We start from the raw sequence: 57,671 nt of genomic DNA on the forward strand, positions 1-57,671 counted from the left end.
TAGGTGCCTTTCCCGACATTGCGCTGCCATGGTTGCTCAGCGGTACCGGCAATATGGCCGCGGAGCCTGTACGTAGTGCCAGTATGCCTCTGGAGCCTGACTTGGCTAAGGCACCTGCTAAACGAAGCAGTATAAAGACGCCAAAGGCCGCCCGTGAGACGCAGCAAGGCCTCTCCTTCGGGGACAACACTACCCAACAGAATACAGGCGCTCCTGAAGCATTTATGAGCACAGTGGATACACTGGCACGGCCCGCGCTGAATACTGACAGCCTGCAGCCCCGCGCCGCAGTTCCAATAGACACGGCGCCTACTATCCTAAACCAGGGAAGCAGCAGGCATGAAGGTGTTTCTGCTGGAAGCGTAAGCGCACCTGCTCCTAACCTAGCCTTGCCCCCTGCACCGCCACTCTTAGCTCAGGTTGCAGACAAGGAAAAGGCTATAAGGCGGATAGTCATTTTCTATCGAGACGGCACGTTCACGGACTATCAGCCGGAGCACTAACAGGTGCTTTGTAGCTATGCTAAAGGCTGTCAAGGGATACGCTGAAAGTATTTTAAATTCTGAATATATTTTATAAAACAGTGCAATTTGTCAGTAGGCTCTCTACAGCTTGTAAAAACCGTTTAAAGCACCTGTATTAGGTAGGTGGTTATAGTGCCTATATTTTCGATATAATACTTCATAGTACAAAATGTCATGATTTAATATTTGATGCTGACATAAATGTTGTTTGAGATTGTTAATTTTCTTTATATCAGTAATTTGTAGTGATGTAAATGAAGTTGTGGTAGATGTATGAAGAAGCAAAAAATGTTGCCAGATTTAATTTAGATAATCATATATGGGTTTCACGAGTCTAGCAGTCCTGCTAGCGACATGCTTTGCTAAGCACTTTGACAGAGTGGTTGGCAGGGTATAGTGAAAGAAATGACGGATTTCAACTGGCTAATAGAATTGGGGATGCTAAAGTAAGTGACAAGCCCTAGCTCGCTTTATGACTCTCTAGAGTAAGCAGGCAATGCGACAATCCGGCTAGGAAATTCAGTGAGGAGAACAAGGCCCCTGAGCCTGTTGACGAATAATGTGATGGAGCAATAGGGATGGTAAAAAGTGAATTAGCTTACTGTTGTTTACTTATGTAACTGTCGGCCTGGGCCCAGGCAGGTATTACTTCCGTCTTGATGTAGCTGTCGGCTGCTGTAATTCTAAGGCAGAAGTTGCTTTGTGATTTTAAGGGTGGTGCTTACCTTTGGGATATGAAAAAATTCCGTCTGCTTTTCCTGCTTGCTGCCAGCGCCCCGCTATTCCTGACTTCTTGCTCGCAAGCCCCCGACGCTGAGAAAGACCCCAATGCTGATGCGGAATACAAGCGTGCCCACCGCGCCGAGAATTACCGCGAAGCGCAACGTAGCAACGTTAACTACTAATTCCCTTACGGGTTCTGCAAAGGGTGTATAAGGCTGGCTCTGCCACATAAGGCAACGCCAACTTCAAAGCAACCACGCATCATCTTATAGAAAGCCCCACCCGACGCAAGTCAGGTGGGGCTTTAAGATTTTAGGACCAAGGGCGAAGCGCCTGCGCGGGCTAAGCAAATACGCTCGGGGCCGGCAGCAGATGAGGCAGCTGGATTTCGGCCAGCAGACGGTTCTCTAATAGGTCGACCCAAGTGCGCAGATACAGCACTACATCGTCGCGCTGGTTGTGGCGCAGGGCGTTTCGGCGCTCAAAAGGAATAGCAGCCAACACAACCGGGTCGGAAAGACGCTCCAAGTGCGTAAGGTCGGTACGGGTGAAGCCAGCAGCTAGCATTTCATCAATGGTTTGGTCGATGGGCAGGCCGCTGCTGGGGCAATAGTCAATCAGCTGCCGCTCCCAGTCGCCGTAGCGCTGCATAGCACGGGTGTGAATTTCGGCTTTAGTGAGCTTGGTAATCGTCTGCGCCAGATGGCCGCAGTTGCAGCTGCCCATGTGGCCCCACTGATAAGGCGCTTGCGTGGCAAGATGCTGGGCTGTGTCGCGGAGTGCCTGAATGACGGCAAGAGTACGGTGAGCCATAGGACTAAGAGCAGGAAGCGTGGCGGTTAACTACGATGTCAGCTGTAAAATGCTTAAGTCCTGCATTTTGTTTCACTTCGCGTGCTGCCTCACCGGGCCATCTGTAGATCAGGCATCCTGCAATGAAGCTGTTTACAGTACCTGTTAGCCATGAAAAAGGCCCTAGCAGGGTAGCCAGGGCCTTTTCAAATCAAGCAAATTCAGGAGGATCTATTGCGGGCGTCCGCCGCCGTTGCCGCCGCGGTAGCGGCGTCCCTGGCCACCGCTCTGGCCACCACCAGCCCGTTCTCCGGCCGAGCGTGAGGCCGGAGCTGCCGACGAACTTCGTTGGCCGCTGTGGCTGCGCTCCTGACCACCGCGGGGGGCGCCACCTGCCTGGGCCTGGCGTGGGGTACGCGCTGCACCAGTACCTTCGCGGCCGGGGCGGGCTGGGCGGCCAGCCGGGCCTTTCGGGCGCTTAATAGGCGAGCCGCCGTGCAACAGTACCGGCTCTACTTGGTCGGTGCTGTACGGGTGGTCTTCCACCAAGTCTATCTGGCGCCGAATGAGCTTTTGAATATCCTGCAGATAAGCGCGCTCCTCATCCTCAACAAACGTGAAGGCCGTGCCAAAGGCACCCGCGCGGCCCGTGCGGCCAATGCGGTGCACGTAGGTTTCGGGCTCATTGGGTACTTCGTAGTTGATGACGTGCGTCAGCTCATCTACGTCGATGCCTCGGGCGGCAATGTCAGTAGCAACCAGTACCCGCGTGCTGCCGGACTTGAAGTTGCTGAGGGCCCGCTGGCGGTGGTTCTGCGACTTGTTGCCGTGGATGGCTTCGGCCGGAATATTCACCTTGGCCAGCGCCTTCACCACTTTGTCGGCGCCGTGTTTGGTGCGCGTGAACACCAGCACCCGACGGATGCTCATGTCCTGCAACAGATGTTCCAGCAGAGCTGGCTTGTCGCCTTTATCAACCAGATATACTGCCTGCGTGACAGTATCGGCGGTGCTTGAAACAGGCGTAACGGCTACTTTCACCGGATTCGGCTTCAGGATGCTGGACGCCAACTCCTGAATCTGGCCGGGCATGGTAGCCGAGAAGAACAGCGTTTGGCGCGAAGTAGGCAGCTTTGGCAGAATCCGCTTGATGTCGTGGATAAAGCCCATATCCAGCATGCGGTCCGCTTCATCAAGCACAAATACCTCGACGTGGCGCAGGTCAACAAAGCCCTGGCCCATCAGATCGAGCAGGCGGCCGGGAGTCGCAATCAGCACTTCTACGCCGCGCTTGAGCGTCTGCACCTGGCTGTGCTGGCTCACACCACCGAAGATGACGCTGGAGCGCAGCTTGGGCAAATGCCGCCCGTAGGCTTTGAAACTTTCGCCGATCTGGATAGCCAGCTCGCGCGTCGGGGTCAGAACCAGGCAGCGGATACGGCCGGGCGCGTGGCGCTCTACCTGAGCCGTCTGGTGCAGAATCTGAAGAATAGGAACGGTAAAGGCGGCTGTTTTGCCGGTACCGGTCTGCGCTACGCCCAGCAAATCATGGCCTTCCAATACGTGCGGAATAGCCTGCTGCTGAATAGGGGTAGGGGTCGTGTAGCCTTCTTCGTGCAGGGCACGCAGAATAGGCTCAATAAGGTTAAGGTCGTCGAAAAGCATCAAGGGAAAATGAAAAAGCGAGGCCGCCAGCAGAGGTGGCGAAACCAGCAGACATACGGTTGAGTCTGCAAAGGTCGTTGGTTTTACGTCGAGTTGGGGCTGCCAGCTCCGTTTCAGACTGGGCTGCCGCACCATATCAGGCAGCAAGGCCCGCAAAAAAGCAGCTCTACACTACTTCCGGCAAACAAAACCACAGGCCGGTACCGTGAGAAATTAATACGGATAAATAAACTAAGCGGCTGACTATCAGGAATACGGTGGAGGAAAATCCAGCACGTTAGTACAACTCATAATGTGTGCCTGCTCGCCTATAACCTTCGCGGAGGCATTTTCCGTTTACTTTTCGAAAAATAACTTCGATTTCTGCCTGACTTTATGAAAATAATAGACCGGACGACTGCCTATGATGGCCACTTCAAACTGCGTGTGCTGACGCTACAGGATGGTGCCGACCAGCTGAAGCGGGAACGGTTCGAGCCGGGGCGGGCTGTAGCAGTGCTGGTCTGGGACACCAGCAAACAGCGCTACTTCCTGACTCGCCAATACCGGATTGGGCCGGAAACCGAAATAGTGGAACTGGCCGCTGGCATGATCGACGGGGACGAAACTCCGGAGGCCGCTGTTCGTCGCGAGCTACACGAAGAACTAGGCTACGACATCGACCGGCTGGAGCAGATTACCCGCATCTATCCGTCGCCGGGTACCAGTGCAGAGGTAATTACCGTGTTTTTCGCCGAGGTTAGCACCCAATCAGGACAAGGTGGTGGCTTGACTGAGGAAAACGAGAAGATAGAAATCGTGTCTATGAGCCGGGAAGAATTGCACCAGCATGAGTTCGAAGATGCCAAGACAATTCTGGCGGTCCTCTGGGCGCGGCTTCATCATAACTAAGCCCACAATTCCACCTAGTAGTAGGTGTTTATCCAAATGGAATACCACAAAAAAGCCCCGCCGTTAGGTGGGGCTTTTTTGTGGTATAGTGCTGAATCTGAGTGATTATTGGGTTTTTACAACGTATTCGAAAGTCTGTTTGGTCTTGATGTCGTTAATAAACAGCGACAGATCCTGCGGAGCATCTGTTTTAACAAATGGTATAGTCCGCTTGCTTACATACAAGTCACGGTTCCAGAAGCGGCCCTGGCCTCCTTCTAGTGCTGGCAGGCTGAAAACTTCCTTACCTGTCTTGTCTTTGGCTGACACACTCAGATAGGCGGGGTCGGCATTGGCACTGCCCCGGCGATACATCGTTACGGTAAGCTGGCCGCCGGGCGGCAGCTGGCTGAAACGCCGCTGATACGTCGTGTCGGCCCAGCTGTTCATTTTGCGCTGCACATCAATGTCGGCGAGCAAATCGGTGTAAGGGCGGTAAGCTACCCGCGTCACGCAGGCATCTACTTCGGCATCTTCATCCGTGTTCTTGGTCACGTTCAGCACGTAGGGGCATTCCTCGTCCTTTTTTGCCACCATGTATTTCTTGCGGGGTTTGCCCGGCATGTACTGGGCCGAAGCCGCCAGGGTGCAAGTCAGCAGCGCAACGAGGAGAATGATTTTTTTCATAAAAAAACTAGGTATAGAGCTAAAAACACAATTTCAGCTCCTCAAAGATACAGAAGTAGCAGAAGCTGTTGGCTCGTTTTCGTCCAAAAAACATTCTCCCTGGCCGATGCCACTGGCAGCGGATTGGCGCTTAAGGTGAGGCACCCCAAGGCAGCCGTGGCAAGCGAGAAGCCTGAACAGCCGGCCGGATACCCGCAATAGCACAGCTTCATTATTCGGTAATTGGCAGGTAACTATGCCGTAATAAGCCTCCGGTAGCTTTGACGCTTCCATCATCAACCTTCCTAAAGGATGCGTCAAATTTTACTATCGGGAGTGAAAACCAGCCTGGCTCTACTGGCGCTGAGCGTAGCCGGTACGGCCGCCCACGCGCAGTCGGTAGCGCAGAGCTTCGAGAGTGCCGCCACCGACACCTGGGCCTATACGCCCACCCCAGCCACCTACAACGACTTGGCCGCCACCGACCAGTGGGCCGTGCTAACCACCATCGGTACGGCGGGCTCTGGCCTTACGGTGGCTACGCCTTCGGCCGGCGCCAACTTCTGGGGTGGGCGCGACCTAGAAGGTCCGCTAACTGCCAACGTAAGTGTCTGGCATTACCTGGATTTCGCGCCCGTGGCCATCCAGTCGGGCAGCACGGCGGCCAATACGGTTACGTTCAAATACTTCAGCAACGCCTTCGATAACCCGGACTCGCTGGCGTACGTGGTGCGCTTTGATAACGGCACCACCTGGCCGGTGCCGCGCACCTACATCCAACTTAATAAGGATACGCAGGCCTGGACCACCATTGCGGTACCTGTGCCGGCCGGCAGCACCCACGCCCGCCTGCGCCTGGCCGTGCGCCAAAACGGAAACGACGACTGGGTGGCTTTCGATGAAGTGAGCCTAGGCCAGAGCACGGTGGTTGCGCCGACGCCCGATTTAGGTTTCACGGGAACTGCCACGCCGCTTATTGTGGCCGAAAATGCCGGCTCGGTGGTGCTGCCGCTGAGTATTCGCAACGCCAACGCTACGGCCAGCACCGTGCAGGCTGTTGTGGCACCGCTGGGCACGGCTACGGCCGGCGCCGACTTCACGTTTGCCACTCCCCAAACCATCACCTTCACGCCGGGCAGCACCACGCCGGTTACGCTCACGCTGCCCATCATTGATGATGCCACGGCCGAACCCGCCGAGTATTTCACAGTGCGACTCCTAAACCCGACCAACGCCACGCTCACGGCGGGAGCCACCGAGTTTCTGGTGTTCATCAAAGACAACGACACCCAAGCGCCGGCCCGCGCCGGCAACCTGCGCCTGAACCTGCTGGGCAGCTACCAGAACGGTACCGCCTTCAATGGCAACATCCAAATCAACTCGGCCGAAATTGTGGCCCACGACCCTACTACGCAGCGGCTGTACGTGGCCAACTCCATCGGGGGCAAGCTGGATATCCTCAACTTCGCCACGCCGGGCGCTATTACGTCGGTGGCTTCCATCAGCATGGCGCCCTACGGCGGTATCAACTCGGTGGCGGTGCGCAACGGGCTGGTAGTGTGCGCCGTGGAAGATGCGGTGCTGCAAAACCCCGGCAAGCTGGTGTTCTTCGACCAAAACGGCACGTTCATCAAGCAGCTCACGACCGGTGCCCTGCCCGACATGGTGACTTTCTCGCCCGATGGCCGCTACGTTATTTCGGCCAACGAAGGCGAACCTAATTCCACCTATACCAACGACCCGCTGGGTTCGGTGACGGTGGTAGACGTGAGCAGCGGCATTGCCAACGTCACGCAGGCCAACGCCACTACCCTTGATTTCAGTGGCTATAACGCCCAAGCCGCCGCGTTGCGCGCTTCGGGCATCCGGCTCTACGGTGGCCCAGCGGCCGGGCCAGCCAGCTCGGTAGCCCAGGACCTGGAACCCGAGTACGTGACGGTATCGGCTGATTCGCGCACGGCCTACATTGCCTTGCAGGAAAACAACGCCCTGGCTACGCTGGATTTGACCACGCTGCAATTCACCAGCCTGCGGCCCATTGGCTACCAAGACCACAGCCAGCCTGGTTTCAGCTTCGACGCCTCCGACCAGTCGGCCGATGTGCTGCTGGCCAACTGGCCGGTGCGGGGCATGCGCCAACCCGATGCCATTGCCGCCTTTGAGCTGCCTGCTACGCTGGGCGGCGGCCGCTACATTCTGACTGCCAACGAAGGCGACGCCCGCGAATACACCGGCACCGGCGGCCTCGTAGAAGCCGTGCGCCTCGGCAACGCGGCCTATCCGCTCGACCCAACCACTTTCCCGCAGGCGGCGCTGCTGAAAAACAACCAAGTGCTGGGCCGCCTCAACGTCACCAATAAGCTAGGGGACACCGACGGCGACGGCGACTTCGATGAGATTTACGCTTTCGGGGGCCGCTCGTTCAGCATTCTTAACGCCAGCACCGGTGCCCTTGTGCACGACAGCGGCGACCTGCTGGAGCGCCTCACCAGCACCGACCCCACGTTCGGTAGCATCTTCAACGCCAGCAACGGCGCCAACGAAGCGCCCACCCGGAAAAACCGCTCCGACGATAAAGGTCCCGAGCCGGAAGGCGCCACCATTGGCATGATTCGCGACACGGTGTACGCTTTCATCAGCCTGGAGCGCCAGGGCGGCGTGCTGATTATGAACGTGAACGACCCAGCTAACCCGCGTCTGGTGCAGTACATCAACAACCGCAGCCTGACCTCGGGCGCCGGCGACCAGGGCCCGGAAGGCCTGGTATTCGTATCAGCCGCCAACAGCCCAATCGGCTCACCGCTGCTGCTGCTCGCCAACGAAATCAGCAGCACCGTGGCCGTGTATCAGATTGGCCTGCGCGGCGCGCTCAGCACCCAATCGGCCCGCACTGCTGCGCCGCTGCACCTCTATCCGAACCCGACCCAAGGTGGCCAGGTGCAGCTAAGCCGCGCCGTGAGCGGCACCCTGCACGACGTACTAGGCCGCCCAGTCCGCACCCTGACCAAAGCCCAGCAGTTTGAAACCGCTGGCCTCGCGCCGGGTGTATATGTGCTCCGCGCCGAAGACGGTGCCAGCTCCAAGCTGGTTGTGCGTTAGAAGTTAGTCTTTCTATTTTATTCCGCTTAGCACTACCATTTTATCTTCTTGCAAGTTGCTACCACGCCCTGGCCGGTTATCGGTCAGGGCTTCTTGTTTGTTAGCAGGTCAGCTGTTCACGGTTTCGGGCTGCAGGAATCGGGTTCAGGTTCGTTACTTTCGAACTTTCGAGGAGTACTTCTGGTCTGTTTCCGTTGCTTATGAAGGTTTTGCTGACGCTGGTTCTGGCAATATGCTGGCAGACGCTATGCGCCCAGCAGCCGGGGCTAAGCATGTATACGGATGCTCAGGGGCGTTTCCGGCTTGGGTATCCTGGCTCGTGGCAGTTGCAGCAAACGGCGGGGCAGCTCACGTTTTCGCCTGCTGGTTCTCAGCCAGCCACAGGGCAGGCCACCTTGACCATAACGGCCCGGCCTGACAGCCTCAGCACTCTCAACCCATTGACGACCGGCCAGCTGGATTCTGTGTGGCAGCGTATTCGGCAACTGCCCCAGGCTCAGGTGTTTTATCTGGTTCAGCAGGACGCCGGCGACCATCAGGAGTTGCGCTACGATTATGCCTATGCTGCCACTACTGCGCCGGCTGCTGCCGGCCGCAGCCGTGTGCTGGGGCGCCGGCTTTGGCGCGGCGGCTATGAGTATCAGTTGGAATACCGGGGCACAGTCGGGCCGGAAGGGCAGTGGCAGCCGGGCGGGGAGCTTCTGGAGTCGTTCGGCTTCCTCGGCGCTGCGGGCACTGGCAGCAACAGTTCCGGGCCCATCTGCGACGATAAGATGTACGGCATTGCGGCCCTTCGCTACACCAACGACCAGTGGCAGGACGACTGCCGCACCATCCATGAATTTTCCGTCGCCGATCCTTCCCGGCCGCCCAAAATTCACCGCCAAGTCCTGCCGTTCCAGTCATATGCCCTGACCAAAGGCTTCGACAACTGCCTGTATTCAGTGACAAAAGCCCCTACCAATACCCCCGAATACATCTACCGCTACAACCCCGCCACACGGCAGGGCAGCTACACATCTTGGCAGCTGCCGGCCCAGGGCCCCGAAGCCGTCTGGATTGCGGCGGCCACGGATGAGCAGGGCGACTTGTATTTCAGCACTTCGGATGCCAGCAAACTGGTCCGGGTCAGCCCTGGCACCGGGGCTGTAGCAACAGTATGGACCTCTGACCCGGCGCGTCGGGCCGCGTATTACTCGTCTATTATGTTTGCCGGGGCGGGTTCCCACGGCAACTTCTGCCTGGATGAGGCCGGCACGCTCTACCAAATCTACAGCACCGACGGCTCCCTCATCAAAGTAGACCTGAAGAGCCGCCAGCCAGCTCCGGCCTTGGCGCAGCTCACGGGCCTGCCGGAGCGCGGCGGCTACAGCGACCTGCTGTTTCAGTACGATGCCGCTGGCCAGCGCCGCCTCTACCTGGCAGGCCCCAAAGCCCTGTATTGGGTAGATATGAGCAACCGAAAAGCGCACTATGTGCGTCAGGGCGTCTACACCGATCTGGCGGGCTGCAATCTGTTTCGTGGTCCTGCCCGAGCCGATGGAGTGCCGGTGGCGGCAGGTACCAGCTGGCGGGGCCGGGTGCTCGATGCCGTCACCCTGCAACCGCTGCCGGGGGCACAGCTGCAGCTTGGTACTGCTGATGCAAAAAGCGTGGTATCCCTCACGCCTAACGGCGTATTTTCCTTTCCTGCAGCCCCTGGCCGTTCCGTTGTGGCGCAGGTCCGCCTTCCGGGCTATTTCCCCACCGACAGTACCTATACTGTTGGTTCGGGCCCTCTGGTGCGCGATATTTTGGTGCAGCCCCTGACGGTGGGAACCGTTCTGCGGCTGCCTGATGTGCAGTTTGAGCAGGGCACCACCCGGCTGCTGCTCACCTCATACCCGTCTCTAGATGAGCTGCTGGCCATATTGAAGCAAAACCCTGGCCTCACCATTCAGCTGCGCGGCCACACCGATAACGTCGGCGACCCTCAGAAAAACCTGGTACTGAGTGAGCAGCGCGTTTCGGCCGTGAAAATCTACCTCGTCGGGCTTGGCATTGCTCCGCGCCGCATTTCCGGTATTGGGCTGGGTGGCACTGAGCCGCGTGCCAGTAATGCCCGCGAGGCTACCCGAAAACTTAACCGTCGAGTCGAGTTCCGTGTGATGGGTATATAGCGGGTGCCGGAGCGGGGAACCGGTGAAGAAACAAGCGGCTATACGGCCGGCGTAGCAGCAGGAGCAGGCAGAAACGCCGTCCGGTCGCGCAGGAAGGCGGCAATCCAGACCAGGGTAAGAATAAGGACCGGTGCTACCAAGCTGCGGCCGTGGGAGAGGTCGGTGGCTATGGCGCCGGCAAAGTAGCTGGTGAGTAGCAGCAGCCCCAGTTTCATGGTTCGGGGGTAGAGAAAAAGGGCCGTGAACAGGAGTTCCATCAGCCCCAGCCCAATGCGGTAATCGGCCACGCCCGTTGCGGCCATGGCCTGCCGAATTTCAGTACCGCCTAGGAGCTTCATGATACCGCTGGCCGTAATCAGGAGGGCAGGTACTGCCGTTACTAGAACAGGCGCAAGGGTTTTCTTAAGGGGTGCCATAGCAGCAGAGTATTGGTGAAGGGAGAAGGCAAGCTGCCGTTGAGGGCGGCTTGATGTCAGCAAAGGTGCCGCCGCTATGGTATATTCCGGATAGTGGTTTCCCAAAGGATACCGGTATGCTGCAGGATACTGACCTGATTTCTAACGACCTTTACCCCATGCCATTCCCTGTACCTCCGCCTTCGCACGCCAACTGCACCGGTGCCATGCGCTCCGTCCGCGACGCTCTCGATTTGCTCGGCGGCAAGTGGAAGCTGCCCATTATTGTTGGGCTCAGCAACGGTCCTCAACGCTTCAAGCAACTGCAGCGCGAGGTAGCGGGCATCACGGCCAAAATGCTCAGCAAAGAGCTGAAGGAGTTGGAAATCAACGGGCTTATCACCCGCCAGGTAGACGCGGCTACGGTACCCGTCGCCGTGACCTACACGCTGGCCGCGTATGGTAACACACTATTTCCGGTCATCGAGGCCCTGCACGCCTGGGGGCGGGAGCACCGCATACGCATTATGCACAGCGGGGAAACGACGGCACCAAAAGCCAGCCGGGTAGTGGAAGTCGTAGCGTAAAGGTATCCTGCTGCACCGGGCGCTGGTGATGTTCCACATAGAGGCAACTCAACCGGATTGGTTCTGCTCCCGTTTCAGAAGCCTGTTCCACCTCTTCGGTTTCGCTTATGACAACGTTGCTCGTGCGCCCTTTGCTCTGGTCTGTTCTGGCGTTTGCCGGCCCTAGCGCGGCGGGCCTGCAAACCTGGGCAGGCACCTATCAGTATGAGGAAGAGCCCGTGAAGGCCTTAGCCGGCTACAGTATGAGCATGATGTGGAAGCTGGACCTGCAGCCGCAAGCCAACAAAAGCCTTGGCGGGCAGCTCAGCGTGGAAGGCCAGCAAACCTTTATGAAACTGAAGGTACGCGCTGCTGGCACTGCCCAGGAAGCTCAAATCATCTTCGTGCAGTTGGTAGAAGGTAACAACTACCAGCAGCACAAGCCCGGCGACGTGCTATTCCGCCTCCGTAAAGACCCCACCGGCAAAACCGTCACGTACTGGGGCAAGCTGCAACCTCGTCTGACAGAAACCTACAAGGATGGACAGGTGAATTTTGTACGGAAGTAGGGCTGTCTACTTCCCGCCCATACTCTTGTCCCGCGCCCCCTTGAACTCCGAGCCGGCACGCCACTGCGGGAAGGTGGTTTCACTGGCTAGGCGCTGACCCACGCGGAAGTAGATCTGGGCGTCTTGGGCAATGCCGGACAGGTCCCAGCTGGGGTCGAACTGGTCGGCGGGCTTGTGGTACATGGTGGCGGTGTAGTTCTGGCGCTGTTGGGCAATGGTGGCCTTGCTGCCGGTGCGGCTTTCGAAGCCGCCGCTGGCGTAGAGCGAGGGCACGCCCACGTGGGCGAAGCTGAAGTGGTCGGAGCGGTAGAACATGCCGGTTTCGGGCGTCTGGTCGGGCAGCAGGTAGCGGTTTTGCTCCTGGGCGGCGGCGCGGGCGTAGTCTTCCAGCTCCGACTGCCCGTAGCCGATAACGGTGAGGTCTTTCATCGGTCCGTAGGGCCAGAGCATGTCCATGTTCAGGTCGGCCACGGTTTTGTTGAGCGGGAAAGGCGGGTGCTGGGCGTAGTAGGCCGAGCCGAGCAAACCCTGCTCTTCGCCGGTCACGGCCAGAAACACGATGCTGCGCTGGGGTTTCTCCTTGGCTTTTTGGAAGGCTTCGGCAATGCTGAGCAGCGCGGCCAGGCCGGTGCCGTCGTCCACGGCGCCGTTGTAGATGGAGTCGCCGGCAATGGCCTTGCCCACCCCGAAATGGTCCCAGTGGGCTGAGTAGAGGATGTACTCATCGGGGCGGGTGGTGCCGGGCAACACGGCCAGCACGTTGCGTGAGGTCTGGCGGCGCAGCTTGTTCTGGATGCCGGCCGTGAGCGTGAGTCCGCCCAGCGGCCGGGGACGGAAGCCGCGGGTGTTGGCGGCGGCGTACAGTTGGTCGTAGCTGAGGCCGGCGGCCTGGAACAGCTTTTTGGCCGCGTCCAGGGTCAGCCAGCCTTCCAGGGCGCACTTGTCGGCACCTTTGTTGGGAGTTTGGGCGCGCAGCTTGGGGCTGGTGGCCCCGCTCAGGACCACGCTCCAGGGGTAGGCGGCCGGCTGGGTGTCGTGCACGATGAGCAGGCCGGCGGCGCCGTGGCGGGCGGCTTCCTCGTATTTGTAGGTCCAGCGGCCGTAGTAGGTCATGGCCCGGCCCTTAAACAGGGTGGAATCCTGGCCCGCGTTGCCGGGGTCATTGACGAGCACCACCACGGTTTTGCCCTTCACGTCGAGGCCGGCGTAATCGTCCCAGCCGTACTCGGGGGCCACCACGCCGTAGCCGGCAAACACCAGCTCCGAGTTCGTGACGCTGACCTGCGCCTGCTCGCGCTGGGTGAAGGCCACGAAATCGGTCTTGTACTGCAGGCTTAGCGGCTGGCCTTTGCCCTTGATTTGCAGGGTAACGGAGGGCGTGCCGGTAATTTCCACCAGCGGCACCGGCTGGAAATACGTGCCGTTGGGGCCGGGCTGCAACCCGAGGCGCTTGAACTCATCGGCCAGATACTGCGTGCTGCGCTGCTCGCCCGCCGTAAACGGCTTGCGCCCCAGCATCTCATCGGAGGAAACTGCCTGCAAATACTTGCTGATGCTGGCCGCGCTGATGGCCTCAGTTGTATCCGCCGCGGCGGTTGGAGCAGTTGTGGCGGCCGTTTCGGTGGCTGCGGGCTTCGACTGGCATCCGGTCAGGGCCAGGCCGAGCAGGAGAGAGGCCGGAAGCAAGCGGGCCGGAAAATGAGTGGAAAAGGGCATAGCGTGTGGTGCGGGGAGTTAATAGGAAACCAGCCGCTGGCCGGGCAGGATGGCGGTAGTTTCCCAATAGTAGCGGATATTCGTTTACGAATCCTGTAGTTGCCGCCTCCTTTTTGCTTTCCCGTGCACGCCCGCATCCAAACCGCCCTCACCCAACTCGAAGCCACGCATAACATCCGCATCCTGTACGCCTGCGAGTCGGGCAGCCGGGCCTGGGGCTTCCCCTCTCCGGATTCCGACTACGATGTACGCTTCCTTTATGCCCACCCGGCCGACTGGTACCTGACCCTGGACGAGGGCCCTGACACGCTCAATTTTCCCGTGGATGAGGAGCTGGATCTGGCCGGCTGGGAACTGCGGAAGGCCTTGAAGCTGCTGCGCGGTTCCAACGCGACGCTGTTTGAGTGGCTGCAGTCGCCGGTGGTGTACCGGGAGGCGGCCGGGTTTCGGGTGGCACTGGAGCCGCTGCTGCCCGCCTGCTGGAACCCGCGCGCCGGACTGCACCACTACCTGGGCCAGCTGCGGCGCGGGGTGGAAGAGGACCTGACTGGCGAGCAGGTGCGCCTCAAGCGGCTGTTCTACGCCCTGCGCTCGGCTCTGGCCGCCCACTGGATTCAGCGTTATCCTGACGAGGTTCCGCCGATGGAATTTGCCCTGTTGCGCGAGTTGCTGCCTTCAACTTTAGATGGCGTAGTCGATGAGCTGCTGGCCCGCAAAGCTACTGCCGACGAGAAAACCACCGTGCCGCGCCCAGCGGAACTGGTGGCGTTTCTGCAGCAGGAATACGCCGTAGGCCAGGCCGCCCGCGCCACGCTGCCCGTCCCGCGCCACCCCGAACCGACGCCAGCGCTGGATACCGTGTTCCGGGCGTGGCTGCAGCCGCAACCGTAGCGCAGAGCCCTTGCTTCGCGTGCTGCCGAACGGCGACTATGCAGTAGTTTAGGATACGTGAAGCAGCGGCTTCGCGCTACTGGCAACTGGTCAGAGAAGCTGATAGATAAATTCTTCTATTTCGACTTGGCGCGCACTGGCAAAGCCTTTGTCGGTTCCCACTTTACGAAAGCCGCAGTTGGTTAATACCTTCTGCGAGCCAAAGTTGTCGAATGCCACCCGACCAAATAGGGGGCGAGCTGGCTCTAACTGTAGGAAGCTACGCAGCGCGGCGGTAGCCACGCCCCGGCCCCAGAAGTGCCTGTCCAGCCAATACGTAATTTCGGCGTCGCCTTCGATTTCAAACTTGGCGATGCTGCCGGCTAGCTCTTCGTCCACCACAATGCTCTGCATGTGAATGGTGGGGTCGAGCAGAAAGCGGCGGTATTTGGCGAGGTAGGCCGCTTGGTCGGTATGGTCTTTCGGCATAAAAGCCGCCAGATACGCGGCCTCTTCATCGAGCTGAAAACGAAAAAGATGCGCTAAATCGACTTCCGTAGTGGGGCGAAGCTGTATGGATTTGTGCGGCATCCTGAACTTGTGGTTGTACTTCAGTAACAATATGCTTACCATTTTCGACCTGCGCCAGCGCGGCCTGATTCTGTTTGAGGCCCTGAGTGGCAGCCGCGCCTATGGCACTGATTTGCCCCACTCCGATACCGACCTGAAAGGTGTCTTCATCCTGCCCGAAACCGAGTTCTACGGCCTTGACTACGTGCCCCAGGTAGCCAACGAAACCAACGACGAGGTATACTACGAGCTGCGCCGCTTTGTGGAACTATTGCTCAAGAGCAACCCCACGGCCCTGGAGCTGCTGGCCTCTCCCGAGGACTGCGTGCGGTACCAGCACCCGCTGTTCGAAGCGTTTCGGGTGGAGGATTTCCTCTCGCAGCTGTGCCGCCAGAGCTTCGCCGAGTACGCCGTGGCCCAGATTCGGAAGGCGCGCGGGCTCAACAAGAAAATCAACCACCCTGAGCCGCCCGCCCGCAAATCGGTGCTGGATTTCTGCTACGTGACGGTGGGTGCGGGCGCGCAGCCGGTAGCCACCTGGCTGGAACGGCGCGGCTACGCAGCCAGCCAGTGCGGCCTGGCCAACGTGAATCACTTGCACGACCTGTACGCCCTGTTTGTGGATGAAACCCCGGACCGCCACCACAGCTACCGGGGCCTTCTGCGCGACGCGGAAACCTCCCAGGATTTGGTACTCTCGGCGGTGCCGAAAGGAGAGGTGCCTGTCGCGTATCTAAGTTTCAACCGCAACGGCTACAGCACCTACTGCCGCGTGTTCCGGGAGTACCAGGAGTGGGAGCAGAAGCGCAACCCCGAGCGGTACCAGAACACGGTGCAGCACGGCAAAAACTACGACGCCAAAAACATGCTGCACGTGTTCCGGCTGCTAGGCATGGCCCTGGAAATTGCCACCACCGGCTGCCTGCACGTGCGCCGCCCCAACCGGGAATTTCTGCTCCGGATTCGCCGGGGCGAGTTCGGGTATGAGCAGCTGATAACCGAAGCCAATGCCTTAGTAGCACAGGTGGAAGCTGCCTTTACCACGTCTGCTTTACCCGAAACTCCCGACCGGGGCACCGCCGAGCAGTTGCTGGTGCAAGTGCGACGGGCTTGGTACGCGGCGCAGGGGTAGAGCCTGCTCGGATGAAACGGCCATGCTGAGCATAGCCCGCCGCATTCTAGGCAGCTCTGCCGGTTTGGTGTAGCGGGGCATCTTACCTATCAACCTCGTTCTCCTAGTAGAGGTAAATATGCTTGGGCTAGCTCAGCATGACTATTCTGGTGTGTGTTGAACGACTAGCCGCCAACGCCTAGAAAAAAGCCCGCCGGCAGAAAGCTGCACGGCGGGCTGATGGTACTCGAAATCTGATGGATAACTAGAGGCGGCCGGACCGCTTGGAACTGTACTTGGTTTTGCTACGGCTGGTCTTGCCGAAGTGGAATAAACCCTTCTTTTTGCGGCCTTTGTACATTTTGTAGTTGGGGCGGTGCGTGTACGAGCGGCCGCTCATTTTGGCACGGGCGTAGGCACTTGGGCGGGCGGCCTCGGCCGTTTCCCCACCGCTTATCATGAGCAGCGCGAAGAGCAGAATCAGGATTCTGTACATGATGAAAACGGGTTGGTGTGCGCTTATAACTGCGGTGAAATAGAAAAAATTGCACAACCGAGTTTCGTCCCCGCATTTTATTAGCCATTTGTCTGCTGCTTCGCCCTAATCAGCACTAAGAATAGAAGCTCTGACAGGAAGGAACAACCTTTATACACTTCTACTAATTCAGTTCTGGATTTAGCGCGTTAATGGTCTGATATATATGATTTTATGCGTGGATTTGCTGTTCATCCCCTGCAGACGGCAAAATGCAAGGAGCCGCTCAAAATTTAAAAAAGGATGAAAAGTGTGGCTTACCGTGTGGAATAGGAGCCACGGAGGCATCACAAGCAGACAATCTCCCTGCTTATGCCGCTATTCCTACGCTCCCTCACCGTCGCGCTGCTGCTCTTGCTGCCTCTGGCGCTGCCCGCCCAGCAAAAGTTGCCTGCTGCCCGCCAGCACAGCTACCTCACCAAGGTTTTTCGCCTCACCGACGCCCAGACCCGGCAACTCTACGAAACCAGCCTTAGCCAGGCCCGGCGCGAGTTTTTCACCCAGCCCGTTGACTCGTTTCCGACGGACAGCCAGGCTGCTGGCCAGCGCCGGCCGTTGCCGCCGGGCTACTACCTGGTGGCCCATACCGAAGGCCCGCAACTGGTTTACTGGCTGCGGGCTGTTACGGACCGCCAGCTCATCGTGCTCGACAACCAAGTAGACCTTACGCTGCTTGTGCGCGACTCATTAGGCCGCCTGCTACCCGATGCTCAAGTGAGTTTGCCCAAGGGGCGCCGTGTGCCTTTCGATGTGGCTACGCGCACCTATCGGCTGCCGGGCAAAGCAGGCCGGGCCGGGCTGCTGGCCGTGGAGCAGGGTGGGCGCACCACGTATCACGCGCTGCAACAGACGTTCCCGTATGCCCAATCGGGAAGGCCGCAGTGGGCGTGGCGGCGCGTGCTGAACAGGGTCGTATATGGTTTTCCGCTGGGCTACCTCACGCGGCCAGTGCGCAAGCTGGTAGGGGAGCTGCGGCACGTTTCCTACGTAACTACTGGGCTGATTGGGCTGCTTCGCTCACCGTTCAGCGAAGACGTGCGTGACGAGCGGCAGAACCAGCGCGAAAACAAACGGGCCCAGCGCCCCCAGCAGTGGACCGGCTTTATAGCCCTGAGCCAGCCCCGCTACCGCCCCGGCGACACGCTGCGCCTGAAGGCCCGCGTGCTGCGCCGCCGCGACGGCCGACCGTACCGGAAACCAGTGGACCTGTGGCTGTCGAACACAGAGCGCACCAAACCCGTGACCCGGCTGCATCCCGTGCGGCCCGGTACCTATGAGTACACATTGCCGCTGTCCGATACGCTGGGTCTGCGTCTTGACCGGATCATAGAGGTACACCTCGACGACCCCAAACACGAAGACGCCGACGAAATCATCAGTGCCAGCTTCCGCTTTGAGGACTACGAACTGAAAAATACCCGCTACACCCTGCGCGCCGCCGAAACGCCCCACCGGCGCGGCACACCGCAGGCTCTGTTTCTGCGCGGGCAAGATGCCAACGAATTGAACCTGCTGGATGCGCGGGTGCGCCTGAGCGTGACGCCCGCCACTGTGGGCCGCTTCCCCGGCCGGCAGGTATTTGTGCCCGACACCCTCTGGACCCGCGCCCAGCCACTCGATGCTACCGGCGAAACCCGGCTCAACCTACCCGAAACGGCCCTGCCCGCCGCCAACTTCACCTATAGCGTGCAGGCAGCCTTTCTCAACGGCGACAACGAGCGGCGCACCCAGTCGGCTTCTGTTTCCTATGCGCTTGACCCCGGTGAACTGAAGCTGGAACTGCGCCACGACTCGCTGGTAGCCCGCTACGAAGTGCGTGGTGTGCAACAGCCTCGCCCCGCTACGCTGGAAACAGAAACCTTCAACTACCTCGGCACCATAGAGCGGCGCACCGAAACCGTGCAGCTGCCGCTGGCCCGCCTCCTCGACGCCCGCGCTACCCACTACCGCCTCTCTGATACCGACGGCCACACCGAAACCGTCTACCTGAACACCACCAACGCCGGTCTGCAGCTGCGCTCTGCCCGCAGCCACGATTCCATTGTGCTGGCCGCCGAAAACCCGCACCGCCTGCCGTTCTGGTATTACCTCTACCGCGGCAACGAGCTGGTGCAGCGCGGCTACGGCTCCGACCTCACGCTTGCCTTACCGGCGCCCGGCGCCGAGACATGGTATGTATCGATGCACTACTTCTGGGCCGGCCGGCTGCAAACCGCCGAATACAACGTACCGCTGCCCCAGCACCGCCTGCTGGTGCAGGCCGAGCAGCCCGATGTGGTATATCCGGGGCAGCGCGTGAAGCTCCGCTACACCGTCACGGATGGCGGCGGCCGGCCCGTGCCCGACGCTGACCTTACGGCTTATGCTCACACCAGCAAGTTTGAGGAAGACGAAGCGCCGGAACTGCCCGATTTTGAGCCGCCGGTGGCCGGCCGACTGTCGCTGCGGCGGTTTGGGCTGGGAGCAGGGTTCGAGAACCAGACCGCGCAAACCGGCCGGCAAAAGCTGGAGTGGGGCGCGTGGCGCAAGCAGCTGGGCCTCGATTCGCTGCGGTTCTATCATTTTCTGTACCCCGACTACGGCGCGTTCTACGAGTACCAGACCGCTCCAGGTGGCATCACCCAAATTTCGCCTTTCGTCGTGGATTCGGGGCGGGTGCAGCCGGCCGTGGCGGTGTACGTGGATGGCCTGCCGGTTTTTGTGGCGGCCGTGAATAGCGAAGAGCCTTTCGCACTGGTGGCCGACAGTGGCCGGCACACCGTAGCCATCCGCACACCCGACCGTCTTGTGTCGCTGCACGATGTGTACCTGCGCCACCTGCATAAGCTTACGCTCAGCATCGACCCCAACCGGCCCTGCCACGAACTGACCGTAGAAAAACGTGGGCCCTTGACCCGTCAGGAACAGGAAGAACTACAACGCTTTCTGATCCTGGTCGATAAAAACCAGCTTGATGAGCGGGTGCTGCTGCGCCAGGGCAACCGCCTGCAGCCACTGGGGGCCGGCCGGCCGGCGTTGGAGCGCAACTCTGGCACCACCAGCTACAGCTATGCCTCCTACAACCGCTACCACAACAGCACTTTCCACCTCGGCGGCCCCTTCCAGCCCGATTCGGTGCTGCTGCGCCGTACCGACGAGCTGCGCCAGAAATTTCTGCTCGAACCCAACTACCGCTACACCTTCGAGCCGGGCCTGCTAAAGCTGCGTTGCGCCCAGGGCAACGAGTTCGGTGGGCTGTCGGCTGCGGCCAGCTTTGCGCCACTGCCCTTCGCCGATTTCGCCTACACCGAGGCTGATATGAAGCCGCAGCCATCCACCAATTACTACCGGGCCCCTAGTCCTGAACCTGTCATTAGTACCCCCCAGAGTACGCCTATAGGCCAGGGCCGCCTGATTGTTCGCCTGCCTGAGCCCACCGCCAACCCGCACGAAAGCCTGCCTCCGGTACGGTATTCGCTCGTTACGCAGCCCGGCAATGCCAAGTTTGTGCGGCTGGAGCGTGGCCTGCCCCCAACCATTCATGCCCTGCCCGCCGGCCGCTACCGCGTGGCCCTGCTGCTGGCCGATAGCACGGTGCTGGCTCCCGACGCCGACCTTCGCGTTCAGCCCAATGGTGCCACCTACGTGCAGCTGGAGCGGGCAGATCAGCTGCCAAAAAGCACGGCCGCTCAGGCGCTGCGCCGACGCTTTGTACGGTTGGTCCGTGAGCGGCTGCCCAAGCCGGTGCCACCTTCCGCTCAGGAAATTCGCGAAGCCCGCCGCGAAATAATGGTTACCACGCCCGTAATACCACAACCCGGCTGGCGTGTGCAGCGTGGGCGGGTCGAGGACAAGCACTCCGGCGAAGGCCTGCCCGGCGTGACGGTGCTGCTGAAAGGCACTACCACCGGAACCAGTACGAATGCCGACGGCAGCTTCGCCCTGGCTGTGCCACCGACTGGCGGCGTGCTGACGTTTTCTTATATCGGCTACGTGAGCCTGGAGCGAATACTTGATAGCCGGGACATCATGGTAGGTCTGGAAACTGACTCTAAGCAACTCAGCGAAGTGGTAGTGACGGGATACGGCGCGCCGCAAAGCCGCCACGAAATCACCGGTTCTGTGTCCACAATCAATAGTTCCGCTTTGCAAGGCCGGGCTGCTGGCGTTGCCATAACCGGGCAAACTTCCGGCTCATCGACTATCATGATTCGGGGCTCGGCCACCATGAGCGGTGGCAATGGGCCACTGCTTATTGTCGATGGATTGCCGTTTACGGGCAAGCAGACTGATATTAACCCCGATGATATTGCCAACTTAAAGGTGCTACGCGGGGCCGAAGCCGCCGCTACATTCGGCTCGCGAGGTGCCAACGGCGTCATCATCATCCGTACCAAATCCGGTATTGGCGGCCAGACGGCGCTGGGCCTCAAACCCGACCAGTCGGTTGGCCCCGACGGACAGCCCAGCAATGGGCGCGACCCGCGCCTGGCGTTGCGCCGCCGCTTCTCCGACTCCGGCTGGTGGCGTCCTACGCTCGTCACCGACCAGCAGGGCCGTGCCAGCACCGAAGTGGTGGTGCCCGACGACATTACCGGCTGGGACACTTTCGTGCTGGCCTCCGACGACCACGCCCGTACCGGCACGTTCACCAGTCTCATGCGCTCCTTTAAGGCGGTGCTGGGTGAGTTAGCCGCGCCGCGCTTCCTCATCCAGGGCGACCGGGCCCAGCTCATCGGCAAATCCCTTAACTACCTCCCCGACACAGCGCAGGTCACAACCAGCTTTCGGGTGGGTGAGGGGCCAGCCCGCACCCAGCGCCACCAGCTTGTCACGGCTGTGCTCGATACGCTTACCATCACCGCGCCTGCTAACGTAGACTCGGTGCAGGTGAGCTTTAGCCTCGCGCAACCCAATGGGTATCAGGATGGAGAGTTGCGCAACATTCCGGTGTTGCCGGCCGGCACGCGGGAGCGGGTGGGCAGCTTCGTCGTTCTCACGGCCTCCGATACCACCCTTACGCTGCCCGTGCGCCCTGAATTGGGCAACGTAACCGTGCGCCTGGAAAGTGACCCGCTGCCCACGCTACTCGACGAAATCCAGCACGTGCAGCGTTATGCCTACCTCTGCAACGAGCAGGCCGCCTCCAAGCTCAAAACGGTGCTGCTGGAGCAACGAATTCGAGTGGCGTTGCAGCAGGAATTCAAAGGTGAAAAGGATGTGAACCGCCTTATCCGGCACCTGCTGCGTGGCCGCCATCAGCCCGAAGGCCTATGGGGCACCTGGCCCACGTCGCCGGTAAGTCCCTGGGCCTCGGTGCACGTAGTGGAGGCGCTGTTGGAAGCCGAGAAGCAGGGCTATACGGTGAAGTTCGACCGGAATGCACTCCGCAGCTACCTGCTCAAGCAGCTCGATTACGCCTTTGCCGATGCCACCATTCGGGCGTCGCTGGCGGCCACGCCGGCGGGCCGCCACCTCGATGCGTTGTATTTCCGCACTGACGACGACCGGATCCGGCTGCTGCAAGTGCTCCGCCACCTCGGAGCTCAGCCTGATTTCCGGAGCTACGTGGCGCGGCTGGAGCGCGAGCAGAAGGGCCGTCAGCCTCTCGACCGGTACCTGGCCCTCACCAATCTGCGGCAGCAATTGGGCCTGCCATTTCAGCTCGATACACTGCGCCGCTACCGGTTGCGCAACGAGCTGGGCGGCGCATTCTATGCCGATACATTGCGCCTGGGCTCTTTCTACCGCTATCTGCTGCCCGACCGGATTGGCAATACGCTGCTGGCTTACCGGCTGCTGCGGGCCAAAGGCAGCCAGGAGGCCGAACTGACGCGCATCCGTACATTTCTGCTGCAGCAGCGGCGCAACGGTAGCCATTGGAGCAGTACCTACGAAGCGGCTCAAATCCTGGAAACCATTGTGCCCGACCTACTGGTGCCAGGCGGCAATGGCCTGGTGGCTCGTGCCCGGCTTAGCGGTCTGCTCACCGAGGACGTGCGCACGTTTCCGTTTGAAGTGAAGGTTTCAGCTGCCACCGGGCCGCTCATCCTGCATAAGGAAGGAGGGCTGCCGGTCTATGCTACTGCCTATCAGTCGTTCTGGAACGCCGCTCCCGAGCCCAAAGCCGCACCGTTTGTCGTTAGTACGACGCTGGCCGGGCAAGTGGGGAACCGCGTAAAGCTGCGTGCCGGTCAGCCTACGGAATTAGTTGTGACTGTAGACGTGAAGGCCGAAGCTCGCTACGTACTGCTCGAAGTGCCTATTCCGGCTGGTTGTTCTTACGGCGAAAAGGCACCTGGCAACTATTTCGAGGTACACCGCGAATACCTTCGCCATCAGGTTGGCATCTTTATGGATGTGCTGCCGGTGGGGCGCCATACGTTCCGGGTAGCGTTGCAGCCGCGCTACCGGGGCCGTTACACCGTCAATCCGGCCAAAGCCGAACTGATGTACTTCCCCACCAGATTCGGCCGCTCAGCCAGCAAGCAGGCTGTAGTGGAGTAGGGGAAGCGCCGGGCAAACGCTCCGCTGTTTCTTGCCATCCGAAGTCAAGGTGGGGCGCCATCTGTCACGGGGCAAACGGCTACCTTTCGGCCCCATTTTATCGGTCTATTCTATGTTCAGTCTTCCTTCTACCGAACTCCAAGTTCGGGCCGCCTTACTCGGCCTTGCTACCGGCGACGCGCTGGGGGTGCCGGTGGAGTTTCAGAGCCGCGCCGCCCGCCACACCGACCCCGTAGTAAGTATGCGCGCCTATGGCACGCACCACCAGCCTGCCGGCACCTGGTCTGACGATGCCTCGCTTACGTTTTGTCTCGCTGAAGCTATTGCGGACGGTTTCACCGTCAGAAAACTGGCCGAAAACTGCTGCCACTGGTATTACAAGAACTTGTGGACACCACACGGCTCTGTCTTTGATATCGGTATCACGACGCGGGAAGCAATTCAGCGCCTGAAAGCGGATGACGACCTGACTTTGGCCGGTGGCACCGACGAGTTCAGCAATGGCAACGGAGCACTGATGCGTATTCTGCCGCTGGCATTCTACAAAACGGATCTGCCCCTAGAAAGCCGCTTCCAGTTGATTTGGGACGTGTCGGCCGTTACACACGGCCATATTCGCTCGGCTATTGCCTGCTGGCTGTATCTGGAAATGGCGCGCCATCTACGGGCCGGCCTCACACCCACAGTAGCGTATGCAGAATTGTGCCGGGAAGCCCCGGCACAACTGTCGCGCCTGCACGTTCCCGCAAAAGAAATTGACCAATTCGAACGTATCCTCAGCGGCCAACTACCTCAAGTAGCAGTATCGGCTATCAGCAGCGGTGGCTATGTGGTGCATACCCTTGAAGCGGCCCTATGGTGCCTGCTCCACTATTCCAGCTACGCCGAAACGGTGCTGGCGGCCGTCAACCTCGGCGATGATACCGATACCACCGGTGCTGTAGTAGGCGGACTAGCCGGGCTGCAGTACGGAGAGGCTGCTATTCCGGCAGAGTGGCTGGCGGCCTTGGCCCGCCGTGCTGATATCGAAGACCTCTGCCAGCGTATGGCGGTTGTCAGCCGCTAGCCATAAAACACGCATAAATGCACAGAGGCCCGGCGGATGACGCCGGGCCTCTGTGTGATGGGGAGGTGGAGGGTTATTTGCCGAAAGACAAGAGGCGGAAAATGCCTTTTTTCTTCTTGTCGGCTTTGTAATAGGTGTAATTCGGGCGGTGCAGAATCGGCTTCGACTTGAAAATGGGCGCTGCTTCCGGAGTAGCGGCGGCATCCAGTTGGCCAGTCGGGGCCGTAATGGCAAGCAGGGCCGTAGAGGAACCCGCAGCAGCTTGCGACAGGCCAACGACAGCAATCAGGGCGGGTATTAACAGTACTGATTTTCTCATAGGTGGTTGGTTGTTAAGGGTGAACCGATGTCCTAAGATATTCAGCCTGACTTCTCTTTGCAATTATTTAATCCTAAAATAACAAAAAAATATACAATGAATAGTATTGATGATATATTAAAACAGCTACAAAATCATGCCTTAAGACAATTTAGGAGTGTATTATGGTCGTTTTTAGTTCTTGAAAAAAGTTGCCTTCTCAAACAGGCAATAGTTGCTGCACATCAGAGCCAGCGAAACCAAATAGAGTGTTGATGGACGTTGAGAAAAGATGGAAAAGCAAAAGGCCCTTCAGATTTCTCTGAAGGGCCTTTGCGGTCCGGACGGGACTCGAACCCGCGACCTCCGCCGTGACAGGGCGGCATTCTAACCAACTGAACTACCGAACCAGTTCATCTTTCCGGGAAGCCAGCTGCTTTCCGATAAGGTGCTGCAAAGGTAGGAGGGCTTTTGAAATTTACAACCTCAAAAGCTGCTTTAATGAATAAAAAATGATGTTTTTGTTATTGCTACCAGGCTTTTCTAATGCACTGAATTGATAATCAAAGGCAACGGTAATGTGGCATAACATCAATTTTCTCTCTCTTTTGATACTAAAGAGCAGCCTGCAGTAACTTTATTGGCGGGCCAATTGAGCCGACGGTATTCTTTTGTAGTCCTCGCCTCGCAAAAAGCAACTCCAATCTTTGGCTATAGATGAGGACATTCTCAAAGCAGAAATATTCATCTACAGAATTGCGAACTGGCAAGCCCGGAAAAAGCAAAAGGCCCTTCAGATTTCTCTGAAGGGCCTTTGCGGTCCGGACGGGACTCGAACCCGCGACCTCCGCCGTGACAGGGCGGCATTCTAACCAACTGAACTACCGAACCATTACTTCGCTGCCGAGGCGTTGAAGTGGTGCAAAAGTAGATGGCGGCGGCGGAGTACGCAACATAACCCGCAAAAAAGATGTGAAAAAGCGTTGCGCAGAACTGTTGAAGGCTGTTTCTCAGGGAGAAAATTTTTCAGAAAAATCGGCGGGGCTTGGCGGTGTGCGGTGTGCATGGCTTCGCTTACCTTTGCTTTCTTCTCTCACTCCGCCAACCCACCCACTCTGCCGTGGCAATGCTCCTCGATTTTGAACAACCTATTGCCGCTCTCGAAGGCAAGCTCCGTGAAATGCAGCAACTGGCCCTCGACAGCCAGGTTGATGTTTCGGAAGCCGTAGCGGCCCTTGAGTCAAAAATCAAGACTCTTAAGAAGGAAACCTACGCCAACCTCACCCGCTGGCAGCGTGTGCAACTCTCGCGCCACCCCGACCGGCCCTATACCCTCGACTATATTGAGGGCATGGCCGATAAGTTCGTGGAACTGCATGGCGACCGGACTGTAGCCGACGACCAAGCCATGGTCGGCGGCTTTGCTGAGCTGGATGGCCGCTCGGTGATGTTTATTGGGCAGCAGAAGGGGCGCAACACCAAGCAGCGCCAACTGCGCCGTTTCGGGATGCCCAACCCGGAAGGCTACCGCAAGGCCCTGCGCCTGATGAAACTGGCCGAGAAGTTCGGCAAGCCCATTGTGACGCTGATTGACACGCCCGGCGCGTTTCCGGGCCTGGAGGCTGAGGAGCGGGGGCAGGGCGAGGCTATTGCCCGCAACCTGAAGGAAATGTTTCTGCTGAAGGTGCCGGTTATCTGCATCATCATCGGTGAAGGTGCTTCGGGCGGTGCGCTTGGTATTGCCATCGGCGACCGGGTGCTGATGCTGGAGAATACTTGGTACTCGGTTATTTCGCCGGAGTCGTGCAGCAGCATTCTGTGGCGCTCCTGGGACTACAAGGAGCAGGCAGCGGAAGCCCTCAAGCTCACGGCCACTGATATGCTGGGCAACAAGCTGGTAGACGGCATCGTGAAGGAGCCCCTAGGCGGCGCCCACACCGACCAGGCCACGATGATCAAAACCCTGAAAAAGACCATCCTCAAAACCCTCGACGAGCTGGAAGCCCTGCCGGCAGAGGAGCGCATCAGCCAGCGCATCGACAAGTTCTCGGCAATGGGCGTGGTGCTGGAATAAAGCAGCTCGCCGAAAGATATTCTGTCATCTTGAGCAGCGTGAAGAACTTTCGCGCTGCTCAGGATGACATTTTTTTATTCCTTTACTGCCCAAACCCATCCCACCTGCTCATGCACGTTCATACCCTCGATACTGGTTTGTTTAAGCTCGATGGCGGCGCCATGTTTGGCGTGGTGCCCAAAAGCATGTGGCAGAAGTTGAATCCGCCCGATGCCAACAACATGTGTACCTGGGCCATGCGCTGCCTGCTGATTGAGGATGGTGGCCGGCTGATGCTGGTAGACAACGGCATCGGCGACAAGCAGGACGAGAAGTTTCGGGGGCATTTCTACCTGCATGGCGACGACACGCTGGAAAAGTCGCTGCGGAAGCTGGGCTTCACTTCAACGGATATTACGGACGTGTTTCTGACCCATCTGCACTTCGACCACTGCGGCGGCTCAGTAGTGCGCACCGCCCCCGACAAGCTGGAACTGGCCTTCCCGAATGCCACCTACTGGAGCAACCAAAGCCACTGGGACTGGGCCGTGACGCCGAACCCGCGCGAGAAAGCCAGCTTTCTGAAGGAAAACATCCTGCCGATTCAGGAAAGCGGCCACCTGCAGTTTGTAAGCCCCGCGGCCGGCGCACCCGAAACGCTGCCCATGTTCCGCGACATCCTTTTCGCTGATGGGCACACCGAGAAAATGATGGTGCCGCTAGTGGAATATAAAGGCCGCACGCTGGCGTTCATGGCCGATTTGCTGCCCAGCACCGCGCACATTCCGCTGCCCTACGTCATGGCCTACGACGTGCGCCCGCTGCAGACCCTGACCGAGAAGGAGCAGGTGCTGCGCCGGGCCGCCGACGAAAACTGGGTGCTGGTGCTCGAGCACGACGCCGCTAACGAATGCTGCACGGTGCAGCACACCGAAAAAGGCGTGCGTCTGGCCGAAACCTTCCGGTTGGCAGAACTCTAAAACAGAAAGTGACGGATCTGCGGATTGCTTCGTTTACGTGACCATGCCGGACGCCTCACTTTCTCTCCCAAACAATATTGCGCCAGTGAAAGGCTTGGCCTTGGCGCTTTCGGGCGGCGGGGCGCGGGGCATTGCACACCTGGGCGTACTAGCCGCGCTGGACGAGCTGCAGCTGCCCATCGGGCATATTGCGGGGGTGTCGTCGGGGGCTATTGCGGGGGCGTTTTATGCGGCGGGCTTTGCGCCCCGCGAGATTCTGCGCCTGTTTATGGGCGTCAGCATTACCCGGCTCACGCGTATGGCATTCAGCCGCTATGGTCTGCTCAATCTGGGCGCGGTAGAGCAACTGTTCGCGCAGCACCTCGGGGCCGACTGCACTTTCGCCGACCTGAAAACGCCGCTGACACTGGTGGCTACCGACCTGACGGAAGGTGCTTCGGTGTATTTCTCTGAAGGCCCCCTGATTCAGCCGCTGCTGGCCTCGTCGGCGGTGCCAGTGCTGTACCGGCCCGTAGAGTACCAGGGGCGGCAACTGGTAGACGGCGGCCTGCTCAATAACCTGCCCGTAGATGCGCTGCTGGGCCTGGGCTGGCCCGTAGTGGCCGTCAACTGCATCCCGACCAACCGCGCGGCGCGGGTCACGAGCTTCCGGAGTCTGGTGGAGCGCACGTTAAACTTGGTGATTGGGGCCAACAGCATGCTTAGCAAACTGCAATGCGACTTGCTCCTGGAGCCGGACGAATTGCGCACCTACCGCCCGTTGGACTACCAGCGCGGGCAGGAGCTGTTTGACATCGGTTACCGCCACACCCTGGCGCAGGCCACTGAGCTGGCGGCCCTGGTGGCAAAGTAGGTAGGCCACTACGGGGCAGCCAGAGCAGGCTGCGGCTTCACGCACTTATTTTCCTAGTTTTGACTTCTGGCAGCGTTTTCTCACCCCGCTGTTTTTTACTTCCTGCATGGCCTCTCGCAAGACCTCCACTTTCTGGTACTACATTTCTAAAGCAATTTTTGCCGTAGCTGGCTGGCGGCTGGGGCCACAGGTTCCGCCCGAAATCAAGAAGAGCATGATGATTGCCGCGCCGCACACCAGCAACTGGGACTTCATCTTTGCCCGCGCCGCGTTTTTCCTCATGGACGTGGATGTGCGGCTTACCATCAAGAAGGAGTGGACTACCATTCCGCTGCTGGGCGGGCTGGTTCGCTCGTTGGGCGGCTTGGCTGTGGACCGCAGCAAGAACAACAGCCTCGTGGATGGCATGGTGCAGCTGTTTAAGGAGCGCAACGAGTTAGTGATTCTCATTACGCCAGAAGGCACGCGCAACTACCAGCCCAAGTGGCGCAAAGGATTCTACCATGCAGCCATGGGCGCGGGCGTCCCCATTCTGCTCGGTTACCTCGATTATAAAAACAAGGAGGCCGGCGTGGGCCCCGCGTTCTGGCCCACCGGCGACTACGAAAAGGACTTGGAGGAAATTAAAGCCTTCTACCGTACCAAGCAGGGCCGCTTCCCCGAAAAAGGTGTACGTTAGGTCCTGCTGCTCTGCAGAGCCAGGAAACTGTCTGACAACCCACAAAACCAGGCTTACGGCTCATTTTGCCGGTAAGCCAGCCATTTGCTCCCATGGAAAAGATACAAACCTTGCTTTGGATACTGTTGGGGCTGGGCGCGTTTATCTGGCGCATGGTGCAGAAGGCGCGCGCCACCACGCAGCAGGAACGGCAGGAGCGCCGCTACTCCCGCCCCGATCCGGAGGGGAGGCCCCGCCCGGTAGCGCCGGGTTTGCCCGCTACGTCGTTTGAGGAATTGCTTCGGCAAATGCAGGCCCAGAACCAGCAAAATAGGCCCTCGGCTGCCGAAACCACCACTCCGGCTGGCAGGCCCTTGCCTCAGGAGGGGGCACCAGCGGCGCGCAGCCTGGAGCGCACCCGGCAAGCCGCTAAATCGTTGGAAGCTACTGCGGAAGCCCGCTCACTGGAAGTGCCGCTGCACGAAGCCCGCCGGGCGTCTGACCTGTCGCGCGCTAGCGCCCGCCCGGTTTCCAACGACTACTGGACCCGGCAGCAAGCCCAGGACAAAGAGCCCGCCCGTAATACTGTAACCGATATGCTGCGCCAGCCCGCCAACCTGCGAGCTGCCTTCGTATTGAGCGAGATTTTGAAACCCAAGTTTTGATTGCGGTAAAGCCACATCTACCAAACCAGCAGATGCTATAATAGAAAAGGCCCCACCTGATAAGGTGGGGCCTTTTCTGTGAATACGTTGGGCTTATTTTTCTGACTTACGGCAGGACTAGTCCTGCGTAAGAGCGTAGCTGACAAGGTTGGCGCCCATTTTCAGGGCTGCTTCGTGTGTGGCGGGCGTGTCTTCGGGATAGGTGCCGAGGTCTTCCCAGCCGTTGCCCAGGTCACACTCATAGCTATAGAAACACACCAGCCGGCCTTTGTAGAGTAGCCCGAAGCCTTGGGGGCGCTTGCCGTCATGCTCATGTATTTTGGGCAAGCCACGCGGAAACTGGTACTTCTGGTGATAGATGGGGTGGGAGAAAGGCAGCTCTACGAAATCCAGCTCCGGGAACACCTTTTTCATTTCGGGCCGGATAAATCGGTCTAGGCCGTAGTTGTCGTCGATGTGCAGGAAACCGCCGCCGGTAAGGTAACGGCGCAGGTTTTTGGCCTCCGTTTCCGTGAACGACACGTTGCCATGGCCTGTCATGTGCACGAACGGGTAGCTGAGCAGTTCCGGCGAGTCCAGCTCCACGGTAGCCTCATCGGGCGCGATATTGGTGCGCAGGGCTTGGTTGCAGAAGCGGATGAGGTTGGGCAGGCTGGTTTTGTTGGCGTACCAGTCGCCGCCACCGCCGTAGTGCAGCTTGGCAATGCGGAAGCTGGGCGCAACGGGCGCCGCTGCCGTCAAAGACACTAGGAGCAGCGCAGTCAGAAGAAGTTGTTTCAGCATAAAGTGGGCAAGGTAGGGGCCGATACGGTAGCGCTTGGAGGAGAGAGGCAAACCGTATTAGCTTCGGGCAGTATGCACTAGTGTAGTTCTTTTTTCAGCCTCAGAGTTCCGCGAGGCTATCTATGGGTATCGTTGTCGTCGGTTATGAACAACAAATTACGCAAGCTATTGACACACTATCAGCAGGAACGTGACAAGCTGCAGCTCCTGATAGATTCCTGCGTGGAGGAAGGAGAGTATAAACTGGCTCAGCGCTACTCCAAAGGTCTTGTGCAGCTAAATCAAAAGCTGCAGACACTCCATAACCTAGCTGATCCGCTGCATGACGAGAAGCAGCGCCATACGGCAGTAATAGCTCGCATAAAAGCCATTCTGCCTGCTGAAGCAGGCGCTGAGCACGCATTTGATAAAGCGTTTCTGCAGGAACAAGAGGGCAAGCTGGCTCAGTTGCAAGAAATGCCAGCCAGCAGAATGCCTCATTCAGGCCAAAGCCATGTGCAGGAAACCCTGAATAAGCTGTTTGAAAAAAGAATTGAAAGCTTCACGCTGTTATTCGGGGCAGCAGCTGGCTTTTCCTGTTCGATGAAGATGGTTAGGAAAACGGTGCTCGTAACCATCCCGGATATGCGGCGGCTCCGCAACGACTATCTGGTAGAGAAAAGCCAGGTCCGGCAACTGCTGGGCTTGGGCTTTCGCTTTTTTGACAGCAGAGACAAGCTTGTGGCTTTCCTACCCTGCTTTACCAGCGAAGACACGGCAGCTATAAAATTGCTTCTCGTGAAAATCTGCTTCGACGTATTCTACTTCAGGCAATTTGAAGGACAGGCACAGATAAAGTATGTCGAGCCTAGGCCGGAAGCTTAACTCCTCGTCGCCTACCCGCTGATAAGCGCACAGCCACGAGCCGGGCCCAGCCAATGCATTAGTTGAAGGGGTGGCGGACGAAGGAAACTTTGCTCATCAGGTCTTTCTCGTAGGAAGCCAGGCAATGCGAATTGAGCTCGGGCGTGAAGTGCGGTGGGGTCAAGTGCAGAGTGGTTGGCGAAGGGCCGGTTTTAGCGAAGAAAAACACCTTAGTCGTGCCGTATTTGGTGTGCGGCATTAAGGCGCCATACTGCTCCATTTCCTTCCAGCGAGTTGTGTCGCCGACCGTCACGGCGTAAATCCGCACGATCGGGCCCGTATTGTTCTCGTTGCGGAACTGGGCTACTTCCTCAAACTCTCCGGGCAAGTCCTGAGGACTGGGCTGGCGTAGCGCGTCCACTACAAACCACATAAGCAGGGCACCGATGCCCAGGACAAAAAGGTACTTGGCCTTCATAAAAAGCAGTTGATAATGTTCGTGAAAAGCGGTCTGTCCGCTTTCTTGCTCAGTGTGGCTCAGTCAATACAGTACTGATTAGCCGGCCAGCTCCCGCGCCACGTGCACCGTGTGCACAGCGGTCAGCGCGGCCGTTTCGGTGCGTAACCGGGAGGCACCCAAGGTCACGGGCCGGACGCCGTGGGCAAAGGCCGCCGCAATTTCCTGGGGCGTAAAATCACCTTCGGGGCCGATGAGTACGCAGCAGCTGTTGCCGGCTGCCGCCACGCGGGCCAGCGGCGTCCGGTCGCCTTCTTCGAGGTGCCCGATGAAGGCGGTGGCGCCCTCTATAGTTGGCAGGAAGTCGGCGAAATCTGTCAGCTCATCCAGCTGCGGCAGCCACGCCTGACCGGACTGCTTGAGGGCGCTGACGGCTATTTTGTGCAGACGCTCCAGCTTCAGCTCGCGCCGCTCCGAGCGGGCACAACGCAGAAAAGAGAGGCGGTCAACGCCAATTTCCACTGCTTTTTCCACTAGCCATTCCATTCGGTCGAGGTTTTTAGTGGGCGCCACGGCTACATGTATAAAGTAGGGGCGGCGTGGCACCTGCGTTTCGTGGGTGATGCGCAACTGGCAGCGCTTGGGGTTGGCATCCGCCACTTCGGCCTGAAACACGCCGCCGCGGCCATCTACCAGTACTACCTCATCACCGGGGGCGAGGCGTAGCACCCGTACGGCGTGCTTGCTTTCGTCTTCGGGCAGCGTGTAGGAGTGGCCGGAAAGGTCGGGGGCGAAGAAAGTATGCGGCATGGGGCAAAGGTAAACCGGAAATGCACGCGCCGCCGGCCCGGGGCCGAGAAGCGCAACACAACGCCGGGCCGGTGGGTGCGTATGTCAAAAGGCGCCTGCTAGCAGCAGTACGCTACGCTATTCATCCCACTTCGACCAACTACTATGTCAGTTAAACTCAAGAAACTCTCTCAGCAAACCATCGTTATCACCGGTGCTTCGTCCGGCATTGGCCTCGTAACGGCCCGCATGGCGGCCAAGGCCGGCGCCCGCCTGATTCTGGCAGCCCGCAGCGAAGACGCCCTGCGCCAGCTTACCAGCGAAATCCGGCAGGCCGGCGGCCGGGCCGATTACGTGGTGGCCGACGTGAGCAAGCCCGAGGACGTGCAGCGCCTGGCCCAAGAAGCCGCCACCCGCTACGGCGGCTACGACACCTGGATCAACAACGCTGGCGTGAGCATCTACGGCAAGCTGGAGCAGGTGCCCGTGGAAGATATGCGCCGTTTGTTCGACGTGAACTTCTGGGGCCTGGTGAATGGCTCATTGGAAGCCGCCAAGCACCTCAAAGGCAAAGGCGGCGCCATCATCAACGTGGGCAGCATTTTGTCGGAAGTCACGGCTATTCTGCAGACCATCTACTCGGCCAGCAAGCACGCTGTGAAAGGCTTCACGGATGGATTGCGCATGGAACTGGAAATGGACGAAGCCCCGATTTCAGTGACCCTGATTCAGCCTTCGGCCATCGACACGCCGTACCCGATTCACGCCAAAAACTATATGGAGCGCGAAGCCCAGCACGCGCCCCCGGCTTACGCCCCCGAAACCGTAGCCCGCGCCATTCTGCATGCGGCCGCCCACCCCGAGCGCGACGTAGTGGTGGGCGGCGGCGGCCGGGCCTTCATCGGCATGAACCGCTGGACGCCCGCGCTGCTCGACCAGTTCATGGAAAAGGTGTTCGTAAAGCAGGAAAAGGCCGATTACGCCCCACGTCCGGTGCAGCAAAACGGCCTCGACCGGCCCATGGGTGAGTTGGAGGAGCGCGGCAACTACCCTGGCAGCACCCGCGAAACCAGCTACTACACCGAAGCCGTTACGCGCAGCAACACAGGCCTGAAAGCTGCTTTGCTGGTTGGTGCCGGCGTGGCCGCGGCGGCGTGGCTGAATGGCAAGTCCAGTCAGAACAAATAAGCTGACTACCAGAAATACAAACGGCCCCACTGATCTGTGTCAGTGGGGCCGTTTGGCGTTCAGTTCAACTAGATTCAGTACCAGAAAGTTAACCTAGCACTTCGTTCAGCAAGCCCGCCAGCCGCACGCCGGCCTGCTGAATTCGCTGCTTCATCATTTCGGAGTGCGCCGGGTAGTAGTTATAGTCGATGTCGCCGTTGGCCGGGGCGCTGCGATACACCTGTTCACTGGCTTGGTACGACTCCCAGAACCAGCTTTCCGGTGACGCGGCCTGCCACGCGCGCACCTGCTGGCGCCGGATGGGACCGTCGTATTTAGTGGCCATTTCTGAGTAGGTGAGGCCCTGATAGTCAATCAGGCCACTGTCCCAGAGGCTGTGCATGTTGGTGTCTTTGCCGCGGTATTTCACCTTGATGTCGTTGCCGCCTTTGTCGTCGGCGTGGCCGGCGTGCAGCGGCTGGTGCGCATCACCCACGATATGCACCACGAACTTGAGAGCCGCCACTTTCTCGGCCTGCGACTTGGCGGGGTCGGTCAGTTCTTTGAGTTTGGCCTGCAGCACGTTGTAGGCGTTGGGGCTGGTCTGGCTCTTTAGGTCCTGCAGGTACTGGGTTTCGTTCAAGCCCACGGGCGAATTGACGTAGTGCCAGGGCGCGGTTTCCTTGAACTCGGGGTAATAGCGGATTTCATCGGGCCAAGTGCTGATCAGAGCCAGAGTTTCGGTACCCAGCAGGCGCTGCACTTCGCGGCGGGCCTTGCGGTTGAGGTGGTTTTCGGCAATCTGGCCCACGGCCCGGTGCCCGTCAACGCCCCAGGCCCACAAACTCAGCGGCGACAAAAGCAAGAAAAACAGCGGCAGCAAACGCTTGCGCATAATCAGAAAAGGAAGATGAGAAGGTCGGAAAAGAAGGGCAAATTACTGCCATTCCGAGGATTTGCGGCAATCCAACCGGTAAAGTTGGTGCAGTTCAGCGGCTTGTCATGGTTCGTTTCAACTTCTTCGACGGTAGCTGCTATTCCTGAAACGCAAAAGCCCCGCCGGCACTGCCAGCGGGGCTTCTGAGTCAATCAGTTTAAGCGTTACACGCTGGCTACTTCCGTCGTCTTGGGCGCCCCGGCCAGGATTTCGTCGTTGGCGAAATCAGCGTACTTCTGGAAGTTGGTTACGAACTTCTGCGCCAGGTCGGCGGCCGTTTTGTCGTACGCTTCCGGGTCGGACCAAGTGGCGCGTGGGTCCAGGATGTCGGTGGGCACGCCCGGCACCGCAGCCGGCACTTCCACCCCAAAAATCGGGTGTTTGCTGAATTCCACGTCGTTCAGCTCGCCATTAAGGGCGGCCGTAATCATGGCCCGGGTGTAGCTCAGCTTCATGCGCGAGCCGACGCCGTAGCTGCCGCCGCTCCAGCCCGTGTTCACCAGCCACACGTTCACCTCGTTTTCGTCCATCTTCTTGCCCAGCATCTCGGCGTACTTGGTCGGGTGCAGCGGCAGGAACACGGCGCCGAAGCAAGCCGAAAACGTGGTCTGTGGCTCGGTGATACCCATTTCGGTGCCCGCTACCTTGGCCGTGTAGCCACTCATGAAGTGGTACATGGCGTGGCTCTTGTCCAGGCGGCTGATGGGCGGCAGTACCCCGAAGGCGTCGGCCGTCAGGAAGAAGATGTTCTTGGGCGCCTCGGCCACGCTCGGCTCGATGGCGTTCGGAATAAAGTGGATGGGGTAGGCCGTGCGCGTGTTTTCCGTCACGCTCTTGTTGGCGTAGTCCACGGTGGTGGTGCCGGGCACGAAGCGCGTGTTTTCCACGATGGCGCCGGCCTTGATGGCGTTCCAGATTTCGGGCTCTTTCTCGGCGCTCAAATCGATAACCTTGGCGTAGCAGCCGCCCTCGAAGTTGAAGATGCCGGCATCCGGCGTCCAGCCGTGCTCATCATCACCAATCAGGCCGCGGTTGGGGTCGGCCGACAGCGTGGTTTTGCCGGTGCCCGAGAGGCCGAAGAAAATGGCCGTGTCGCCGTCTTTGCCCACGTTGGCCGAGCAGTGCATGGGCAGCGTGGCGCGCTCGTGGGGCAGCAGGTAGTTGAGCACGCCGAAGATGCCCTTTTTCATCTCGCCGGCATAGCCCGTGCCACCTATCAGAATCATCTTCTTGGAGAAGTTGAGGATGGCAAAGTTCTTCTGGCGGGTGCCGTCCACGGCCGGGTCGGCCTCGAAGCCGGGGGCGCAGAGGATGCTAAAGTCGGGCGTCCAGCTGGTGTCGGCGCCTTCAGCGGGGCGCAGGAACATGTTGTAGCAGAACAGGTTGTGCCAGGCCAGCTCGTTGACCACGCGCAGCTTGAGCTGGTAGTCGGGGTGGGCGCCGGCGTAGGCGTCGCGCACGTAAAGTTCCTTGTCGGCCAGGTACTGCACCATCTTCTGGTGCAGCTGCTCGAACTTGTCTTCGGCGAAGGGAATGTTGATGTCGCCCCACCATACGCTGTCGGCGGTGCCGGCGTCTTTGACCACGAACCGGTCTTTGGGGGAGCGGCCGGTGAACTGGCCGGTGTCGGCCATCAGCGCGCCGGTGTCGGTGAGCACGCCTTCGTGGCGGCGCAGGGCTTCCTGCGTGAGCTGCTCAGGCGTCAGGTTCAGGTGCACCTGGGCGGCCTGCGTGATACCCAGCGGAGCCAGGCGATTAGTAGCGGCGGAATCTAACATAACAGAAGCCGGAAACTGGGTTGGGTGGGAAAATGGGGGAACGGTAAGACAAAAATAGGCAAAACGCCGGTCCGGCAACGTTGCCGGAAAAATTATTGCGAAAATTCGCTGGCCCAACGGCGGCCGGCCGCGGCTAAGCAGGCAAATACGGGGCGCTATTTCGGGGTTAGGAAACTTTTGTAGCTTTACCAACCTCCGTGCGGTTGCAGCCGGCGGCCTTTTCTCCTTTTCATCACTTCATTTTCATTTCATGCAAACGACCTCCGCCGTGCAGGAGCAGCCCCACATGGCCGCTTCCACCGGCCACCCGAAGGGCCTTTATGTGCTCTTTGCCACTGAGATGTGGGAGCGGTTCAGCTACTACGGCATGCGCGCCCTGCTGGCGCTCTACATGGCTAATGCGCTATTGTTCGATAAAGCCTTGACTTCTCGGATATATGGCGACTACACCTCTCTCGTCTACCTGACGCCCCTGCTGGGCGGGTACATGGCTGACCGGTATTGGGGCAACCGCCGCTCTATTCTGATCGGGGGCCTGATGATGGCGCTGGGGCAGTTTAGCTTGTTTGCATCGGCTTCGCTCTACACGCCGGGCCAGACGGCCGTGTCGTCGGCACAGATGGCGCTGTTTTTCCTGGGACTGGGAATGCTCATCTTCGGCAACGGCTTCTTCAAGCCAAATATCTCGTCGATGGTGGGGACGCTCTACCCCAAAGGCGACAGCCGGATTGATGCGGCCTACACCATATTCTATATGGGCATCAACCTGGGGGCATTCTTCTCACCCCTGGTGTGCGGCACGCTGGGCGAGGTGTATGACGCTAGCGGCAACATTGTGCCCTCGGAGTTTAAGTGGGGCTTTCTGGCGGCCGGTATTGGGATGCTGATTGGCAGCCTGACGTTCGAGTTGTTCAAGAACAAGTACGTGGTTGGTCCGGAAGGCGCGGCGCTGGGGGCCAAGCCCGAGCGTACCGTGGAGCACTCGCCCGTAGTGCCCGTCAACACCGATTCTCCGGTGCGCACCGAAACCATTGCCCAGCCGGCTACCAGCTTCGCCAGCCAGCTGCCCAAGCTCATCGGCATTTTTGTGGTGGTGTACGCGGCCATTGCCTGGTTTATGAACTATGACTGGATTGGGGCCCTGGTATTCTCCGCCATGATTGTGGCTCCCATAGCCGTACTGTCCGATGATTCGCTGACCAAGCGGGAGCGGGAGAAAATCTATGTGATTCTGATTCTCAGCTTCTTCGTAATCTTCTTCTGGGGCGCGTTCGAGCAAGCCGGTGCTTCTCTTACTTTCTTCGCCGCCGAGCAGACTGACCGTCAGCTGACGGCCAGCTATACCGTGCCGGCTTCTTACTTCCAGTCGGCCAACGCCTTGTTCATTATCATCTTCGCGCCCATCTTTGCCGTCATCTGGACGGTGCTGGGCAAGCGCGGCCTGGAGCCCTCCTCGCCGCTGAAAATGTCGATTGGCCTGATGTTCCTGGCCGTTGGCTACCTCATCATTGCCTTCGGCGTAAAGGGCGTGGATGCCAGTACCAAAGTGAGTATGTTCTGGTTGATTACGATGTACCTGATGCACACCTTCGGCGAGCTATGCCTGTCGCCGATTGGCTTGGCGCTGGTAAACAAGCTGGCTCCGGCCCGCTTCGCCTCGCTGCTGATGGCCGTCTGGTTTCTGGCTACGGCCGCCGGCAACAAGTTTGCGGGCGTACTGAGCGGCCTGTATCCGGAGCCCGGCAAGCCTGCTCCGCACTTCGTAGGCTTCGAAATCACGGGCCTCTACGAGTTCTTCCTGATCTTTGTGGTGCTGTCGGCCGCCGCTTCGCTGGTGCTGTTCTTCCTCTACCGCAAGCTCACCACCATGATGAACGAGCCCGTAGCTACGGCTGCGTAAAGCTTTACTGAGATTGAAAAGCCCTGCCAGAATGTTCTGGCAGGGCTTTTTTGTGAAATTTCGGTGGATGAATGGTAGCGCGGACTTGGTAGTTCGCGCCCTGGGGCCAGTAAAACGGAATCGTCCGTACGGCGCGGAGACGCGAACTACCAAGTTCGCGCTACTACCTGCTGACTACGAACAGTTGAAACGGCCAAAGTGGGCCACAATAGGGGGCATAATTATCCTTTTTTTCGTCAGTAGTCAACTGATGCAAAAAAGTAACTTACACTTTCATCGGACACGAAAAAGCCCCGCCGGACACTGGTCCGGCGGGGCTTTTTGGCTTAGCGGTTGGCTTAGTGGCTGATATTACATCATGCCGCCCATGCCACCCATGCCGGGGGCACCACCGCCGTGGCCGTGGTCTTTGTCAGCCTCTGGCTCGTCCGAAATCACGCACTCGGTGGTCAGGAGCAGGCCGGCAATCGAAGCGGCATTCTCCAGCGCCAGGCGCGTTACTTTGGTTGGGTCGAGGATACCAGCGGCCATCAGGTTTTCGTAGCGGTCCTCGCGGGCGTTGTAGCCGTAGTCGCCTTTGCCTTCGCGCACCTTCTGCACTACTACCGAGCCTTCGCCACCGGCATTCTGCACGATGGTACGCAGAGGAGCTTCGAGGGCCGTGCGAATGATATTTACACCGGTCCGCTCGTCGCCGTTGAGGGTATCAACTGCTTCCAGCGCATCGAGGGCGCGCACCAGGGCCACGCCACCGCCGGGTACCACGCCTTCCTCAACGGCGGCGCGGGTAGCGTGCAGGGCATCGTCAACCCGGTCTTTCTTCTCTTTCATCTCCACCTCAGTGCTGGCACCGATGTAGAGGATGGCCACACCACCGGACAGCTTAGCCAAGCGCTCCTGCAGCTTCTCCTTGTCGTAATCCGACGTGGTAGTGCCGATCTGGGCTTTGATTTCGTTGATGCGGGCGGTGATGGTTTCCTTTTCACCTTTACCATTGACGATGGTCGTGTTGTCTTTGTCAATGATAACTTTCTCGGCCGTACCGAGATACTCCAGCGTAGCGCTGTCGAGCTTGTAGCCGCGCTCTTCCGAAATAACCGTACCGCCTGTCAGAACGGCAATGTCTTCCAGCATGGCTTTGCGACGGTCGCCGAAGCCAGGAGCCTTCACGGCCGCGATTTTCAGCGAGCCACGCAGCTTGTTTACTACCAGCGTCGCCAGGGCTTCGCCATCTACATCTTCGGAGATGATAACCAGCGGCTTACCGCTTTGTACTACCTGCTCCAGCACGGGCAGCAACTCCTTCATGGTGCTCACCTTCTTGTCGTAGATGAGGATGTAAGGGTTGTCGAACTCGGCCTCCATTTTCTCCGGATTGGTCACGAAGTAAGGAGAGAGGTAGCCACGGTCGAACTGCATGCCTTCCACCGTTTTCACTTCGGTTTCGGTTCCGCGCGCTTCTTCCACGGTAATCACGCCTTCTTTGCCCACTTTGTCCATGGCGTCAGCAATCATTTTGCCGATTTCCATATCGTTGTTGGCCGAAATAGCGCCTACCTGGGCAATTTCCGACGAGTTTTCAATTTTCTTGGACTGCGCCTTCAGGTTAGCAACCACGGCAATTACTGCCTTGTCGATGCCACGCTTCAGGTCCATGGGGTTAGCACCAGCGGCCACGTTCTTCGAACCTGCGGCGTAGATGGCCTGGGCCAATACGGTGGCGGTGGTAGTGCCGTCACCGGCCTGGTCAGCGGTTTTGGAAGCAACTTCCTTCACCAGCTGGGCACCCATGTTTTCCACCGGGTCACTCAGCTCAATTTCCTTGGCTACCGTTACACCGTCTTTGGTGATGCTCGGGGCGCCGAATTTCTTGTCGATAACCACGTTGCGGCCTTTGGGGCCGAGGGTTACTTTCACGGCGTTAGCCAGTTTGTCTACGCCGCGTTTCAGCTTGTCGCGGCCGTCGGTATCGAATTGGATGTTCTTAGCCATCAGTTATTCGGGTATGGGGAATTCAAAGAGAAAGAAAGGGTCGGCTTAGAGTACGGCAAAGATGTCCGACTCCTTCATGATGAGGTAATCCTCACCGTCAACCGTAATTTCAGTGCCGGCATATTTGCCGTAGAGCACCTGGTCACCTGCCTTTACCTGGGGCTTGATGGTCGTGCCATTGTCGGCAACTTTACCTTCACCCACGGCTACTACTTCGCCACGCTGGGGTTTCTCCTTGGCCGTGTCGGGGATAATGATGCCCGATTTGGTTTTTTCCTCGGCAGCGGCCGGCGCGACAATCACGCGGTCAGCCAGCGGTTTGATGCTAAGCGACATATTGTACGTTTTGGTTGAAAGGTTTACTTGAAACGGGATGGTGTCGGCGCTCCTGCACTTCTTATGCCAGCCCGCCGAACCTGACAGAATGAACGCCACAAAGGCCGAAAATCCGCCATCTTGCTACGCCAGCCTGCCAAACGTGACACAACTAGGTGACAGTGCTGCCCGATATGCCGGACCCCGACAGGGCGAAGGTAAGGGAATAGCAGAGCGTGCAACGTGCATTATTGCGGGCTTGACTTTACTGCCGCTCAACGGCCATTCAGGACTACTACAAAGAAAAACGGCGGCTCCCTACACATGGAGCCGCCGTTCAGACGTTGCTTTTCAGGAAGCCTAGTTGGCCGGTGCAGGTACTTCGGCGGGAGCCTGGGCTGGCTGCTGAGCCGGAGCGGCATCAGTACCGGGGGCCGTTGCTGGTGCCGTTGCGCCAGGTACTGTAGGAGCCGGTGCGGCCGGTAGGCGGGTCTCCATGGCTTTTTGCTGGTTTACGCTGCGGCCGGGGCCGGCATCAGTTGTGCCCGTAAGCACGTGCGTGCCCAGCGTGAGCACCATCAGGGCAATGGCAAAGCCCCAGGTGAGTTTTTCGAGCAGGTCGCCGGTGCGCTTTACGCCCATCAGGTTGGCTGCGCCGCCCGAGCCAAACTGGCTTGACAGTCCACCACCTTTGGGGTTCTGGGCCAGCACCACCAGGGCAAGCAGGAAACACACGAAAAGAATTACAATAATAAGCGCAGTGTACATCTACTCCGGAGTTTGCAGTTGTTGAATTTGGTCGGTAAAGTACGCGCTTTTTTCCGGCTGGCGCACCATCAGCCGTTCATATATTTCAATGGCTTTATCAATTTTGCCCTGTTTTACCATGATCTTGGCCAAGCTTTCGGAGGCGAGCTGCGGCACTACGCTGGTACTCCGCACTGACAAATCGGTCTGCTCTTCGGCTAGCGACAACCGCACGGCTGGCGACTTCAGGCGCGGCTGATTTTTGAGGAAACGGTTAATCAGATCGAACGGCGAAGGGCCGGGCTCGGCTTTGGGACGATGGGCAACTCCATGAGCATGCAGCAGCGCATCAGGTGCAAAAAACTCGTCAGCGGGCAGCGCCGAAGTTAGTTCGCCATCCTGCATCTGTAGCGCATAGCCCAGCCGGCTGCCGCCACCTAGCAGCGCATAGGCTAGCTCCGCATCAGAGCGGAACAACGGCACTGTTTCCCGAGAGACGGGCAGCGGTTCCTCTTCCTCCTCATCGGCGCCGGGCAACTGGTAGAGCGCAGAAACTGGTGGGGTAGCGGACCCGCCCAACCCAAACTCAAAGCGGGAGATACCGGCCTCTACTGGCGGTCGAATAGGAGGCGCTACAGCCGGTAAAAGCTCATCATTCTCTGGCAGCAGCGCTGGAGCAGGCTGCTCTACAGCCGCCGCTTCCGCTGGCTCCAGCTGGTTTGCGTCCAGTGAAACAGGCTGATCTAAAACAGAGGAACCGTCGGTCGTGTCAACAGGCTCATCATCTGCTACTTCGACACCCGCTTCTGAGGGTGTTGCTGTTTCAGCGCTGGCAGCAGGAGCTACTAACGGGGCAGTTGCTGGGGCCGTGGGAACCTCTACAGTAGTGGCCGTTGCTGACTCCGTCGCTTCCGCAGCCATTGGGGTTTCTACAGCGGCATCCTCTAAAGTATCAGCAGCTAAAAGGTTGACTGCTAATTCTTCAGAAGTCGAATCTTCTTCTTCGGCCGAGGATGGTACTAACTCAGCGGAAGTAGTATTTGCGGCCACAGGCTCCTCGCCCGTATCCTCCGCCGCTGAAAGGTGGGCTGGTTCGGTTTCATTGACTTCTAGCGCCTGTACGTCTTCAGTGCCCAGAGTCTGAAGGAAAGAGGTGGCAGTGCCGGCCGGCAACGCAGCGGGGCGGGTCCTGCTTGCCTCGGGCAGGTTGGCAGCAGTTTCCGCCAGCCGCGTGGCAGGCTCTTGAGCGGGCTGCTCCAGCAACTGGCGCAGCAGTTGGCGGTCGGTGGCGTAGGTGGCCGCCCGGCGCAGGCGCTGGCTGGCCAGCATACTGCCCCGGTCATGAGCGGCCTTGGCCAGCAGTACGTGGGCGGTCTGGCAGTACGGAAACGTCGTCGCCAACTGTTCCAGCTCCCGGATTTCGGCTTCTGAAATCCGGTTCACATGGTCCAGAATATGTAACAGCGACGCACGGGTCATGGGGTAACTACTTGAGTGGCAAAGGTGTCATCAGCAGGCAAGGCATCGCCACTTTCTGACCTGCTGAACAGCGGGCCGCAACAATACGGCAATTTACGCAGGGAACCACACCCTCGCTACCAGTTGGCCACCGATTTGTTGAAGGCGTCGGTGATGATGTTCTGCGTGATGCGACGCGTGGCGGTAGGGTCGTTGTTGATCTGCGTGATGTCCTGCGTGGCTGGAAAGTCGCCGTTGCTCTGGAACGTCTGCTCGAAATCCTGCTTGGGGTCGTTGGTGTTGGTGAACTTCACGCGCACCTGAATCGTGAGGCGGTTTACGCCGGCCTGGTCGATGCCGTTCTGGTTCTGGATGGCCGCTGGGGCGAAATCATAGGCCGTAATGGCCCCTTCAAACTGTAGGTCGCCGTCGCGCGGCACTAGCTTGAGGGAGGTGTTGCGCTGGAAATAGTCCTTGAAATCCTCCGTGAAGCGTTGCGCCAGAAAAGAGGGCCCGTTGCTGGAGGTGTTCTGGAAGGTGGCAATGGAAATGGTTTTCACGGCCGGATCGATGTTGGTGCCGCTGAACGAGTACACCTTGCAGCCATGCAACCCGAGCAGCAGAAACAGGCCCACTACCCAGAAAAACACCTTCGATACCTGATTACGCTTGTTCAAGGTCGTATTGCTTTAGCTTGCGGTAGAGCGTGCGCTCCGAAATGCCCAGGTCGTGGGCGGCATACTTGCGCTTGTTGTGGTGCTTCTTCAACGCCTTCATAATCATTTCCTTCTCCTTGGCTTCTAGGGAAAGGGTTTCCTCCTCGGTTTCGTGCGGAATGTCTTCCACGCGCTGGGTATCTTCCTCCTCGTAGTCGGTGGCGTCGTCGAGGGCTCCGGGGGTGAGAATATATTCTGTGGCGCCGCCATCCGGGGAGGGCTGGCGCAGCGGGCGGGCACCCTCGTAAGGCGCGGCGTTGAGGTTGGTAAACAGGTGGCTGTTCTGGCGCAGGAGTTCTTGCGAGTCCTGCGGGCGCTGACCGGCGGCCAGTTCCAGCACCAGCTTCTTGAGGTCCGTCATGTCGCGGCGCATGTCGAAGAGCACCTTGTAGAGCAGGTCACGTTCCGAGTAGCCATTGCCAGCGGCCTCGGGGCCGGCGGCGTGCAGCAACATGGGCAGCTGGCTGGCCTGTTGCACGGGCAAATACTGGCGGAGGCGGCGGATGTCCACGTCGCGGTCCGTTTCCAGCACCGACATCTGCTCGGCTACATTCTTGAGCTGGCGAATGTTGCCGGGGAAGCGGAAGCGCTGCAATTCCTGCACCGCATCAGGCGTGAGGGTCACCGGCTTCACGCGGTAACGGTCGGCAAAATCCGTAACGAACTTTCTGAATAATAAATAAATATCGTCGCCTCGTTCACGCAGTGGTGGAACTGTAATCGGAACGGTATTGAGGCGGTAGTAGAGGTCTTCGCGGAAGCGGCCTTCGCGCACGGCATCCAGCAGGTTCACGTTGGTGGCCGCCACTACACGCACGTCAGTCTTCTGGACTTTGGACGAGCCCACCCGAATAAATTCGCCGTTTTCGAGCACGCGCAGCAGGCGGGCCTGCGTGCCGAGCGGCATCTCCCCGATTTCGTCTAGGAAGATGGTGCCGCCGTTGGTCACCTCGAAGTAGCCTTTGCGGGCTTCCTGAGCACCTGTAAACGAGCCTTTTTCGTGACCAAACAGCTCCGAGTCGATGGTGCCTTCCGGAATGGCGCCGCAGTTAATGGCAATAAACTGCCCGTGCTTGCGCGGCGACAATGAGTGGATAATCTTCGAAAATGATTCCTTGCCGGAGCCGCTTTCGCCCGTTATCAGCACCGTCATATCGGTCGGGGCCACCTGCGCCGCTACCTGAATAGCGTAGTTCAGCGAGGGCGCATTGCCGATAATGCCAAAGCGCTGTTTGATGGATTGTATTTCGGAAGGTGTCAAGTCAGGAGTGTTTTCGTAGGGTAGACGAATTGCTAGGGCGGTTTATTTTCAGCTAGGCTGAAGAAACTTTATTATCCTACCTCAAAGCAGGACAATGTAAAGCTACACCGCTTCGCCCAGCAGGGTGTTCGTCGTGGCTTCGTGTACCAGCACGTTCACATAGTCGCCTTTCTTGTAGTGCTTGCGCGGGAAGATGACCACCTGATTCTGGCTGTTGCGGCCGCTGAGGTGCTCTTGGCTGCGCTTGGAGAAGTTCTCGGCCAATACCCGGTGCACCCGGCCCACGGACCGCTGGTTGCGCAGCCGACTGTGTTCACGCTGGAGCTCAATGATTTCGGCTAGGCGGCGCTTCTTCACTTCGAGCGGTACATCGTCTTCGAGCTTGCGAGCGGCCAGCGTGCCGGGGCGCTCCGAGTAGAAGAACATGTAGGCCATATCGTAGCGTACCAGTTCCATCAGACTCAGAGTATCCTGATGTTCGGCTTCGGTTTCGGAGCAGAAGCCCGAAATCATATCGGAGCTGATGCCGCAGTCGTCGCCGAGGATGCGGCGGATGGCCTGCACCCGGTCCTCGTACCAGGGCCGGTCGTAGGTACGGTTCATGAGAGCCAGAATGCGCGAATTGCCACTCTGAGCCGGCAAATGGATGTATTTGCAGATGTTCTCGTGCCGGGCCATGGTGTGCAGCACCTCGTCGGTGATGTCCTTGGGGTGGGAGGTGGAGAAGCGCACCCGCAGTTCAGGGCTGATGTTGGCCACCCGCTCCAGCAGTTGCGCGAAATTTACGTGCTCCAGACCATCTTCGGAAGCCCACTTGTAGGAGTCTACGTTCTGGCCGAGCAGTGTCACTTCCTTGTAGCCCTGCGCTACCAGGTCTTCGGCTTCGCGCACGATGCTGTGGGCGTCGCGGCTCCGTTCGCGGCCCCGTGTAAAGGGTACCACGCAGAAAGAACACATGTTGTCGCAGCCGCGCATGATGCTGATGAAGGCCGTGATGCCGTTCGAGTTCAGGCGCACCGGCGTGATGTCGGCGTAGGTTTCCTCGCGGCTCAGCAGCACGTTTACGGCTTTTTGGCCGCCGTCTACCTGCTGAATCAGTTGAGGAAGGTCGCGGTAGGCGTCGGGGCCCACAACTAGGTCCACCAGCTTTTCCTCGTCCAGAAACTTGCTTTTCAGTCGCTCGGCCATACAGCCCAGCACGCCCACCAGCATGGCCGGGTTGCGCTTTTTATGACTGTTGATCTGGGAGAGGCGCATGCGCACGGTCTGCTCGGCCTTCTCCCGGATGGAGCAGGTGTTGAGCAGCACCAAGTCGGCGCTGGCGAGGTCCTCAGTCGTGTCGAACCCCTCATTGTAAAGGATACTCGACACGATTTCAGAGTCGGAGAAGTTCATCTGGCAGCCGTAGCTCTCCATATAGAGCTTGCGCGTGCGGCCAGTGCGGGTAGCGGGGTTCACGCGCACTTCGCCGGAGGGCTCGTGGGCGTGGGTAGTGGCATCCACGGCCGGAGTAGGCAGCGTGGGGGTATCGAGGAAGTCGAGCGTAATCAGCGGTTGGGACATTTCAAAAGGCCTCAGGGGCGTCAGCTTCACAATTCAGTGAAGGGCAAAGGTAGGATTTTCAGCCCGAAAATGACAGAATGGCAGAGAGAGTGTGCTGGGTTTGTATCGGGAGGAAGTGCTGGTTTTTACGTTATGTCATCCTGAGCATGTGGCGAAGCAAGCCAGTATCAAAGGGCCGTATTATGCCGTAATGGTTGTCGTTCACTGCTATCCAGACGTGATAAGGTCCTTCGCAAGCTCAGGATGAAATGCTAGCACGTTTACTACTAGCTCATCAGCCCAAATACTCCAGCAGCTCACGCACGTCGCGCACGGTGTGAAATGATACGTCTTCCAGCAGAGCCGGATCGACGTGCTCAAAAATCCAGTTGGCGTGGTAGGGCACGTGTACGGCCCGAAATCCGAGTTTTGCCACCGGCAGAATATCGGATTTGAGAGAGTTGCCAATCATGACAAACTTCTCCTTTGTGGCGTTATAGCGGGCCAGCAGACGGCGGTAGGTGGCTTCGTCTTTTTCGCTCACTACTTCCACGTGGTCAAACAGCTCGCCCAAGCCCGAGCGGGCAATTTTGCTTTCCTGGTCGAACAGGTCGCCTTTGGTGAGCAGCATCAGGCGGTGCCCGCGGCGGCGTAGCTCTGTGAGCACCTCTACCACGCCAGGCAGCGGCTCAATAGGATAACGCAGCAGGTCCTTCCCCATGTCCAGAATCTGCTGGATGTCGTGGCCCGTAACGGCACCGCTCGTAAGCTGGATGGCCGTTTCAATCATGGAAAGCATAAACGACTTGGCCCCGTAGCCGAACAGCTGCATGTTGCGGCGCTGCGTGGCGTTGAGGTGGGTGCTGATGTGGGCCGCGTCGCCGCAATGGGCCATGATTTCGAACAGGCGCGCTTCCACCTGGTCGAAGTGGGGCTGGTTGGGCCAGAGGGTGTCGTCGGCGTCGAAGGCAATGAGGTGAGCAGCAGTCATGATAGAAACACTGGAGGAAATAGCGGCGGAAAAGGCCCTCAAAGTTATCGAACTTGCCGCCCATGAAACAGCAGATTGACCTTTCTACTTGGAACCGCCGCGAACATTTTGCCTTCTTCTCCAGCTTCGAGGAGCCGTTTTTTGGACTGGTAGCTCCTGTGAACTGCACCGGCGCGCAGGACGAGGCCAAGCGGCTGGGCGTATCGTTTTTTCTGTACTACCTCTACCACGCCGTAGAAGCCGCCAATGCAGTGCCGGAGTTCCGCATGCGCATCGAGGACGGGCAGGTGTACCTCTACGACCGGGTACACGCCTCCGCCACGCTGGGCCGGCCCGACCATACGTTTGCCTTTTCTTTCATCGAGCAGAATCCGGAACTGGCTGGCTTCGTGGCGTCTGCCCAAGCCGAAATAGCGGCCACGCAGGCCAGCACCGGTCTGCGCCTGAACGATACCACCGCCCGCGCCGATGTGCTGCATTGCTCTGCCATTCCGTGGGTGCGGTTCAGCGGCCTCACCCACGCCCGTAGCTTCCGGCACCCCGACAGCTGCCCCAAGATTTCCTTCGGCCAGCTCTATGAGGAAAATGGCAGCACCTGGATGCCCGTGGCTGTGAACGTGCACCATGCTCTGGCCGATGGCTACCATGTGGGTCAGTTTCTACAGGAGTTTGAGCGGCGACTGAAGGGTAGGTGGAAGACGTAATAACCGAAATGCGGCTGGCATCCTGCGCAAGCTCAAGCTGACCACTCTCCGCCAACTTACCAATCTACCCTATGGCCGCGCCCAGCACGTCCAGGATGGCGCGGGCCTTGAGTAGGCATTCCTCATACTCTCGTTCCGGTACCGAGTCGTAGGTGATGGCCGAGCCGACCTGGAAGCTGAGGTAGCCAGTATCCTGACGGTACTGCAGGCTACGAATCACGACGTTAAAATCGAAGTCGCCGTTGGGCAACACGTTGCCAATGCTGCCGCTGTAAAGGCCACGCCGGGTTTGCTCATAGTGCTCGATAAGCTGCATGGCCCGGATTTTTGGGGCGCCCGTCATCGAGCCCATCGGGAAGGTAGCACGCAGCACATCTACTAGGTCCACTTGGGGGCGCAACTCAGCCTGCACCGTCGAAATCATCTGCCAGACATGCCGGAACGGGTAGAGACCGAACAGCTCAGGCACTTGCACGGAGCCAGTCTGAGCCACGCGGGCCAAGTCATTACGCACCAGGTCTACAATCATCAGGTTTTCGGCGCGCTCCTTTTCGTCCTGAAGTAGCGTCTGGCGTTGGTGCTCATCTTCGGTAGGAGTAGTGCCGCGCCGGATGGTGCCTTTGATGGGCTGGGAAAAAATGGCCGGGCCGCGCCGGGCCAGAAACCGCTCGGGGGAGGCGCAGAGCAGGACATGGTGGTGGTGACGGAAGAAGCCCGCAAACGGCGCAGGCGAAGCAGCATTGAGGCGCAGAAACACATCCACGGGGTCCAACGTCACATTTTCGGCGTAGAACTCCTGGCACAGATTCAGCTCGTACACTTCGCCGTTCAGGATGTCTTCGCGCACAGCTTCTACTGCCCGTAGGTAGTCCGCTTTAGGCATCCGAGGTACCAAGGCTGGGACAGAGGGAGTAGACACAACCGGCACTTCCGTAGCGAGTATAGCTTCCAGCACGCCGGCCGTGTGGCCATGTAATTCCACCTCATGTTGTCGCCAGTAGAACCAGGTCTGAGGCGAGAAAAAATGAAGCTGTGGCCACTCCAATCCGGATACATTCTGGCTGGTGAGGGCCTCAATTTCATTCTTGACGTCATAGGTCAGAAAACCCAGAGCGGGAGCAGAAGCGGAGGACCTAAGCAGCCACGGGCGCAGTTGGTCCAGCGTGCGAGGTGCGTTAGCCGCGTCGTCGGCCACGCCCAGAATATGCTCAAAAGGCCCCTGCGGATAAGGCAGGTTATTGGGTTCGAGGTAGGCACAGTGCACGAAACCGGCTGCCCAGCGCAGGGCACGGGCCCGAAAATCGGAGGGGAGGCTGGAGAGTGGAACGGTGAGCGGAGCAGATAACACAGCACAAAGATACGGGCAGGCAAGGCGCCGCATAGCTGCCATGCCGGGCCGGTGGCTTATTCGAGTTCTTTTAGCGCCAGCTTGGCTTTGGTGTCGGTGCTGTTCTTGTACTCGTGCTTGGGGTAGCTTAGCGCTTTCCGGAAATAGACTTTGGCGGTGTTGCTCTGTCTTTCGGCCTGGTAGAGAAACCCAAGCTGCAGCGCCGACTGCGGGGCAAAGTAGTAGGGCGCGTTGCCGGCCAGCGCAATAGTACGGGCATAGAGCAGGCGGGCCGAATCGAGGCGCCCAAGTAGGTGCCAGGCGCGGGCCCGGCGGTAGGGCTCCTCCAGCCGGTCGCGCAGGGGCGTGGCGGTAGTACTGTGAAAAGCATCGAGGGTGGCCAAGGCTTCGTGGTAGTAGCCGCCGTCAATCTGCAGCCGGGCCCGGGTCAGCAGGCGGTTGAGCGGCAGCTTGCCTTCAAAGAAGCGCTGCGCATAGGTGTCTTCCTCCACCACCGTGCGCCCTCCGCTGGCTATCTGACGGCGGTATTGTTCGGCTGCAACGGCCTCCCCAGATAGCCAGGCAGCGAGATAGAGCTTGAAAAATGCATCCTTGCGGTAGTGCTGACCTTTGAACTCCTGCAGAAACAACTCGTTTTCACGGCGCGAGGCGGCATAGTCTCCTTGGTAGAGCAGCAGGTCGGCGGCCATGTGGCGCAGATAGGGCAGCGACACGTAGCCGGCACCAGTAGGGCGGGCTCGATAAGCGGCTAAGGCGGCCGCAGTGCGGTGCTGCTTTTTGTTGAGACTGATGAGCAGGTACGAGTACAGCAGATTATCGGGCTGCTGCTGGTGCAGGCGCGTGACGAGTTGCAGCGCTTCTTCCGGCTTCTTGTAGTAGGTTTCCTCCACTAGCGCCAGCAAAATGCGGGCTTCGGGCTGGAAGTCGTTGGGTTGGCGGGCGGCGGCGCGCAGGTTGCTCAGGCCCGCCTCCACGCTGCCCGGCAGCCCCAGCAGCTTCAGAAACCAGCGGTAGCCTTCCGGCAACGAGCCAATGAAGAACTGCATCAGGCCCAGGGTTTTGCGGGCCGGCAGATACGTTGGGTGGCGCTTTACTACGGTCTGCATCTGCTGGTACGCCTGCCGCAGGCTCCAGGCACCTTGCACCTCGTGCCCGAACGTTACCTGGGCCGCTGCCTGATGCAGCCTGATTTCGGCGCGGGCGTACTCTCGTAGTGCACTCTTTTCGGAGCTTTTCTCTAGTTGGGCCAGGTGGGCGTCCTGCGCCGCCACTGTGGCTCCGTAGCGGCTGGCGTCCTGGCTAAGCATCAGCTCCGTGAAGTCGATACAGTCCTGCACGAGCAGGGTGGCAGTTGCATGCCCCGGCTCAGTCCGAAGCAGTTGCCGGGCCGGGCCGGGGCGTAGTTTCAGCAGTTCCGCATAAGCACGGGCGGCCGAAGACGGAAGCAGCAAGCCGCCGCCGGCCACTGATTCCGGCTGTGCTGTTGTCTGCTGCCTCTCGGCTCCGAAACTGCAGGGAAGGTATGCCGCCAGCAAGACCAGCAGCAGGACCGTCCGCCGCAGTACGGGGCATAAACCCGGGGCGCATACGTCAGCAGAACTCTTCATGAGGAAATGGGAGCGGACAAGAAAAAAGGAACGACTGGTGAGTCGTTCCTTTTTGTAGTAGTCAACCGAGAAGCTTAGGCTACACGGGCTTCTACATCGGCCAGAACCCGGCCACAATGCTCGCACACGATGATTTTCTTGTGGGCAATGATGTCGGCCTGGCGCTGTGGGGGCACCGTGTTGAAGCAGCCGCCACAAGCGTCGCGCTTCACCGTCACCACGGCCAGGCCGTTGCGTACGTTGCCGCGGATACGGGTATAGGCGGTGTAGAGGCGCTCCTCGATAGGCTGGGTCGCCTTTTCGCGCTCATCCATCAGCTTCTTCTCATCGGCTTCGCTTTCGCCTACGATGACGTTCAACTCACCTTTCTTGTTCTCGAGGTCTTTCTTGCGCTCTTCCAGACGCTGCTTCGTACCGCCGATTTCGACATTCTTCATGTCAATCTGGTACTGGGCTTCTTTGATTTTCTTCTCGGAAATCTGGATTTCCAGCTTTTGCAGCTCAATTTCCTTAGAAATGGCTTCGTATTCGCGGTTGTTGCGCACGTTCTGCTGCTGGTCCTCATAGCGTTTGATGAGGCCGTCAGCATCTTTGGCGTTCTGCTTGCGCTGCTTGATCTGGTCGTTGAGGCCGGAAATCTCCTCATCGAATTTGCTTACGCGCACCTCGTAGCCGGCAATTTCGTCTTCCAGGTCACGTACTTCTTCGGGCAGGTCGCCGCGCACGCGCCGGATTTCGTCGAGCTGCGAGTCAATGCGTTGCAGGTTGAGCAGGGCTTCCAGCTTGCTGGCAACTGGGGCATCGGCCGGGGCAGTGGCGACGGTCTTAGCAGTCATATCGGACGGGGTTGGTGTAAGTCTCGGCAATGAAGAGCGCAAAAGTACTTCCAAACTTCTCGGTAAGCAAATCCCGGAAGATTTCACCGGTGAACTGCTCACTCTCAAAATGGCCCACATCACAGAGCAGCAACTGCCCTTGGGCCCCGAAATACTCGTGGTACTTCAGGTCGCCGGTGACGTAGGCATCGGCCCCGGCAGCGCGGGCCTTATTGATGAGGAAACTTCCGGCCCCGCCGCAGATAGCCACCTTCTTAATGGGCCGGTCGAAATCGGTATGCTTTACTACGGGCACGCCCAGTGCTGTTTTCAGGCGCTGCCGAAATTCCTGAGGGCTCAGAGCATCGGGCAGCTCGCCCACCATGCCCGAGCCTACCTCCTGATGCTCGTTTTCGAGGCGGATGATTTCGTAGGCTACTTCTTCATACGGGTGCGCCTGCCGCAACGCGCGAAGGGCGGCGCGCTGTAAGTGTAGCGGCAGCAGCACTTCCACGCGCTGCTCGGGGGAGGTTTCAGGCTGACCGGGTTGGCCCTGGAACGGACTCGTGTCGGCACCCGGCGTGAACGTGCCAATGCCTTCCATGCGGAAGCTGCAATCGGAATAGTCGCCGATCTGGCCCGCGCCGGCGGTATAGAGGGCTTGCAGTACCGCTTCGGTGTGGGTGGCGGGCACGTAAGTAATGAGCTTGGCCAGCGTGCCGGTTTTGGGGTCGAGAATACGCAGGTGTTGCAGCCCCAGCTTGTCGGCCAGCTTGCGGTTCACACCATGACGCACGTTGTCGAGGTTGGTGTGGGCGGCATAGAGGACCACATCGTTTTTGATGGCTTTGAGCAGCGTCTGTTCCACTTCGTTGGCCCCGGTGAGGCGCTTCAACGGCTTAAATATCAGGGGATGGTGCGCTACTACTACGTTGCAGCCGCGCCGAATGGCCTCGTCTACCACAGCTGGGGTGCAGTCGAGGGCAATGAGCACGCCAGTGATTTCCTGCTGCGGGTTGCCGCACTGCAGGCCGGCATTGTCGTAGGATTCCTGGTAGGCGAGGGGTGCGGCGGCTTCCAGCACGCGGGCAAGGTCCTGAACAGTAGGCATTGAATTCAGTGAAGGAGGAAAAACAGAGAGGGAGCAACGAGGCACAACGAACCGACGGGCGGCTGCAAGTTGGGATTATAGCGGCAAATGTTACGTCGCTTCTACTAGCAAGCCAGCCAGCGTTTCGACGTACCGCGCTACGTTTTCGGCCAATGCACGACGCTTGTATTGCATCAGGTAACGCGGGTGGTCCAGCACCACAATCTTATCAAATAAGCCCAACTCGGTATTAATCTTCTTAAAGAGGAGCCCGTTGCGGCGCCCGAGGCATACGGCCGCGTGCCGGGCTAGCCCCAGTTCCGTCACCTGCCGCCGCAACGAGTCCCGGATATCTGGCTCCAGAGCGCGCTGCAGAGCCCGCGAGTCGTAGTAGTTGTAGTTTTTGCCGTGGCGCAGCAGCACCAGCGGGTAGAGCGAGCCAAGGTAAAAATGACGGTAAAACTCCTGCGACCCTCCCAGTTCGGCTATCACCCGGTACACAAACTGGCTGCTCAACTCGGGCTGCCGCGGCTGGTTGTTCGCAATGCCACAGACTTCGGCCAGCATGGCCGGATCAGTGAAAGCCACCCCCGTGCGGCCCGCGCCAAACCGCCCCGGATTGATGCCTAGCAACGCCACGCGCGGCCGGTCTTCGGCGTAAAATTTTTGGGCAAACTGCGTCAGTAGTTCCGCGACTTCCGGCTCCCGGTAGGGGTTATAGGCCTGCACGTCATCCGGCAATGCAGGCGGAGCTGGAAAGGTCGTGAGGAAATGAATGATCTGTTCGGCAGAGTAAGGCATAATCTATTTATAGATACTATGGTATAAGGCCAAGTGTCAGGTAATAGTTGAAGATACTTCGTGTCAGTAATCCGAAAAGACACTCGCCATAAATGACTCCTATGCTGGCTGAGAAATCGGACAACTCGCTGGTTTTATGACGTAGTGACAAGCGGTAGAACCGGTGGCTGGGCAGGACAAATGAACTGCTACCTTTGCCTGTCATGTCCGGTCTGCTTTCGTTTCTGCTGATGCCTCTGGCCTGGCTGTATGCCGGTGTCATGGCTGTGCGCAACTGGCTGTACGATACGGGGCGCAAGTCGTCCGGGAATTTCTGGCCGGTGCCGGTACTAAGCGTGGGCAACCTCCGCGTGGGAGGTACTGGCAAAACGCCGCATGTGGCTTGGCTGGTGCGCGAGCTGCTGAGCCGAGGCCAGCACCCCGCCATTCTTAGCCGTGGCTACGGCCGCCGCACCCGCGGCTTCCGGCTCGGCAGCCCCCAAGAAACCGCCGAAACCTTCGGCGACGAGCCGCTGCAGTACTATCAGGAGTTTAAGGGGCAGGAGGTACCCGTGGCAGTGTGTGAAGACCGACTGACCGGCCTGAGCAGGCTGTTTGCGCAGCCGCAGGTGGGAGCTGTAGTGCTGGATGATGCCTTTCAGCACCGCCGGGTGCAGCCCGATTTTAGCATTCTGCTCACCGAGCAGCACCGGCCGTTTTATGAGGATTATGTGCTGCCGGCTGGACGTCTGCGCGAAAACCGGACCGGCGCCCGCCGTGCCGATGCTGTCATCGTGACCAAATGCGACTCGGACTTGAGTGTGACCCGGCGGCAGGAAATCGAGCAGCGCGTCCGGCACTATGCCCGGCCCGGTGTTCCCGTGCTGTTTTCAACTTATGCCTACTCTGAACCAGTGCCGCTGGCGGGTAGTGCCGCTAAAATGGTGACGTGTGGGCCAGAAATTGTGCTGCTGACGGGTATTGCTCAGCCGGGGCCGTTGCGCGATTATTTGGTGGCTGCCGGCTACCATATCGTGCATCACGCCGATTTTCCCGACCATCATGCGTTTACTACCGCGGAAATTGCGAGAATGGCTGCGCATTGCGGCCCCGGGCGCTGTATTTTTACGACGCAGAAAGATGCTACCCGCCTGCTGGCCCCCGCGCTGCATACGGAAATAGCGCGTCTGCCCGTTTTCTACATTCCTATTACCGTGGAGTTTCTGGCTGATGGCGCCGCCCGCCTGCGTCAGTTGCTCCCGGCCGCGTTGAAGCCCCAAGCTGTTGTCTGACCTGTCGTTGCTCTCGTCTTGTATGTATAGCCTGCCGCTGCGGTGGTTGGGTCGCGTTGCCCGGAACTGGGCTGGCTGGAGTGTGTTTTTCCTGCTGCTGACCGTACCGGCTGCTGTGCAGGCCCAGGTGCTCGACGACTCTACCAAGGTACTCTATGGCGCCCGTACCACCCGTGTTCTTCGGGAAGCCGATCTGCTGCGCGACCAGAACGAAGGCCGCATTATTGATACGGCCCTCGTCAACTTGCCCTCGGCGCGCAATTGGTACCACGATAGTACTTTCTACCAGGATCTGGGGCACGTGGGCACCGCGGGCCGGCCGCTGCTGTGGCGCACCAATACGGAGCTGGGCGCCCGCCTCGGCCGCAACGCCTTCGACCGGTACGCCCGCGACCCAGCCACCATTCCGTACTACGATTCCAAGTCGCCGTACACGTTTTTTCGCTTCATTCAGGGCGGCAACGGCGAACAGGTATTTGAGCTTTCTTACACGCGCAGCATCAACAAAAACGCCAGTATAGGTATTGCCTACGAGCGGTTTGCGGCAAACAAAGTGTACACCAACAACCCGCGCGAGTCGTTGGTGGAGCACAGCAACTTTCTAGTTTTTGCCCGCTTCCAAAGCACCGACGAGCGGTACCACGCGCTGCTGAACTACAACAACGTCAGGCACCTGGCGGTGGAGCAGGGCGGCATCAATCCCAGTCTGTCTGCGAATACCACTACCCCGGACACGACGGAGCTGAGCGAGCTGTTCGACTACGGAGAAGAGCGCCCCTGGCTGTTTACGGCTTCCAACCGGGAGCACCGCGACGGAATCCGCTTTGCGCAGTCGTACCGCCTGCTGGGCAAGGGCCTCACTGCCTATCACGTAGTAGACTGGCACCGCCAGATGAACCGCTTCCAAGATACCAAGCTGCCCGTCAACACCACCACCAATACCCTGCTCTATTACCCCCGCGCCCGCCTGAGCCAGACGGCCACCGACGACCGGGCCGAAGTGCAGCAGGTGGAAAACACGTTTGGGGTGCTGGGCCGCACCACGGCCGTAGAGTACAAGCTCTACGCCCGCCACCGCGCCCTGTCGCTGGCAACGCGCAACCTAGTAGGGGAGCCCGGCGAACTACGCCCCGCAGCCAACGACGGACAGGATTTTAGCCAGCTTTTTGTGGGCGGCTCGGCGGCGTTCAACTACAAAATTTTCGCCATCGAAACGGCTGGGGAGGTGTTTGCCCTCGACATCAACAACCCCGCGCAGAACCAGGAGTACTGGGTGCGTGGTGCCGCTAAGGTAGGGCCGCTGACAGGCGAGGTGCTGAGTACCAGCTTCTCGCCTACGCTCACGCAACGGCAGTTTGATGGCAACCACTACGCCTGGGACAATGCGTTCCGCAATACGTTCATCAATCAATTTACGGCCCGCCTCGACCAGACCCTGGGCCAGCACCGCCTGGAAGCCTCGGGTGCCATCATCAACATCACGGACCTGGTTTATTACAACGAAGCCGGTGCGCCCGCTCAACTTGGCGTCGACCGACGGCTGCTGACGGTTTCAGCCCGGTACCGCTTCAACGTAGGCAACTTCTTCTTCGACAACCAGGCCCACGCTACCAGCGGCGGCGACGAGGAAGGCCTGCGCATTCCGGCTCTTGTCACGAACAGCAAAGTCTACTACCAAGGCTATGTGTTCAGGAAGGCGCTGTTTGGGCAGATTGGCGCGGAGGTGTACTACCAGTCGACGTGGCGGCCCTACGACTACAGCCCCAGCAACCAGCAATTTTACGTGCAGAACCACTTCACAGCGGCCAATTTCGCTGTGGCTGATGTGTTCCTGACGGCCGACATCCGTACGGTAGCCGTGCTGCTGAAAATGGCCTACGTCAACCAGGGAATCCTGCGCGACGGGTACTTCGTGACACCCTACTACACCGGCCTGCCCCGCCGCTTCGAGTTGGGCATTCGGTGGCAGTTTTTCGACTGATAAGGCGCAGCGGCTCCCAAACCAGTTGCCGACGTACAGCTATTCTACCTTATGTACCCCAAGGACAAGGAAAAAACCATCCTCAAGCTCAAGCTTAATACCGACCCGCGCTGGGTGGATATTGCCAGCAAGAACATCGAGGATATACTCGTCGACCATGCGTGGTGCGAGCAGAAGGCGGCCAGCACCGGCATCAGCATGATTATTCACTACCCGGAGAAAACCCGCCTCGTGGATGAGCTGACGGATTTGGTGGCTGAGGAATGGAGCCATTTTGAGCGGGTGCTGCTGGAACTGCGCAAACGCGGCCACCAGCTGGGCCGCCCGCGCCGCGACGAGTACGTGGTGCAACTGCTGACGCATGTGCGCAAAGGCGGCCCCCGCGAGCGGCAGCTTATGGATCAGTTGCTGGTATCAGCCCTGATTGAGGCGCGCAGCTGTGAGCGGTTTAAGTTGCTCTGGAAGCATATTCCGGACCCTGAGCTAAGC

At 59.1% G+C, this 57,671-nt stretch carries 49 protein-coding genes and 2 tRNA genes (2 of these 51 running past the window's edge); 23 read left to right on the forward strand and 28 right to left on the reverse strand.

Annotated elements, in window-relative coordinates; all coding sequences use genetic code 11:
- Both H4317_RS19535 and H4317_RS08570 read left to right on the forward strand, forming a co-directional pair.
- Positions 1-503: the 3' portion of a helix-turn-helix domain-containing protein gene (locus H4317_RS19535; protein WP_185889707.1), read on the forward strand. 127 nt of this gene lie to the left of the window's left edge; only the last 503 of its 630 coding nucleotides appear in the window; the start codon falls outside the window, past its left edge; the stop codon is at positions 501-503.
- Between the two features lie 755 nt (positions 504-1,258).
- Positions 1,259-1,429: a hypothetical protein gene (locus H4317_RS08570; protein ID WP_185889708.1), complete on the forward strand. Its 171-nt coding sequence runs from the start codon at positions 1,259-1,261 to the stop codon at positions 1,427-1,429.
- Positions 1,430-1,589: 160 nt separating this feature from the next.
- On the opposite strand, the gene H4317_RS08575 is transcribed toward H4317_RS08570, so the two are convergent.
- Positions 1,590-2,060, reverse strand: coding sequence for a hypothetical protein (locus tag H4317_RS08575; protein ID WP_185889709.1), 471 nt, complete (start codon positions 2,058-2,060; stop codon positions 1,590-1,592).
- A gap of 210 nt (positions 2,061-2,270) precedes the next feature.
- Positions 2,271-3,704: a DEAD/DEAH box helicase gene (locus H4317_RS08580; RefSeq protein WP_185889710.1), complete on the reverse strand. Its 1,434-nt coding sequence runs from the start codon at positions 3,702-3,704 to the stop codon at positions 2,271-2,273.
- A 375-nt stretch (positions 3,705-4,079) separates the two neighbouring features.
- On the opposite strand from H4317_RS08580, the gene H4317_RS08585 reads away from it, so the two are divergent.
- Positions 4,080-4,595, forward strand: coding sequence for an NUDIX domain-containing protein (locus H4317_RS08585; RefSeq protein WP_185889711.1), 516 nt, complete (start codon positions 4,080-4,082; stop codon positions 4,593-4,595).
- 105 nt (positions 4,596-4,700) lie between these two features.
- Here the strand turns inward: H4317_RS08585 and H4317_RS08590 are convergent, their stop codons facing one another.
- Positions 4,701-5,261: a hypothetical protein gene (locus H4317_RS08590; protein WP_185889712.1), complete on the reverse strand. Its 561-nt coding sequence runs from the start codon at positions 5,259-5,261 to the stop codon at positions 4,701-4,703.
- Positions 5,262-5,552: 291 nt separating this feature from the next.
- Here H4317_RS08590 and H4317_RS08595 point away from each other — a divergent pair, with 291 nt between their 5' ends.
- Both H4317_RS08595 and H4317_RS08600 read left to right on the forward strand, forming a co-directional pair.
- Positions 5,553-8,339: a choice-of-anchor I family protein gene (locus tag H4317_RS08595; protein WP_185889713.1), complete on the forward strand. Its 2,787-nt coding sequence runs from the start codon at positions 5,553-5,555 to the stop codon at positions 8,337-8,339.
- 200 nt (positions 8,340-8,539) lie between these two features.
- Positions 8,540-10,498 (forward strand): OmpA family protein, encoded by a 1,959-nt coding sequence (locus tag H4317_RS08600; protein WP_185889714.1) that lies wholly within the window; start codon positions 8,540-8,542, stop codon positions 10,496-10,498.
- A gap of 38 nt (positions 10,499-10,536) precedes the next feature.
- Here the strand turns inward: H4317_RS08600 and H4317_RS08605 are convergent, their stop codons facing one another.
- Positions 10,537-10,914 carry a DoxX family protein gene (locus H4317_RS08605; protein WP_185889715.1) on the reverse strand — a complete coding sequence of 126 codons (378 nt, stop codon included), beginning with the start codon at positions 10,912-10,914 and terminating at the stop codon, positions 10,537-10,539.
- Positions 10,915-11,030: 116 nt separating this feature from the next.
- On the opposite strand from H4317_RS08605, the gene H4317_RS08610 reads away from it, so the two are divergent.
- Positions 11,031-11,480 carry a winged helix-turn-helix transcriptional regulator gene (locus H4317_RS08610; protein WP_260625865.1) on the forward strand — a complete coding sequence of 150 codons (450 nt, stop codon included), beginning with the start codon at positions 11,031-11,033 and terminating at the stop codon, positions 11,478-11,480.
- Between the two features lie 107 nt (positions 11,481-11,587).
- Positions 11,588-12,028: a DUF5991 domain-containing protein gene (locus tag H4317_RS08615; protein ID WP_185889716.1), complete on the forward strand. Its 441-nt coding sequence runs from the start codon at positions 11,588-11,590 to the stop codon at positions 12,026-12,028.
- 6 nt (positions 12,029-12,034) lie between these two features.
- Here H4317_RS08615 and H4317_RS08620 read toward each other — a convergent pair whose 3' ends face one another.
- Complete coding sequence (locus tag H4317_RS08620; RefSeq protein WP_185889717.1) at positions 12,035-13,744, reverse strand: M28 family metallopeptidase; 1,710 nt, start codon at positions 13,742-13,744, stop codon at positions 12,035-12,037.
- Positions 13,745-13,867: 123 nt separating this feature from the next.
- Here H4317_RS08620 and H4317_RS08625 point away from each other — a divergent pair, with 123 nt between their 5' ends.
- Complete coding sequence (locus H4317_RS08625; RefSeq protein ID WP_185889718.1) at positions 13,868-14,635, forward strand: nucleotidyltransferase domain-containing protein; 768 nt, start codon at positions 13,868-13,870, stop codon at positions 14,633-14,635.
- 90 nt (positions 14,636-14,725) lie between these two features.
- Here the strand turns inward: H4317_RS08625 and H4317_RS08630 are convergent, their stop codons facing one another.
- Complete coding sequence (locus H4317_RS08630; protein ID WP_185889719.1) at positions 14,726-15,205, reverse strand: GNAT family N-acetyltransferase; 480 nt, start codon at positions 15,203-15,205, stop codon at positions 14,726-14,728.
- Positions 15,206-15,236: 31 nt separating this feature from the next.
- Between H4317_RS08630 and H4317_RS08635 the strand changes: the two genes are divergently transcribed.
- Positions 15,237-16,316 carry a DNA polymerase beta superfamily protein gene (locus H4317_RS08635; protein WP_185889720.1) on the forward strand — a complete coding sequence of 360 codons (1,080 nt, stop codon included), beginning with the start codon at positions 15,237-15,239 and terminating at the stop codon, positions 16,314-16,316.
- Between the two features lie 244 nt (positions 16,317-16,560).
- Here H4317_RS08635 and H4317_RS08640 read toward each other — a convergent pair whose 3' ends face one another.
- Entirely contained in the window at positions 16,561-16,791 is a 231-nt protein-coding gene (locus H4317_RS08640) for a hypothetical protein (protein WP_185889721.1), read from the reverse strand.
- Between the two features lie 351 nt (positions 16,792-17,142).
- On the opposite strand from H4317_RS08640, the gene H4317_RS08645 reads away from it, so the two are divergent.
- A complete protein-coding gene (locus H4317_RS08645; protein WP_185889722.1) occupies positions 17,143-23,316 on the forward strand; it encodes a carboxypeptidase-like regulatory domain-containing protein in 6,174 nt (2,057 codons plus the stop codon).
- 112 nt (positions 23,317-23,428) lie between these two features.
- Positions 23,429-24,382 carry an ADP-ribosylglycohydrolase family protein gene (locus H4317_RS08650; RefSeq protein ID WP_185889723.1) on the forward strand — a complete coding sequence of 318 codons (954 nt, stop codon included), beginning with the start codon at positions 23,429-23,431 and terminating at the stop codon, positions 24,380-24,382.
- A 73-nt stretch (positions 24,383-24,455) separates the two neighbouring features.
- On the opposite strand, the gene H4317_RS08655 is transcribed toward H4317_RS08650, so the two are convergent.
- From H4317_RS08655 to H4317_RS08665, 3 genes are all read right to left on the reverse strand, one after another.
- The gene (locus H4317_RS08655; protein ID WP_185889724.1) at positions 24,456-24,701 is read right to left on the reverse strand and encodes a hypothetical protein; all 246 of its coding nucleotides are present in this window, start codon (positions 24,699-24,701) and stop codon (positions 24,456-24,458) included.
- A 315-nt stretch (positions 24,702-25,016) separates the two neighbouring features.
- Positions 25,017-25,090: transfer RNA gene (locus H4317_RS08660), tRNA-Asp, on the reverse strand.
- A gap of 407 nt (positions 25,091-25,497) precedes the next feature.
- Positions 25,498-25,571: transfer RNA gene (locus H4317_RS08665), tRNA-Asp, on the reverse strand.
- A gap of 235 nt (positions 25,572-25,806) precedes the next feature.
- On the opposite strand from H4317_RS08665, the gene H4317_RS08670 reads away from it, so the two are divergent.
- The 5 genes from H4317_RS08670 (at position 25,807) to H4317_RS08690 (ending at position 29,889) form a co-directional block, all read left to right on the forward strand.
- Positions 25,807-26,754: an acetyl-CoA carboxylase carboxyltransferase subunit alpha gene (locus H4317_RS08670; RefSeq protein WP_185889725.1), complete on the forward strand. Its 948-nt coding sequence runs from the start codon at positions 25,807-25,809 to the stop codon at positions 26,752-26,754.
- Between the two features lie 110 nt (positions 26,755-26,864).
- On the forward strand, positions 26,865-27,713 hold the full coding sequence (locus tag H4317_RS08675) for an MBL fold metallo-hydrolase (protein WP_185889726.1): 849 nt from the start codon (positions 26,865-26,867) through the stop codon (positions 27,711-27,713).
- A 43-nt stretch (positions 27,714-27,756) separates the two neighbouring features.
- Positions 27,757-28,566, forward strand: coding sequence for a patatin-like phospholipase family protein (locus H4317_RS08680; protein WP_185889727.1), 810 nt, complete (start codon positions 27,757-27,759; stop codon positions 28,564-28,566).
- 106 nt (positions 28,567-28,672) lie between these two features.
- Positions 28,673-29,245, forward strand: a complete 573-nt coding sequence (locus H4317_RS08685; RefSeq protein WP_185889728.1) for a 1-acyl-sn-glycerol-3-phosphate acyltransferase — start codon at positions 28,673-28,675, stop codon at positions 29,243-29,245.
- Between the two features lie 92 nt (positions 29,246-29,337).
- Complete coding sequence (locus tag H4317_RS08690) at positions 29,338-29,889, forward strand: hypothetical protein (RefSeq protein WP_185889729.1); 552 nt, start codon at positions 29,338-29,340, stop codon at positions 29,887-29,889.
- A gap of 117 nt (positions 29,890-30,006) precedes the next feature.
- Here H4317_RS08690 and H4317_RS08695 read toward each other — a convergent pair whose 3' ends face one another.
- Positions 30,007-30,672 (reverse strand): DUF4159 domain-containing protein, encoded by a 666-nt coding sequence (locus tag H4317_RS08695; protein WP_185889730.1) that lies wholly within the window; start codon positions 30,670-30,672, stop codon positions 30,007-30,009.
- Between the two features lie 144 nt (positions 30,673-30,816).
- Between H4317_RS08695 and H4317_RS08700 the strand changes: the two genes are divergently transcribed.
- The gene (locus H4317_RS08700) at positions 30,817-31,536 is read left to right on the forward strand and encodes a hypothetical protein (RefSeq protein WP_185889731.1); all 720 of its coding nucleotides are present in this window, start codon (positions 30,817-30,819) and stop codon (positions 31,534-31,536) included.
- Positions 31,537-31,594: 58 nt separating this feature from the next.
- Here H4317_RS08700 and H4317_RS08705 read toward each other — a convergent pair whose 3' ends face one another.
- Positions 31,595-31,993, reverse strand: coding sequence for a hypothetical protein (locus H4317_RS08705; protein WP_185889732.1), 399 nt, complete (start codon positions 31,991-31,993; stop codon positions 31,595-31,597).
- A gap of 78 nt (positions 31,994-32,071) precedes the next feature.
- Complete coding sequence (locus tag H4317_RS08710) at positions 32,072-32,782, reverse strand: 16S rRNA (uracil(1498)-N(3))-methyltransferase (protein WP_185889733.1); 711 nt, start codon at positions 32,780-32,782, stop codon at positions 32,072-32,074.
- A 144-nt stretch (positions 32,783-32,926) separates the two neighbouring features.
- Between H4317_RS08710 and H4317_RS08715 the strand changes: the two genes are divergently transcribed.
- Positions 32,927-33,949, forward strand: coding sequence for an SDR family oxidoreductase (locus H4317_RS08715; RefSeq protein WP_185889734.1), 1,023 nt, complete (start codon positions 32,927-32,929; stop codon positions 33,947-33,949).
- Between the two features lie 88 nt (positions 33,950-34,037).
- Here H4317_RS08715 and H4317_RS08720 read toward each other — a convergent pair whose 3' ends face one another.
- Both H4317_RS08720 and pckA read right to left on the reverse strand, forming a co-directional pair.
- The gene (locus H4317_RS08720) at positions 34,038-34,823 is read right to left on the reverse strand and encodes a S1/P1 nuclease (RefSeq protein ID WP_185889735.1); all 786 of its coding nucleotides are present in this window, start codon (positions 34,821-34,823) and stop codon (positions 34,038-34,040) included.
- Positions 34,824-35,029: 206 nt separating this feature from the next.
- Positions 35,030-36,643: a phosphoenolpyruvate carboxykinase (ATP) gene (gene pckA, locus H4317_RS08725; RefSeq protein WP_185889736.1), complete on the reverse strand. Its 1,614-nt coding sequence runs from the start codon at positions 36,641-36,643 to the stop codon at positions 35,030-35,032.
- A 250-nt stretch (positions 36,644-36,893) separates the two neighbouring features.
- Between pckA and H4317_RS08730 the strand changes: the two genes are divergently transcribed.
- Positions 36,894-38,543, forward strand: coding sequence for a peptide MFS transporter (locus tag H4317_RS08730; protein WP_221899191.1), 1,650 nt, complete (start codon positions 36,894-36,896; stop codon positions 38,541-38,543).
- 351 nt (positions 38,544-38,894) lie between these two features.
- On the opposite strand, the gene groL is transcribed toward H4317_RS08730, so the two are convergent.
- The 8 genes from groL to H4317_RS08770 all read right to left on the reverse strand — a co-directional run bounded on the left by groL (position 38,895) and on the right by H4317_RS08770 (position 47,565).
- Entirely contained in the window at positions 38,895-40,535 is a 1,641-nt protein-coding gene (groL, locus tag H4317_RS08735) for a chaperonin GroEL (RefSeq protein ID WP_185889737.1), read from the reverse strand.
- A 45-nt stretch (positions 40,536-40,580) separates the two neighbouring features.
- Positions 40,581-40,871: a co-chaperone GroES gene (gene groES, locus H4317_RS08740; RefSeq protein ID WP_185889738.1), complete on the reverse strand. Its 291-nt coding sequence runs from the start codon at positions 40,869-40,871 to the stop codon at positions 40,581-40,583.
- 339 nt (positions 40,872-41,210) lie between these two features.
- Entirely contained in the window at positions 41,211-41,618 is a 408-nt protein-coding gene (gene secG, locus H4317_RS08745) for a preprotein translocase subunit SecG (protein WP_185889739.1), read from the reverse strand.
- On the reverse strand, positions 41,619-43,076 hold the full coding sequence (locus tag H4317_RS08750; RefSeq protein ID WP_185889740.1) for a DUF8458 domain-containing protein: 1,458 nt from the start codon (positions 43,074-43,076) through the stop codon (positions 41,619-41,621).
- A 116-nt stretch (positions 43,077-43,192) separates the two neighbouring features.
- A complete protein-coding gene (locus H4317_RS08755; protein WP_260625866.1) occupies positions 43,193-43,732 on the reverse strand; it encodes an LptE family protein in 540 nt (179 codons plus the stop codon).
- Positions 43,719-45,032 (reverse strand): sigma-54 interaction domain-containing protein, encoded by a 1,314-nt coding sequence (locus tag H4317_RS08760; RefSeq protein ID WP_185889741.1) that lies wholly within the window; start codon positions 45,030-45,032, stop codon positions 43,719-43,721. Before H4317_RS08760 ends, H4317_RS08755 begins: the two co-directional genes overlap by 14 nt.
- Before the next feature lie 102 nt (positions 45,033-45,134).
- Entirely contained in the window at positions 45,135-46,595 is a 1,461-nt protein-coding gene (miaB, locus tag H4317_RS08765) for a tRNA (N6-isopentenyl adenosine(37)-C2)-methylthiotransferase MiaB (RefSeq protein WP_185889742.1), read from the reverse strand.
- 274 nt (positions 46,596-46,869) lie between these two features.
- Positions 46,870-47,565: an HAD family hydrolase gene (locus H4317_RS08770; protein WP_185889743.1), complete on the reverse strand. Its 696-nt coding sequence runs from the start codon at positions 47,563-47,565 to the stop codon at positions 46,870-46,872.
- A gap of 62 nt (positions 47,566-47,627) precedes the next feature.
- On the opposite strand from H4317_RS08770, the gene H4317_RS08775 reads away from it, so the two are divergent.
- On the forward strand, positions 47,628-48,269 hold the full coding sequence (locus tag H4317_RS08775) for a chloramphenicol acetyltransferase (RefSeq protein ID WP_185889744.1): 642 nt from the start codon (positions 47,628-47,630) through the stop codon (positions 48,267-48,269).
- Positions 48,270-48,333: 64 nt separating this feature from the next.
- Here H4317_RS08775 and pabB read toward each other — a convergent pair whose 3' ends face one another.
- From pabB to H4317_RS08800, 5 genes are all read right to left on the reverse strand, one after another.
- Positions 48,334-49,617, reverse strand: a complete 1,284-nt coding sequence (pabB, locus tag H4317_RS08780) for an aminodeoxychorismate synthase component I (RefSeq protein ID WP_260625867.1) — start codon at positions 49,615-49,617, stop codon at positions 48,334-48,336.
- Between the two features lie 56 nt (positions 49,618-49,673).
- Positions 49,674-51,068 (reverse strand): DUF3808 domain-containing protein, encoded by a 1,395-nt coding sequence (locus H4317_RS08785; RefSeq protein WP_185889745.1) that lies wholly within the window; start codon positions 51,066-51,068, stop codon positions 49,674-49,676.
- Between the two features lie 230 nt (positions 51,069-51,298).
- Positions 51,299-52,060 (reverse strand): zinc ribbon domain-containing protein, encoded by a 762-nt coding sequence (locus H4317_RS08790; protein ID WP_185889746.1) that lies wholly within the window; start codon positions 52,058-52,060, stop codon positions 51,299-51,301.
- Complete coding sequence (locus tag H4317_RS08795; protein ID WP_185889747.1) at positions 52,050-53,150, reverse strand: Nif3-like dinuclear metal center hexameric protein; 1,101 nt, start codon at positions 53,148-53,150, stop codon at positions 52,050-52,052. Before H4317_RS08795 ends, H4317_RS08790 begins: the two co-directional genes overlap by 11 nt.
- A gap of 90 nt (positions 53,151-53,240) precedes the next feature.
- Positions 53,241-53,930, reverse strand: a complete 690-nt coding sequence (locus tag H4317_RS08800; protein WP_185889748.1) for a uracil-DNA glycosylase family protein — start codon at positions 53,928-53,930, stop codon at positions 53,241-53,243.
- A 203-nt stretch (positions 53,931-54,133) separates the two neighbouring features.
- On the opposite strand from H4317_RS08800, the gene lpxK reads away from it, so the two are divergent.
- The 3 genes in view from lpxK to H4317_RS08815 are tightly spaced (at most 51 nt apart) and all read left to right on the forward strand, a layout consistent with a single transcriptional unit that may run on beyond the window.
- On the forward strand, positions 54,134-55,201 hold the full coding sequence (gene lpxK / locus H4317_RS08805) for a tetraacyldisaccharide 4'-kinase (protein WP_185889749.1): 1,068 nt from the start codon (positions 54,134-54,136) through the stop codon (positions 55,199-55,201).
- Between the two features lie 22 nt (positions 55,202-55,223).
- Positions 55,224-57,182 carry a putative porin gene (locus H4317_RS08810; RefSeq protein ID WP_185889750.1) on the forward strand — a complete coding sequence of 653 codons (1,959 nt, stop codon included), beginning with the start codon at positions 55,224-55,226 and terminating at the stop codon, positions 57,180-57,182.
- A gap of 51 nt (positions 57,183-57,233) precedes the next feature.
- On the forward strand, positions 57,234-57,671 hold the 5' portion of the coding sequence (locus tag H4317_RS08815) for a MiaE family protein (RefSeq protein ID WP_185889751.1). 171 nt of this gene lie beyond the right edge of the window; 438 of the gene's 609 nt are visible here — the first part of the coding sequence; the start codon lies at positions 57,234-57,236; the stop codon falls past the right edge of the window.

The organism is Hymenobacter sediminicola, assembly GCF_014250515.1.
Taxonomy (GTDB): domain Bacteria; phylum Bacteroidota; class Bacteroidia; order Cytophagales; family Hymenobacteraceae; genus Hymenobacter; species Hymenobacter sediminicola.

Coding starts and splice junctions, on each gene's coding strand:
- H4317_RS08615 (WP_185889716.1), top strand. CDS start 11,588: ATGACAACGTTGCTCGTGCGCCCTTTGCTCTGGTCTGTTCTGGCGTTT.
- H4317_RS08570 (WP_185889708.1), top strand. CDS start 1,259: ATGAAAAAATTCCGTCTGCTTTTCCTGCTTGCTGCCAGCGCCCCGCTA.
- H4317_RS08575 (WP_185889709.1), bottom strand. CDS start 2,060: ATGGCTCACCGTACTCTTGCCGTCATTCAGGCACTCCGCGACACAGCC.
- H4317_RS08700 (WP_185889731.1), top strand. CDS start 30,817: ATGAACAACAAATTACGCAAGCTATTGACACACTATCAGCAGGAACGT.
- H4317_RS08630 (WP_185889719.1), bottom strand. CDS start 15,205: ATGCCGCACAAATCCATACAGCTTCGCCCCACTACGGAAGTCGATTTA.
- pckA (WP_185889736.1), bottom strand. CDS start 36,643: ATGTTAGATTCCGCCGCTACTAATCGCCTGGCTCCGCTGGGTATCACG.
- H4317_RS08690 (WP_185889729.1), top strand. CDS start 29,338: ATGGAAAAGATACAAACCTTGCTTTGGATACTGTTGGGGCTGGGCGCG.
- H4317_RS08750 (WP_185889740.1), bottom strand. CDS start 43,076: ATGACCCGTGCGTCGCTGTTACATATTCTGGACCATGTGAACCGGATT.
- secG (WP_185889739.1), bottom strand. CDS start 41,618: ATGTACACTGCGCTTATTATTGTAATTCTTTTCGTGTGTTTCCTGCTT.
- H4317_RS08620 (WP_185889717.1), bottom strand. CDS start 13,744: ATGCCCTTTTCCACTCATTTTCCGGCCCGCTTGCTTCCGGCCTCTCTC.
- H4317_RS08775 (WP_185889744.1), top strand. CDS start 47,628: ATGAAACAGCAGATTGACCTTTCTACTTGGAACCGCCGCGAACATTTT.
- H4317_RS08640 (WP_185889721.1), bottom strand. CDS start 16,791: ATGTACAGAATCCTGATTCTGCTCTTCGCGCTGCTCATGATAAGCGGT.
- H4317_RS08685 (WP_185889728.1), top strand. CDS start 28,673: ATGGCCTCTCGCAAGACCTCCACTTTCTGGTACTACATTTCTAAAGCA.
- H4317_RS08715 (WP_185889734.1), top strand. CDS start 32,927: ATGTCAGTTAAACTCAAGAAACTCTCTCAGCAAACCATCGTTATCACC.
- H4317_RS08650 (WP_185889723.1), top strand. CDS start 23,429: ATGTTCAGTCTTCCTTCTACCGAACTCCAAGTTCGGGCCGCCTTACTC.
- groL (WP_185889737.1), bottom strand. CDS start 40,535: ATGGCTAAGAACATCCAATTCGATACCGACGGCCGCGACAAGCTGAAA.
- H4317_RS08730 (WP_221899191.1), top strand. CDS start 36,894: ATGCAAACGACCTCCGCCGTGCAGGAGCAGCCCCACATGGCCGCTTCC.
- H4317_RS08585 (WP_185889711.1), top strand. CDS start 4,080: ATGAAAATAATAGACCGGACGACTGCCTATGATGGCCACTTCAAACTG.
- H4317_RS08580 (WP_185889710.1), bottom strand. CDS start 3,704: ATGCTTTTCGACGACCTTAACCTTATTGAGCCTATTCTGCGTGCCCTG.
- H4317_RS08795 (WP_185889747.1), bottom strand. CDS start 53,150: ATGCCTACTGTTCAGGACCTTGCCCGCGTGCTGGAAGCCGCCGCACCC.
- H4317_RS08605 (WP_185889715.1), bottom strand. CDS start 10,914: ATGGCACCCCTTAAGAAAACCCTTGCGCCTGTTCTAGTAACGGCAGTA.
- groES (WP_185889738.1), bottom strand. CDS start 40,871: ATGTCGCTTAGCATCAAACCGCTGGCTGACCGCGTGATTGTCGCGCCG.
- lpxK (WP_185889749.1), top strand. CDS start 54,134: ATGTCCGGTCTGCTTTCGTTTCTGCTGATGCCTCTGGCCTGGCTGTAT.
- H4317_RS08635 (WP_185889720.1), top strand. CDS start 15,237: ATGCTTACCATTTTCGACCTGCGCCAGCGCGGCCTGATTCTGTTTGAG.
- H4317_RS08595 (WP_185889713.1), top strand. CDS start 5,553: ATGCGTCAAATTTTACTATCGGGAGTGAAAACCAGCCTGGCTCTACTG.
- miaB (WP_185889742.1), bottom strand. CDS start 46,595: ATGTCCCAACCGCTGATTACGCTCGACTTCCTCGATACCCCCACGCTG.
- H4317_RS08670 (WP_185889725.1), top strand. CDS start 25,807: ATGCTCCTCGATTTTGAACAACCTATTGCCGCTCTCGAAGGCAAGCTC.
- H4317_RS08590 (WP_185889712.1), bottom strand. CDS start 5,261: ATGAAAAAAATCATTCTCCTCGTTGCGCTGCTGACTTGCACCCTGGCG.
- H4317_RS08610 (WP_260625865.1), top strand. CDS start 11,031: ATGCTGCAGGATACTGACCTGATTTCTAACGACCTTTACCCCATGCCA.
- H4317_RS08770 (WP_185889743.1), bottom strand. CDS start 47,565: ATGACTGCTGCTCACCTCATTGCCTTCGACGCCGACGACACCCTCTGG.
- H4317_RS08675 (WP_185889726.1), top strand. CDS start 26,865: ATGCACGTTCATACCCTCGATACTGGTTTGTTTAAGCTCGATGGCGGC.
- H4317_RS08600 (WP_185889714.1), top strand. CDS start 8,540: ATGAAGGTTTTGCTGACGCTGGTTCTGGCAATATGCTGGCAGACGCTA.
- H4317_RS08680 (WP_185889727.1), top strand. CDS start 27,757: ATGCCGGACGCCTCACTTTCTCTCCCAAACAATATTGCGCCAGTGAAA.
- H4317_RS08705 (WP_185889732.1), bottom strand. CDS start 31,993: ATGAAGGCCAAGTACCTTTTTGTCCTGGGCATCGGTGCCCTGCTTATG.
- H4317_RS08655 (WP_185889724.1), bottom strand. CDS start 24,701: ATGAGAAAATCAGTACTGTTAATACCCGCCCTGATTGCTGTCGTTGGC.
- H4317_RS08790 (WP_185889746.1), bottom strand. CDS start 52,060: ATGACTGCTAAGACCGTCGCCACTGCCCCGGCCGATGCCCCAGTTGCC.
- H4317_RS08645 (WP_185889722.1), top strand. CDS start 17,143: ATGCCGCTATTCCTACGCTCCCTCACCGTCGCGCTGCTGCTCTTGCTG.
- H4317_RS08710 (WP_185889733.1), bottom strand. CDS start 32,782: ATGCCGCATACTTTCTTCGCCCCCGACCTTTCCGGCCACTCCTACACG.
- H4317_RS08695 (WP_185889730.1), bottom strand. CDS start 30,672: ATGCTGAAACAACTTCTTCTGACTGCGCTGCTCCTAGTGTCTTTGACG.
- H4317_RS08720 (WP_185889735.1), bottom strand. CDS start 34,823: ATGCGCAAGCGTTTGCTGCCGCTGTTTTTCTTGCTTTTGTCGCCGCTG.
- H4317_RS08800 (WP_185889748.1), bottom strand. CDS start 53,930: ATGCCTTACTCTGCCGAACAGATCATTCATTTCCTCACGACCTTTCCA.
- H4317_RS08810 (WP_185889750.1), top strand. CDS start 55,224: ATGTATAGCCTGCCGCTGCGGTGGTTGGGTCGCGTTGCCCGGAACTGG.